The sequence below is a fragment of the Janthinobacterium sp. HH104 genome, from assembly GCF_001758715.1.
GTDB classification, from domain to species: Bacteria; Pseudomonadota; Gammaproteobacteria; order Burkholderiales; family Burkholderiaceae_D; genus Janthinobacterium; species Janthinobacterium aestuarii.
In genome coordinates this window covers 1-57671 of sequence record NZ_LRIB01000049.1, presented here as the reverse complement: position 1 = coordinate 57671, position 57671 = coordinate 1, and the positions used below count along the sequence as shown (strand labels likewise).

The following is a 57671-nucleotide window of genomic DNA, read 5'->3' as shown; positions in this document are numbered from 1 at the left end:
ACAGGTGCATGATGCCGCATCGCAGCATATTCATCCAATTCTATGTTGTGATGATAGAAATTCGATTTGTCAATATCTCATCGGGACTGCCGCTGTGCCTTGCAACGAATCGCCTCGCGCACGGCTGGCCTATCGCCTATGCTGGCCAGTAGCGCCCTCACCTGCGGGAAAGCACCGAGGTCGACTTTGGCGACCTCCGACCAGCTGAGGACGGTATACAAATACGCATCGGCCACCGTAAACGTGTTCCCCAACAAGTACTGCCGACCATCGCCCAGTTGCCGCTCCACATAGTCGAGGCGTGCGGCCAGACGCGAGCGGGCCACGTCCTGCGCCTGCGCGCCGTATTCCGGATGGAACAGCCAGGGGCTGAACACCTTGTGCAACTCGGTGGCAATGAAACCCAGCCACGATTGCAGCTGCACGCGCGCCATGGTGCCTGCCGGCGGCGCCAGGCCGCTGGCAGGCGCCAGGTCGGCCAGGTACTGCACGATAACCGTGCCCTCCAGCAAGATCGTACCGTCGTCCAGCGCCAGCGCCGGCACGTACAGATTCGGATTGATGCGCGCATAATCGGCGCCCGTTTCCGTGACGCGCGGAATCTTCCGGATATCGACACGTTCCAGTTCCAGCGCGATGCCCGCCTCGATGGCCACGATGTGCGGCGACAAGGAACACGTGCCCGTTGCGTAATACAGTTTCATGATTCCCTCCTTGAAAAAAGTTACACGGACGCGGGATCCAGTTTTTCCACGTCGATGCCGTATTTGGCGATGGCTACGCCAATCTTGCTGCGCGGCAGCTCGCCCCCATCGGCCAGCGCCGTCAGCGCGGCCAGCACGATGAAATGGCGGTCCACTTCAAAGAAGGTGCGCAGCGATTCGCGCGTATCGGAGCGGCCGAAGCCATCCGTGCCCAGGGTGACGAAGCGCCGGTCGTGCACGAAGGGGCGCACCTGGTCGCCGACGATCTTCATGTAGTCGGTGGCCACCACCACGGGGCCTTGCCGGCCAGCCAGGCATTGCTCGATATACGGCACGCGCGGTTCGCTGTCCGGGTGCAGCATGTTCCAGCGCTCAACGGCCAGGCCGTCGCGCCGCACTTGCGTCAGGCTGGTGGCGCTCCACACGTCGGCCGCGACGCCGAAATCCTGCTGTAGCAGCACGCTGGCGGCCAGCACCTCGCGCAGGATGGAACCGCTGCCCATCAGCTGCACGCGCGGCGTGGTTGCCGTGAGGGCTTCAGGGCTTTCCTGCAGCAGATACAGGCCCTGCAAGATGCCCGCCTCTGCTCCTGCCGGCATGGCCGGGTGCGGATAGTTTTCGTTGAGCAAGGTGATGTAATAGAAAATATCCTCTTGCTCGGCAAACATGCGGCGCATGCCGTCATGGATGATCACGGCCAGCTCATACGCGAACGTGGGGTCGTACGAGATGCAGTTGGGAATCACGGACGACAGCACGTGGCTGTGGCCATCGTCGTGCTGAAGGCCTTCCCCCATCAGTGTCGTGCGTCCCGACGTGGCGCCCAGCAAAAAGCCGCGCGTGCGGGCATCGGCCGCCGCCCACGCCAGGTCGCCCACACGCTGCAAGCCGAACATCGAATAGAAGATGTAGAACGGAATGGTAGCCAGGCCATGGTTGCTGTACGACGTGCCGGCGGCGAGCCAGGAAGAAATGGCGCCCGATTCGTTGATCCCTTCCTGCAATATCTGCCCATCCTTGGCTTCCTTGTAATAGCTGAGCTGGCCCGCATCCTGCGGCGTGTACAGCTGGCCCAGGTAGGAATGGATGCCGATCTGGCGGAACAGGCCTTCCATGCCAAACGTGCGCGATTCGTCCGGCACGATGGGCACGATGATCTTGCTCAAAGCGGGATCTTTCAGCAGAGTGCCGAGGATGCGCACGAAGGCCATGGTGGTGGACGCGCCCCGCTCGCCGCTATCCTTGAGCTGGGTGGCGAACGTGGACAGTGGCGGGATTGGCAAGGGCGCCACCTTGCTGATGCGGGCGGGAATGTAGCCGCCCAGCTGCGCCCGGCGCGCGGCGAAGTAGCGGCCTTCCTCGCTGTCCGGCGCCGGTTTCAGATACGGCATCTCTTCCAGCTGGGCATCGCTGACGGGCAGCGCGAAGCGGTCGCGAAACGCGCGCACGGCGTCGGCGCTCATCTTTTTCAGCTGATGGTTGATGTTCTGCCCTTCGCCCGCCTCGCCCATGCCGAAGCCCTTGACGGTCTTGGCCAGGATCACGGTGGGACGGCCCGGCGTGCGCATGGCCTCGGCATACGCGGCGTGCACTTTTTCCGGGTCGTGGCCGCCGCGCGTCAGCTTCCAGATGTCATCGTCCGACATGTGCGCCACCAGCGCCAGCAGTTCCGGATACTTGCCAAAGAAATGCTCGCGCACGTAGGCGCCATTCTGCGACTTGAAGGTCTGGTAATCGCCGTCCACGCATTCCATCATGCGCTGGCGCAACAAGCCGCTCGTATCGCGCGCCAGCAAGGCATCCCAGCCGCTGCCCCAGATGACCTTGATCACATGCCAGCCCGCCGCGCGGAACGTGCCCTCCAGCTCCTGGATGACCTTGCTGTTGCCGCGCACCGGGCCGTCGAGGCGCTGCAAGTTGCAGTTGACGACAAAGATCAGGTTATCGAGGCGCTCGCGTCCGCCCAATGAAATGGCGGCCAGGGATTCGGGCTGGTCCATCTCGCCATCGCCGAGGAAGGCCCATACCTTGCGGCCCTGGTGTTCCTTCAAGCCACGGTACTCGAGGTAGCGCATGAAGCGGGCCTGGTAGGCGGCCGTCAGCGGGCCCAGCCCCATGGAGACGGTGGGAAATTGCCAGAAGTCGGGCATCAGCCGGGGATGCGGGTACGAGGACAGGCCTTCGCGCCCCGCTTCGCGGCGGTAATTGTCCAGCTGCGCTTCCGTGATGCGGCCTTCCAGATAGGCGCGGCCATAGATGCCGGGCGCGGAATGGCCCTGGATGTAGACCAGGTCGCCGGCGAACTGGTCCGTGCGGCCACGGAAAAAGTGGTCGAAACCCACGTCGTACAGCACGGCCGCCGACTGGTAGGTGGCGATATGGCCGCCCACGTTCGAGTGTCTGGCCGCGCGCAAGACCATCACCATCGCATTCCAGCGGATATACGCATTCAGGCGGCGCTCGATGGCCAGGTCGCCCGGATATCCACCCTGGCGCTCGGTGGCGATGCTGTTGGTATACGCGGTGGTGACGCGGCCATGCATGCCGCCGTGCTGCGCGGAATCGGAATCGACGAGTTGGTCAAGCAAATAATGGGCGCGCGGGCGTCCTTCCACCGCGACGACGGCTTGCATCGCCTCCAGCCATTCTTTGGTTTCCTGCGGGTCGATATCGGGCACGGCAAGGGATGTGGTCATGGCGGTCTCCTGGGTTGGGAATTCAATACGCGAATAATTGCTTATGCAATCATTGCATTTGCAATCGTTACGGCGGCCATTGTATAGCGCTATAATTGCATTTGCAACTGTGATCGATCTGGAGGAATACCGATGTCTGAAACTGCGCCTGAAATTGGCACGGCCCCTGCGCCCGACCTGTGGTTCGCGTTCGTGCGCACGCACCGTTTGATGATCCGCGAGATAGAGCGCCGCCTCGCCGCCGCCGGCCTGCCCGTGTATGCGTGGTATGACGTGCTGTGGGGACTCGAAAGCGGACAGGACGGTTCGCGCCGCATGCATGAACTGGCCGACGCTCTGGCCATCGAGCGCTACAACCTGACGCGCCTGGTGGACAAGCTGGAAACGGACCGGCTGGTGACGCGCACACGCTCGATGGAAGACGGGCGCGCCGCCTTCGTTTTCATCACGGAAGACGGGAAAATCCTGCGCAAGAAGATGTGGGCCGTCTACCAGGCTACGGTGGCCGACCTGTTCCTGACGCAATTTGACGGCGGCGAGCAGCAGGACTTCAGCGCCGCCCTCGCGCGCGCCGCCGAGGCGGCACGCGGCGCCACTCAGAGCAAGGCGTAACGCCGCAGCGCGTACTCGACGAACTGCACCGGCAGCGCGCCGTCGTCGGCCAGGGCTTTCAAGGCCGTGACGGCCAGCCATGGCGCGCTGACCTCCATCATGGCGTCAGCGCCGACGGCGATGAAACGCCCGCGCACGTAGCCGCCGATCTGGCCCGCGATGTGCTGTCCATAGCCGGTGACGGCGATGACGGGCGCGGCACTGTCATCGAGGCAGCGCCGCACATGGGCCAACCTTGGGACGGCGCGCGGATGACGCAGGTTCCACTGCTCCGCCGCCTGCGCATCGCGCGCCAGGCGCGTGTAGCTGGGGCAACTCCACACTTGCGCGGCGATATCCCAGTCGTCCTTCAGCAAGCGGGCCGCATCGGCAACGACGGCCAGCATCGTTCCCGCGCCGCACAGACGCACCCGGCATGGCGCCGGCCCCGGCGGCGACACGCGGTACATGCCCAGGCTGGCCGCTGCCGCATCGGCGTCCGACAAGGGCGTGGCCACCGCACCTTCGTCCGCATTTTCGTCCGCACCTTCGTCCGCCTCTTCGTCATGTATGGCCAGGTAGTAATAGCCTGTCTGCTGTTCCAGGTACAACGTTTCCAGTGCCGAGCGCAGGATGGCGCGCACTTCCTCGCCCGTCGCCGGGTCGAACGGCGTGCAATTGTGCTGCGTGGCCAGCCAGGCGGGCAGCGCGGGCTGCACGCCTTTCGGCCAGCGAGAAGATTGCGTTTCCGCATCGCTGCAGACGATGCCACGCTCGCGCGCATCGACCAGCACGCCACTCAATGCCTGGAGCGAAGCGGGGCGGCACAGATACAGCAGCGGTTTGTCGGCGCCATAGCGCAGCGGCCAGGCACTCGCGGACGCCGTCACATTCCAGGCATCGTCAGGCCGCTGCGTCACTTCCGCGCGCACGACGCGGATGGCATTCTCCGCGCCCGGGTCCGTCTGCAAGCTGCCCGCCATGGCGCCTAGCGCCCGGCGCGGCGACACCTGCCGCAACGGCAACGCCGGCGGTGCCGCCAGCACGGCCAGGCAGGCTTGGACGGCGTCGCGCGCCACGTCCAATGGCTGTGGAGGGAATAAAGGGGAAGAATGCATGAAAGCTCCTGTCGCAACAATGCTTGCGCAAGGCAGACATTGCCTATACGATTGCAAATGCAACGATTGTAGTTGCAATCCTTTGCGCGTACAAGTGACGCAAGCCAAGCGAAATCTGTCTTCGAGGTGAAAAATGACGCTGAACAATCCTGAAACCGTGCGCATGGCCTACGCCGTGAAACTGACGAATGCGCAAGTCGAGGCGGCCAAGCGCCTGTATGCCGCGCATTTCGGCACCACGGACAACCCGCAGGCGATGGCCGCCATCATCGCGGCGCTGGCGCGCAACTACAGTTCGGCCGTGGCGGCGAATGTGCTGTAGCACATCATGCATGGCGCAGGCAAAAACCGCGACGCAAGCGGGCCTAGCTCATTCCAAAAATGATGAGTTTCCGATGTGATCTTTGTTCACGCGTCACCAGCACGCGGGCGTGCTCTACGGTCACGCAAGCGTGCGGCGCAAACCCCGCTGGCACCGTTTCCGCATCGCGCGCGATGAGTTGCGGATCATTGATCACGTCATAATCGCCGCGCTTGAAAAGCAATTGCTCGATAGCTGCGTCCCCTTCGGACATCGGTGTGACGACGATCAGCGACCAAAGACCTTCATCACCCAGAAATTTCTTTTGCTTCAGGAATGCGTTAACGCGGTCTGCATGCGGCGCCGAGTCGCTCAGTTCGCTCTGATAAATTCCCATCGGGCACAGCATCGTGCCGGGCGGCCAGCCCATATCGGGCAGCGCTGCGACCGTGACCGGACGCAATTGGGCCAAATGGCGGTCAAACGGGTGCTTCTCCGCCGAACAGGCACCGAGCGCCATCAGCGCCAGCATGCCAGCGGCGCGAAACAAAGGCATCATCAACTTGTCTCCTTGCATGTTTATGTTTAAACAAGCTTATCTTAAGCGATAAGGTCATGGAAACAGGCAAAAAAAAGCCCGCTGCGGGAGCGGGCTGAATCTAATTCCTGTGAGGAAGTAGAGGAGACAGGTGCATGATGCCGCATCGCAGCATATCAAGCCAATTGTATGTTGTGATGATAGAAATACGATTCATCAATATCTGCGGCAGGCACGGTATCTCAAGCGCTGGCACGCGCGATCAGCTCGTAAGGCAGCGGCGCCAAGGCCGGTGGCGCGGCACCCTCGTCCACTTCGCCCAGGCGCTGCAGGATCGCTTGCGCGGCCAGGCGGCCGATGTCATAGCGGGGCACGCGTATCGTCGTCAGCGCCGGCATGAGCTTTTCCGAGAACGGGAAGTCGCCGAAGCCCGCCACCGCGCATTGCTCGGGAATGCGGATACCCAGGCGCGCCGCTTCATAGATGGCGCCGGCAGCCATGTTGTCGTTGGCAAAAAACAGGGCGTCGGGACGCTCGGCACGCGCCATTTGCTCGCTGAACACTTGCCCGCCCGCATCGAGCGGCGCCGTCACCGACGCTTGCACAATTTCCGGACGCAAACCCAGCTGCCGCATGGTTTCCTCATACCCCTGGGCCCGCTTGCGCGCGCGGAAATCGCTGCCGATGCCGCTGTCGACGTAGACGATGCGCCGGTAGCCTTGCCCGTGCAAATACAAGGTCATGTCGCGCCCCGTGGCGATATGCGAAAAACCGATCTGCGGATACGGCCGCTCGGGGCGGATATCCCACGTTTCGATGACGGGAATCTGCAAGCCCGCCAGCAAGGTTTCCGTGGCGGCGCTATGGTCGGCGCCCGTCAGCACGAGCGCGCGCGGCGACCAGCCGAGAAACGCGCGCACGACCTTCTCTTCCGTCTCGATCGAGTAATCGTGGGTGGCCAGCAGCAACTGGTAATTGTGCTGCGACAAGGTGGTCGACAAGCCCTGGATGGTTTCCGCAAAGATGGAGTTCGACACGCTGGGCACGATGGCGCCCACGATGCGGCCCTGGGTCGAGGCCAGGCCGCCGGCCGCCTCGTTGCGGATATAGCCGAGCTGGTCGATGGCGCTCTTGATGCGCTCGCGCGTTTCCTGCGACACGCGGTCCGGTTCCTTGAAATAGCGCGACACGGAAATAGCCGAGGTCTGTGCCAATTTGGCCACATCGAACACGGTGCTGCGGCCGAGGCCGCGCCGCTTGCGTACTGGGTCGTTCATGGGTACTGCCTTCTCAAAAATCGGTAATCACCACGCATCATGCCATGGCCGGCCGCACGGGGATGCCGGCGTAATGCCGCTGCGCTACCGCTCACCGGCTGGGCCGCAGAAATTCCACCCTGGAAATTGGCGTCAATGAAATCATGCCGATAGTGTAATGGCTGCGCGCCTGCACCCTGCATTAAATCTGTTGACAGTCCCGTGCGATTCAAATTATATTTCGCTGTACTTGCAATGTTAGCGCTAACAAAGGCTGCAAGCAAGACCCGAGACAGCAGCACTGGAACGCCATACGCAGCGGGCCAGGCAACCGAAAAGGACACACATTGAGCTCCGCTACTTCCCGCCGCACGCTGGAATCCCTGCGCAGCCAGCGCTGGCTGGCCCCAGACGACATGCGCTCGTTCGCCCACCGCCAGCGCCTGCAGCAGATGGGCTTGCGCCGCGAGGAATTCCTCGACCGCCCCGTCATCGCCATCATCAATACCTGGAGCGACCTGTCGCCGTGCCACTCGCACCTGCGCGAACGGGCCGAAGCCGTCAAGCGCGGCATCCTGCTGGCCGGCGGCTTCCCCGTCGAGCTGCCTGCCCTGTCCTTGGGCGAAGTGATGGTCAAGCCCACCACCATGATCTACCGCAACTTCCTCGCCATGGAAACGGAAGAACTGCTGCGCTCGCTGCCGATCGACGGCGCCGTGCTGCTCGGCGGCTGCGACAAGACGACGCCCGGCATGCTGATGGGCGCCATCAGCATGGATATCCCCGCCATCTTCTGCCCTGCCGGCCCCATGCTCAACGACCGCTACCGCGGCCAGAGCGTGGGCGCGGGCACGCACACCAAGAAATTCTGGGATGACTACGTGGCCGGCGACATCGCCAAGCCCGAGTGGATCAAGCTCGAAGCGAAGATGACGCGCTCGCCCGGCACCTGCAACACCATGGGCACCGCGTCCACCATGACGTCCATCGTCGAGGCGATGGGCTTTACCTTGCCCGGCGCCACCAGCATTCCCGCCATGGATGCCAACCACGTACGCATGGCCTCGCAATGCGGCGAGCGCATCGTCGGCATGGTGTGGGAAGACTTGAAGCCGTCGCGCTTCTTCACCCGCGCCGCGTTGTCGAACGGCGTGGCCGCCTACATGGCGCTCGGCGGCTCGACCAATGCGGCCATCCACCTGGTCGCCATCGCCGGGCGCGCCGGCCTGGCCCTGTCGCTCGATGAAATGGATGCGATGGCGCAAAAAGTACCGGTCATCGCCAATCTGTTCCCGTCCGGCGACAAGCTGATGGAAGATTTCTTCTATGCGGGCGGCATGCCGGCCCTGCTCAAGGAAATCGCGCTGCAGCTGGATTTGACGGCCTTGACGGTCACGGGCCGCAGCCTGGGCGAAAACATCGCCGACGCCGTGTGTCTCGACGACAGCGTGATCCGCAAGGTGTCGCAGCCGGTGGCCGACGGCGCGGCGCTGGCCGTACTGCGCGGCAACCTGTGCCCTGGCGGCGCCGTCATCAAGCCGTCGGCCGCCAATCCGAAGTTCGCCAAACATCGGGGACGCGCCCTCGTGTTCGACTCGAACGCGGAGATGCTGGCGCAGATCCACGCGCCCGACCTGGACATCGATGAAAACACGGTGCTGATCCTGCGCAATGGCGGCCCCATCGGCGCGCCCGGCATGCCGGAATGGGGCAATCTTCCCGTGCCGAAAAAGCTGCTGCAACAAGGCATCCGCGACATGGTGCGCATCTCCGACGCGCGCATGAGCGGCACCCACTACGGCACCTGCGTATTGCACGTGACGCCCGAAGCGGCCGTCGGCGGCCCGCTGGCTTTGGTGCGCAACGGCGACATGATCGAACTGGACATCGCCGCGCGCAGCCTGAACATGGACGTGACGGACGAGGAACTGGCGCGCCGCCGCGCCGAGTGGCAGGCGCCGGCGCAAAAATATGCGCGCGGCTACACCAAGCTGTACATGGAACACGTAACCCAGGCCGACCAGGGCTGCGACCTGGACTTTTTGCTGGGCAACGCCGCCACGCCCGAGCCGCCAATCTTCTGACGCCGCCGTCTTCCCTACCTATATAGAGAGCACAACTATGGATATCCTGGACAACCCATTCCGCGCCTTGCTGGCGGACAAAGCAGTACCGCTGGGCAGCTGGCTGATGGCCGGCACGCCCGTGACGGCCGAGGCCATGGGCTGCGCCGGCTTCGACTGGCTGGTGCTGGACATGGAACACGTGCCCATCGACTACCAGGACGCCTACCAGATCCTGCAGGCAGTGGGCGGCACGCCGGCCTGCCCCGTCGTGCGCCTGGCCTGGAACGACCTCGTGCAAATCAAGCGCGCGCTCGACATCGGCGCGCAGACCCTGATGTTCCCGTTCGTGGAAAACGCCGCTGAAGCACGCAGTGCCGTGGCCGCCACCCGTTATCCCCAGCCGGGCCAGGCTATTCCCGGCACGCGCGGCTTTGCCGCCATGCACCGCGCCAGCCGCTATGGCACCGTGCCAGACTACGCCACGCGCGCCAACGGCGCCGTCTTCTCGATCATCCAGCTGGAAACGCCGGCCGCCCTGGCGCAGCTGGAAGAGATCGCCGCCGTCGATGGCGTCGACGCCCTGTTCGTGGGCCCCGGCGACCTGTCGGCAGCGATGGGCAACATCGGCAATATCGGCCACCCGGAAGTACAGGCGGCGATTGCCGACGCGGCCCGCCGCGCCCGCGCCATTGGCAAACCCATCGGCATTGTCGGCCCCTCGCCGGAAATGGTGCACACTTTCATTAGTTACGGCTATGACTATGTGGCCATCGCCTCGGACATGGGCATGATGATGCGCCAGGCCAATGCCTTTATCACGGCCCTGAAACCGTCGCTGGCGAAAGCCCTCGACACGGGCGCCTACTAATCTATTTCTGTTGCAACGCACGTAGCGCGCTCAGACGCGTCATTCGCATCTTTTGGAGACAAGCATGTCAGGTGTAAAACTGGAAAAGGTCGTCAAGAAGTACGACAACGGCGTCGAAGTCATTCATGGCATCGACCTGGAAATCAAGCAAGGCGAATTCGTCGTCTTCGTGGGACCTTCGGGTTGTGGAAAATCCACACTGATGCGCATGGTCGCGGGGCTCGAGTCCATCACGGGCGGCACCATCTCCATCGAGGGACAGGTCGTCAACGACTTGCCGCCGCGCGAGCGCGACATCGCCATGGTCTTCCAGGACTATGCGCTGTATCCGCACAAGTCCGTGTTCGACAACCTGGGCTTCGGCTTGAAGCTGCGCAAGTTCCCCAAGGCGGAAATCGAACAGCGCGTGCGCGCCGCCGCCACCATCCTGAAAATCGACCACTTGCTCGACCGCAAGCCGCGCGCCCTGTCCGGCGGCCAGCGCCAACGCGTGGCCATGGGCCGCGCCATCGTGCGCCAGGCCAAGCTGTTCCTGTTCGACGAACCGCTGTCGAACCTGGACGCCCTGCTGCGCTCGGAAATGCGCACGGAAATCAAGAAGCTGCACCAGCGCATCGGCGCCACCACGATTTACGTCACGCATGACCAGGTCGAAGCGATGACCCTGGCCGAACGCATTGTCGTACTGTCCGGCGGCAACATCATGCAGGTCGGCACGCCGGACCAGATCTACAACGAACCCGTGTCGAAATTTGTCGCCGGCTTCACGGGCTCGCCGCCGATGAACTTCCTCGGCGCCAAGGTGGCACGCAATGGCGCCGGCCAGACCGAGATCGTGCTGGGTTCAGCCCGCCTGGCCCTGCCGGCCGAACGTCAGGCTGCCTGCGGCAAGCTCGATGGCCGCGCCGTGGAATTCGGCATCCGCCCGGAAGACATCACCCTGGAAGCGGCCGGCAGCGCCAGCGCCGCCCTGGCCGCGACAGTCGTGGTGGTCGAACCGCTGGGCGCGGAAACCCTCGTCATCTTCCAGTGCGAAGGCGGCGAATTGACGGCACGCCTGCCGCCCACGTTTGCGCTGGCGCCAGGGCGGCAAGTCACGGTACAGCTGGACATGGAGAAATTCCATCTGTTCGATCCGCAGGGCGGCGCGGTACTGCCATCCCGATAAGCCGCGCACAAGCGGCATACCCATTCCAAAAAACAGGAGACAAGCATCATGCGTATCAAATCCCTCGTCCTGGCGCTCGGCGCCACCTTCGTCCTTGCCACCGGCGCGCACGCGCAGACGGTCAAGGTCTTTGTCGGCGGCCAGGAGCGCCCCGAAGTCATGCGCGAACTGTTCGCCAAGTTCATGGCCGCCAATCCCGGCGTCAAGATCGACCTGGAAACGGGCGGCGCCACCTCGGAATTGCAACAGAAATACCTGAACACCGTGCTGTCGGCCGGCGACACCACCCTGGACGTGTTCCTGATCGACATCATCCGCCCGGCCCAGTACGCGTCGGCCGGCTGGATCGAAAGCCTGGACAAATACCTGGGCGCCGACCGCGACAAGATCATGGGCCAGTACTTGCCGGCCTACAAGCAGGCGAATATGGTCGACAACAAGGTCGTGGCCCTGCCCGCCTTTGCCGACGCCATGTTCCTCTACTACCGCAAGGACTTGCTGGCCAAGTACAAGCTGGCGGCGCCGAAAACCTGGGATGAGCTGGCCACCGTGGCGCGCACCATCCAGGCCGGCGAAAAGAATCCGGAATTGCAAGGCATCAGCTTCCAGGGCAAGGCCATCGAAGGCGCCGTCTGCACCTTTTTGCTGCCGTACTGGAGCCAGGGCGGCGAACTGGTCACCAACGGCAAGCTGACCCTGGACAAGCCCAAGGCGGAAGCGGGCCTGGCCATGTGGCGCAAGCTGATCGACCAGGGCGTGGCGAAAAAGAACATCGCCGAAGTGGCCACTGACGATACGCGCAAGGAATTCCAGGCCGGTAACGTCTTGTTCGCCGTCAACTGGGGTTATGCCTGGAACCACTTCCAGGATGGCGCCGACAGCAGCGTGAAGGATAAAGTCGGCGTCGTCAGCCTGCCGGCCATGGCGGGCGGCAAGCCGGCATCGTGCATCGGCGGCTGGCAGTGGGCCGTGTCCTCGTTCTCGAAGAACAAGGAAGCGTCGGCCAAGCTGGTGCGCTGGCTGTCGAGCCCGGAAGTGTCGAAGCAGCTGGCCATCAAGGCCTCCAACCTGCCCGTCTACCCGTCCGTCTACCAGGACAAGGAAGTACTGGCCGTCAATGGCTGGTTCGCCGATGCGCTGCCGGTCGTGCAAAGCGCCCGTTCGCGCCCCGTCACGCCGCGCTACAGCGAAGTGTCCGAAGCCGTGCGCGTCAACACAAATGCCGTGATGGCGGGCGTGAAGACGCCGGCGGCCGGCGTGGCCGAGATCGAAAACCGGGTCAAGCGCATCCTGCGCTAACCGGCATGCGCCCGTGCCGCCACGACGGCGGCCCGGGCGGCACACGCATACGCACACCGCAACAGACGAGGAAATCATGAGGCAACGCACCCTGAAAAGCCGCATCACGGACCCCAGCGAAACGACGCTGGCCTGGGTCCTGCTGACGCCGGCGATTCTGTTTTTACTGCTGATCGTGGCCTACCCGGTCAGCAAACTGATCTACAACAGCTTTTTCGACATCCGCCTGTCGGGCGGCGGCCTGCCCAGTTTCGTGGGCCTGGATAACTACAAGATGGCGCTGGAAGACAGCCTGTTCTGGAAGTCGCTGAAAAACACCGTCATCATCACCGTCATCACCGTGCCGGGCGCGCTGGTGGCGGGCCTGGGCCTGGCCATGCTGGCCAACATGCCGTTCAAATACCGCTGGCCCGTGCGCCTGGCGCTGCTGCTGCCGTGGGCCTTGCCGCTGGCCTTCGTCGGCCTGATCTTCGCCTGGTTCTTCCACAGCGAATACGGCCTGGTGAACGACATCATCCGCCGCATCGACCTGCTGATCCCCGGCCTGGGCTGGGAACCGCAAATCTGGTTCAACTCGCCCGCGCTGACGATGGCCGCCATCTGCATCACGACCATCTGGAAAACCTCGTCGTTCATGGCCCTGATTTTGCTGGCCGGCCTGCAAACCATTCCCGCCTCGCTGTATGAAGCGGCCGAGGTGGACGGCGCCAGCAAGTGGAAGCAATTTACGGAAGTGACCCTGCCGCTCTTGGTGCCATCGATGCTGGTGGCGCTGATCTTCCGCACCCTGACAGCCATCCAGTCCTTCGATATTCCGTACAACATGCCTGGCCCTGGCGATGAAACCAAGACCCTGGCCATGTATATCCAGTCCAATACGGTCGACTACCTTGATGTGGGTTATGGCTCGACCCTGGCGGTGTTCATGTTCCTGCTGTCGATGGCCACCACGTTTGTGTATCTGAAATATGTAAGAGGAGACAAAGAATGAGCGGCCTGTTTTCATCGAAGCGCCTGCGCTGGTTCGCCGCCGCGATCGTCATCCTCAACGGCGTCTTCCCCGCCCTGTGGATTTTGTTCACCTCATTGAAGACCGAGAGCGAACTGACGCAAAAGCCGATCACCTACTGGCCGCACGAACCGACCATCGGCAATTTCATCTCGGCCTTCCAGGACCAGCCGCTGCTGACGTTCCTGACCAACAGCCTGATCGTGGCCGGCCTGTCGACCCTGCTCAGCCTGTTCATCAGCGCGCTGGCCGCGTATGCGATTGCCCGCTTGCGCCTGCGCTTCCGTGGTCTGATCCTCACGGCCATCATCGGCGTGTCGATGTTCCCGCTGGTGACCCTGATGGTGCCGCTGTTCGAAATCATGCGCAGCCTGGGCTTGCTCAATTCCTACTGGGCGCTGGTGCTGCCGTACACGGTGCTGAACCTGCCGATTTGCACGCTGATGATGGTGAGCTTTTTCCAGGATATCCCGCGCGATATCGAGAACGCGGCCATGCTTGACGGCTGCACCCGCCTGAGCGCCCTGTGGCGCATCGTGCTGCCGCTGGCCGCGCCTGGCGTGGCGACGGCCGCCATCCTCGCGTTCGTCAATTCCTGGGATGAGTTCCTGCTGGCGCTGTCGATGAATTCGGCCGTGGCATACCGCACCCTGCCGGTCGGCATCCAGCTGTACCAGGGCGAGTTCGCCTTCCCGTGGCCGATCATTTCGGCGGCGCTGGTGGTGGCCATCGTGCCCATCGTCGTGCTGATCGTGATCTTCCAGGAAAAGGTCGTCAGCGGCCTGACCTCGGGCGGATTGAAGGGCTAAGGTAAGACATGGACCACCAGTCTCCCTTCACCCTGACGCATGGCGACTGCCGCGCCGACGTCCACCCGGCCACCGGTGGCGCGCTGGCGGCGCTGCGCTGGCGCGGGCGCGACATCCTGCGCGCCGCGCCGGCTAGCGCCGGTGTGCGGCAGATGGCCTGCTATCCCTTGGCGCCGTATTCGAACCGCATCGGCAACGCCGTGCTGCAGGCGCCGGAACAGACGCATGCGCTGCGCGCCAACTTCCCGCCCGAGCCGCACAGCATCCACGGCTTCGGCTGGCAGCGCGCCTGGCACGTGGCGGCGCGAACAAGCGACAGCGCCGAACTGCTGCTCGTGCATGGCGGCGACGCGGACTGGCCGTTCGCCTGTACGGTGCAGCAAACCGTGCTGCTCGACGAAGCCGGCCTGCGCCTGACATTATCGGTGCGTAATGACGACGCGCGCACCATGCCCGCCGGCCTGGGTTTTCACCCCTACTTCCCGCTGGCCCCTGGCCTGCGCCTGCAGACGCAGTGGGATGGCGTATGGAGCATGGGCGACGACCACTTGCCGGCCGGTCTGGCGCCCGTGGCACAAGCATCGCCATTCGCCACGCCGCAGCCGGTGGCCGGCTGGCAGGCGGACAATTGCTACAGCGGCTGGACGGGCCGCGCCAGCCTCGATTACGGAGATTATGCCGTGCACCTGTCGGCCAGCGACAATTGCGGCCACCTCGTCTGCTTCGCGCCGAACGACGAGCGCAGCTTCATCGCCATCGAACCCGTCACGCACGCGAATAACGCGTTTGCGCTGGCCGCGCGCGGCGCGCAAGGCACGGGCATGCGCTTGCTGGCGCCCGGCGAGAGCCTGCACATCGCCATGCGCCTGGCAATCGAGGAGAAACAGCATGCGTGAATGGCAAGCCGAACTCGTGCTCGACGCGCGCGCCCAGCTGGGCGAATGCCCGCTGTGGAGCGTGGCCGAGCAGTGTTTATATTGGATCGACATCGCCGGACGCCGTTTGCACCGCTACGATCCGGCGACAAACCTCGACCGCGTCTGGTGGGTGCCGTGCGAGCCGGGCTGCATCGCCCTGGCTGAAAAAGGCGGCCTGGTGGCGGCCCTGCGCAACGGTTTCTACCGTTTCTATCCGCAGGAAGGCTTGCTCGACAAGCTGGCCGATGCACCGTACGACAGCCGCGACATGCGCTTCAACGACGGCCGCTGCGACAGCGCCGGGCGTTTCTGGGCCGGCGCCATGTACGAACCGCGCACGGCGGAACTAGCCGCCATGTTTTGCCTGGAACGGGGCGCCACGCGCCTGGGCTGGGGGCCGCAGCAGGATCTTGGCGTCAAGGTCAGCAACGGCCTGGCCTTCGCGGAAGATGGAGCATCCCTGTTCCAGTCCGACACGCCGAACCACGTGATCCACCGTTTTCAATTCGATGCGGCCAGCGGCCAGGTGGGCGAACGCCAGGTGTTTGCCCGCCTTCCCGTCAAGGGCGAAGAGGCCGTGTATGGCGGTCGTCCCGATGGCGCGGCTTTGGACGCCGAAGGCTGCTACTGGAGCGCGCAGTACGAAGGCGGCCGGGTGCTGCGCTTTTCGCCGCTGGGCGAGATCATCGGCATCGTGCGCGTGCCCGTCACGCGCCCCACCATGATCGCCTTTGGCGGCGCCGACCTGCGCACCCTGTACATCACCAGCGCGCGCGAAGGCGCAGGCGACGACGAACTGGCGCGCCAGCCACAGGCCGGCGGCCTCTTTGCCGTGCGCCTGGACGTGGCCGGCCGCCCCGAACCCCTTTACCGGGATTGATATCCCAATCTCACCCCGAGGACAGCATGAACGCCAACATCACTCTCTACCCCAGCCTGCAGGACCGCGTGGTCTTCGTCTCCGGCGGCGGCTCCGGCATCGGCGCGGCGCTCGTCGAACACTTCGCCGTGCAAGGCGCGCAAGTGGCTTTTTGCGATATCGACCGCGACGCCAGCGCCGCCCTGGCCGCGCGCCTGGCGCCTTTGTCGCGCCATGCGCCCTATTTTGTGTACAGCGACATCCGCGACATCGCCGCCTACCAGGCCAGCCTGGCCGACGTCGAGGCGCGTTTCGGCGCCATCCGCGTGCTGCTCAATAACGCGGGCCGCGACGACCGCCACAGCCTGGCCGAACTGACGCCCGAGTACTGGGACAACTGCCTGGCCCTGAACCTCAAGCACCATGTGTTCGCCATCCAGCAGGTGGCGCCCGGCATGGCGGCCGCCGGCGGCGGCTCCATCATCAACCTCGGCTCCATTTCATGGATGCGCGGGCGCCCCAACCTGGTCGGCTACACCACGTCCAAGGCCGGCATCGCGGGCCTGTCGCGCACCCTGGCGCGCGAACTGGGTGAACAGAATATCCGCGTCAACGCCATCGCCCCGGGCGCCATCGCCACGGACCGCCAGGCCGCGCTGTGGCGCGATCCGGAAGAAGACCGTAAGTTCATCGAACTGCAATGCCTGAAATACCGGCTCGACGCGGGCCACGTGGCGCGCACGGCCCTGTTCCTGGCGGCCGACGATTCGGACGGCATCACAGGGCAGAACATCATCGTCGACGCCGGCCTCGCGCAAGTATCTGTAGCGGGTTAAGCCGCATCACCCATCCAAGGAGAACCCTCATGTTGAACCTGCAAGACGCAAGCCTGTTGAAACAGCAATGCCTGATCGATGGCGTCTGGTGCGACGCCGATGACGGCGCCACCATCGATGTCACCAACCCGGCCACGGGCGCAGTGATCGCCACCGTGCCGCGCATGGGCGCGGCCGAGACGCGGCGCGCCATCGCCGCCTCGCACGCGGCCTTCCGGCTGTGGCGCAAGCAGACGGTGAAGGCGCGCGCTACGGTGCTGCGCGCCTGGCATGCGCTGATTTTGCAGCACGCCGACGACCTGGCGCTGATCCTCACCAGCGAGCAAGGCAAGTCGCTGGCGGAAGCCAAGGGCGAGATCGTCTCGAACGCGGCCTACCTGGAATGGTTTGCCGAGGAAGGCAAGCGCGCGTATGGCGACGTGATCGCCCCGCCGTCGAACGACAAGCGCATCGTCGTCATCAAGCAACCGATCGGCGTGTGCGCGGCCATCACGCCGTGGAATTTCCCGAATGGCATGATCACGCGCAAGGCCGGGCCCGCCCTGGCGGCCGGCTGCGCCATGGTCTTGAAACCGGCGTCGCAAACGCCGCTGTCGGCCCTGGCCCTGGGCGAACTGGCGCTGCGCGCCGGCGTGCCGCCCGGCGTCTTCAATGTGGTGACGGGCGCGGCGCAAGCGATCGGCACGGAACTGTGCCACAACGACCTGGTACGCAAGATCACGTTTACGGGGTCGACGGAAGTGGGCGCCTGGCTGTCGCGCGAAGCGGCCGGCACGATCAAGAAACTATCGCTGGAACTGGGCGGCAACGCGCCCTTCATCGTCTTCGACGATGCCGACATCGACGCGGCCGTTGAAGGCGTGCTGATGTCGAAATACCGCAACAGCGGCCAGACCTGCGTGTGCGCCAACCGCATCTACGTACAGGACAGCATCTACGACGATTTCGCCGCCCGCCTGGTGGCCAAGGTAGCCGAGCTGAAACTGGGCAATGGCCTGGACGCTGGCGTCACACAAGGTCCGCTGATCGATGAAAACGCCGTGCGCAAGATCGAGCAGCATATCGCCGACGCACTGGCCAAGGGCGGCAAGCTGGCCATCGGTGGCAAGCGCCACGCGCTGGGGGGCAGCTTTTTCGAGCCCAGCGTGGTATTGGAAGCGAACAGCGACATGCTGGTGGCCACCGAGGAAACCTTCGCCCCGCTCGCTCCCCTGTTCCGCTTCGGCAGCGAAGACGAAGTCGTCGCCATGGCCAACGCCACGCAATTCGGCCTGGCCGGCTATTTCTACAGCCGCGACCTGGGCAGAGTCTGGCGCGTGGCCGAAGAACTGGAAGTGGGCATGGTCGGCATCAACACGGGCATGATCGCCAATGAAATGGCGCCATTCGGCGGCGTCAAGCATTCGGGCATGGGCCGCGAAGGCTCGCATTACGGCATGGACGACTTCCTCGATATCAAATATTTGTGCATGGGAGGGATTTGATTATTTAATGTAGGCAAGGCAGGGATCAGCAACAATACACCTATAAAAACACAGGAGACAGGATCATGCAAACGACATTACGCAAGACCACATTGGCCGCGGCCATCACGGGCGCCCTTTTCTCGGCGTCATTTGTTAGCGCTAACGCGCGCGCCGACGAACTGAGCGACATGAAAGCCATGCTGGCCCAATTGCAGGACCGGGTAGCGCAGATGGAAGCGAAGGCGGCCCAGCCAGCAGCGCCAGCAGCAGCGATGGCGGCCGCACCGGCATCATCGGCGGCGGCACCCGTGAAACCCGTCACCGGCTTCAACTGGAAGCTGTACGGCCGTGGCGACATCGGCTACACGGTCTCGCGCGGCAAGGATGCCAGCGGGCGCCAGCTGACGAACCACCGCCTGAACCAGGGCGAGATGGCCAGCCGCCTGGGCCTCACGGGCGCCTGGGTCTTCAGCGATGAATACAAGGCCATCTTCGGCGTCGAGACGGGTCTGAACCTGTTCAACGGCAATGCGGGCGGCGGGACGCAAAACAACACCACCTCGTCCGTGCTGTTCAACCGCGGTTCCACCGTCGGCTTTGCCTCAACCACCTGGGGCTCGATCGAAGGCGGCACCATGTACATGGCGCCGTTCTGGGTCTCGCTGGGCGCCGACCTCGCCTCGGCGCACAACTATGGCGCCAATGACTTCAGCGCCCTGTTCTCGCTCACGCGCCCCGAATCGCTGGGCCGCTACCTGAAAGACCCCGTGACGGGCAACGCCAGCAAGACGACGAGTTTGGCCGGCAACAATTCGGGCACGGCCCTGTTCTACGGCAATGCGCTGCGCTACCGCAGCCCCACCTGGAACAATATCTCGGCCGAGGTGTCGTATTCGGCAGGCCAGCAGGCGTCTTCCGCCACCGACCTGGAAAACGATGGCCGCAGCTGGGCCGCCAACGTGCTGTACAAAAAGGGCGATCTGTTCCTCGGCTATGCGCACATGGATTACCAGCAGAGCAACGACATCAGCACGGCCGGCACGCCGAACTTCATCAAGCGCAACCAGGTCACGGACATCGTCGGCGCGCGCTACAAGTGGCACGACTTTACCTTGGGCGGCTCCTACACCTCCTACCGCGTGTCGAACGCGGGCGGCTACGCGGCCGACGCCTTCGGCGTGTCGGGCGCGTACGACATCGGCAAGCACCGCATCGAAGGCAGCCTGGCGCACATCAGCTATGACGGCGCCAACGCCAGGGGCGCGTTCGGCGCGAACACGGGCGATGGCGTGGGCAAGCCAAAGTCGACCGCCTACTCGCTGGGCTACCTGTACAACTTCCAGCCTACCCTGTCGTTCTATGCCTATGCCACGCGCATCGCCAACAACAGCCACGCCAAGCTGGGCGTATTGCAGTTCCGGGGGGACAATAACTACTTCGGCTACAGTCCCGTCGAGCTGACCGCCGGCATGTTCCTCGTTTTTTAATTAGTACTTAATTGTTGATGCACCGCCGGCCCGCCCGCATGCCCCGCCATGCGGCGGCCGGTTTTCACAGGAGTTGATCGTCATGCAGTACACACTACACCAGGAAAATGACAGCGTCGCCCTGCGCTGCGCCGGCCGCTTGCTGCTGCGCCACAGTGCCGCTGCTCCATGCGTGTTCGTCGGCCAGGGCCGCGAAAGCATGGAAATGTACCGAGGTAATTTCGAGATCGAGGATTACGTCGAGGAGCGCAATGCCCTGCGCGCGCTGGCCGTCACGCAGGATGGCGACGCCGCCACCCTGAGCTTTGCGCGCCATGCGGGCGACGCACCGCAACTGGTGCTGGCCGTGCAAGCGACGCCGCATGGCGTGCACCTGGTGGTGCAGTACGCGGCGCCGGGCTGGAACCGGCTGTGGCTGCGCCTGCCCGCGGAACAGGACGAGCATGTATGGGGCTGCGGCGAGCAGATGTCGTACTTCGACCTGCGCGGACGCCACTTCCCCCTGTGGACGTCGGAGCCGGGCGTGGGCCGCGACAAGTCGACGCATCTGACGTGGCAGGCGGACGTGACGTCCAAGTCGGGCGGCGACTACTACCACACGAATTATCCGCAACCGAGCTTCATCTCTTCGCAGCGCTATTGCCTGCATGCGGAAACGACGGCGTATGCGGACTTCGATTTCCGCCAGCCCGACTTCCATGAACTGCAGTTCTGGGCCATGCCAGAGCGCCTGGAATTCATGCTGGCCGAGACCTTCGCCGACCTGGTCGGCGTCGTCTCGCAGCGCTTCGGCCGCCAGCCGCAGCTGCCAGCCTGGCTGCAGAATGGCGCGATGCTGGGCCTGAAAGGCGGCGAAGAGCACGCGCGCACCATCCTGGCGCAGGCGCAGGAACACGGCTTGCCCGTCAGCGCCCTATGGTGCGAGGACTGGGTGGGCTTGCGCCAGACCTCGTTCGGCAAACGCTTGTTCTGGGACTGGCGCTGGCAGCCGCAGCGCTACCCTGACCTGAAGAACTGGATCGCCGACCTGGCCAGGCAGGAGATCCGCTTCCTCGGCTACGTCAATCCCTACCTGTGCAACGACGGCACCCTGTACCAGGAAGCGCTGCAGCAGGGCTTTTTGGCGACCGCCATCGATGGCGGCGCCTACCTGGTGGACTTCGGCGAATTCGATTGCGGCGTCGTCGACTTCACCAATCCGGCCGCCGCGCTGTGGTTCGAGGAACGCATCCTGCGCCAGGAAATGCTCGATTTCGGCCTGTCCGGCTGGATGGCCGATTTCGGCGAATACCTGCCGATCGACCTGCGCCTGCACAATCGCACCGACGCGCGCCTGATGCACAACGCGTGGCCGACCCTGTGGGCCGAAGTCAATGCGCGCGCCATCGAACGGGCCGGCAAGACGGGCGACGCCACCTTCTTCATGCGCGCCGGCTACACGGGCGTGCAGGCGCACTGCCCGCTGCTGTGGGCGGGCGACCAGTCGGTCGACTTCAGCCGCCACGACGGTTTGCAGACGGTGATCTGCGGCGCCCTGTCCTCGGGCATCCTGGGCAACGCCTACCACCACAGCGATATCGGCGGCTATACGAGCTTGTTCGGCAACCTGCGCACGGCCGAACTGTTCCAGCGCTGGACGGAGATGGCCGTATTCACATCGATGATGCGCACGCACGAAGGCAACCGTCCCGACGAAAACTTCCAGTTCTACCAGGATGAAGACGTGTTCCGCCACTTCGCCCGCATGACGCGACTGCACGTGGCGCTGGCGCCCACCATCCGCGCCCTGGCCGAAGAGGCCGTGGCGCGCGGCCTGCCGCTGCAGCGCCCACTGTTCCTGCACTATGAACACGACCGCGCCACCTACGCCATCCAGGACCAGTACCTGTTCGGCCCCGACCTGCTGGTGGCGCCCGTGCACGCGGCCGGCGCCGCGCGCTGGAGCGCCTACCTGCCGCAGGGCGACGCCTGGATCCACCTGTGGAGCGGCGCCGCGTTCGAAGGCGGCCAGCGCGTGGAAGTCGATGCGCCGCTGGGCCAGCCGCCCGTCTTCGTGCGGCGCGGCTGCGCGCAGCAGGACTTCTTCCTGTCGCTGGCGAAATGAGTCTGGCATGAGCGTGGCGTCGCACTTGCTGTTCCTGGCCTGCGTGGCGCTGGCCAGCGTCGCGCAGAACCTGACGGGTTTTGCGTTTGGCCTGATCCTGCTGGGCCTGACGGCCGTGCTGCACCTGGCCAGCCTGGGCGACGTCGCCAACGTGGTCAGCGTGCTGGTGCTGGTCAACGCGGCCATCACGTTTGGCCGCACGCGCCCGCAACTGGCCTGGCCCGTGTTCGGCCCCTCGCTGGCCGTCAGCCAGCTGGGCGTGGGCGCGGGCGTGGCCCTGCTGGGCTGGTTCAGCGCGCAGCAAGTAAGCCTGCTGCGCTTCCTGCTCGGCTGCGCCATCGTCATCTGCGCCTTCATGCTGGTGCTGCGCGCCAGCGCGCGGGCGCGGCAGTCAAGCCTGCCCGCGTTTCTGCTCTTCAGCGGCGTGTCTGGCGTGATGGGCGGCCTGTTCGCCAGCGCCGGCCCGCCCATGGTGTACCACCTGTACCGCCAGCCATGGCCGGCCGACATGATCCGCCATTCGCTGATCGTGCTGTTCGCCGCGAATGCCGTGCTGCGCCTGGTCCTCGTGCTGGCGCATGGCCAGTTCAGCATGACGGCCTTCTGGCTGACCCTCGAGGCCTTGCCGCTGGTGATGGGCCTGACGTGGCTGGCGCGCCGCCACCCTTCGCGCCTGCCCATCGAACACGTGCGCCGCGCCGTCTTCGTGTTGCTGCTGATCGCCGGCCTGGCCCTCGTGCTGCCGCCCGTGCTGTCGCTGCTCGCCTGAGACGGCACTTAATTTTCTTTTACCTTTACCAGACGAGTCTTCCATGTCCGCTTCCCGCTTTTCCTCCCTGCCCGCCGACTGCGACCTGCTGGTCGTCGGCGGCGGCATCAATGGCGCCGGCATCGCGCGCGACGCGGCCGGCCGCGGCTTGCGCGTGGTGCTGTGCGAACAGCACGACCTGGCGCAGCACACCTCGTCCGCCTCCACCAAGCTGATACACGGCGGCCTGCGCTACCTCGAATACTATGAATTCAAGCTGGTGCGCAAGGCGCTGCAGGAACGCGAAGTGCTGCTGCGCGCCGCGCCCCACATCATGTGGCCGATGCGCTTCGTCATGCCGCACGACGCCGCCCAGCGCCCCGCCTGGATGATACGCGCGGGCCTGTTCCTGTACGACCACCTGGCCAAGCGGGCCTTTTTGCCCGCCTCGCAAGGCATCGCGTTGGACAGGCACGCGGCAGGCGCGCCGCTGAAGGCCGGCTACCGCAAGGGCTTCGTGTACTCCGACGGCTGGGTCGACGATGCGCGCCTGGTGGTGCTCAATGCGCTCGATGCGCAGGAACACGGCGCGCACATCCTCACGCGCACGGCTTGCGTCGACGCGCGCCGCGATGGCGGCGACTGGCAAGCCACCTTGCAAGCCGAGGATGGCCAGCGCAAGACCCTGCGCGCGCGTGCCATCGTCAACGCGGCGGGTCCGTGGACGGCGCAATTCGCCGGTGCGGCCGGCGGCGGCAAGACGCAGGGGCTGCGGCTGATCAAAGGCAGCCACATCATCGTGCCGCGCCTGTTCGAGCATCCGCATGCCTACATCTTCCAGAACCCGGACCAGCGCATCATCTTCGCCATTCCCTACCAGGATGACTTCACCCTGATCGGCACCACGGACGAGGAATACAAAGGAGAAGTCAGCCAGGTCAAAATCAGCCAGATGGAAATCGATTACCTGTGCCAGGCGGCGAACCGCTATTTCAAGCGCGAGATCGGCCCCGCCGACGTCGTGTGGACGTATTCCGGCGTGCGCCCGCTGCTCGACGACAGCGCGCAGAACGCGTCGGCCATCACGCGCGACTACCTGCTGGAAGTGGCGCGCGGCAAGGCGGCGACGGGCGCGCCGCTGCTCAATATCTGGGGCGGCAAGATCACCACCTACCGCAAGCTGGCCGAGGAAGCATTGGGCTTGCTGGCGCCCCTGCTGGACAATACCGCCGCGGCGTGGACGGCCGAGGCGCCCCTGCCCGGCGGCGACCTGCAGCAGCCAAACCGGCTCGTGGACAGCCATGATTTCGACGGTTTCCTCGCCCACTTCCAGCGCGACCACGCCTGGCTACCGCCTGCGCTGGCGCGCCGCTATGCGCGCGCCTACGGCAGCCGCGCCACACGCCTGCTGACAGGCGCCACCTCGATGGCCGACCTGGGCGCGCAGCTGGCACCCGGCCTGTACGAAGCCGAAGCGTGCTATCTGATCGAGGTGGAATGGGCCAGGAGCAGCGATGACATCCTGTGGCGGCGCAGCAAGCTGGGGCTGCGCTGCGCGCCGGCCGACGTGGCGCGCGTGCAGCAGTGGCTGGCGGTCCATCTGGCGCAGGAGGTGGCGGCATGACGTATTTGCTGGCCCTCGACCAGGGCACCTCGAGTTCGCGCAGCATGGTGTTCGATGAAGCAGGCGCCATCGTCGCCGTGGCGCAGCGCGAGTTTCGCCAGCTGTTCCCGCAGCCGGGCTGGATCGAACACGACCCGATGGAAATCTGGCACAGCCAGATCGAGACTTGCCGCGAAGTGCTGGCCAAGACGGGCTTGCGGGCCGATGAGCTCGGTGCGCTGGGCATCACCAACCAGCGCGAAACGACGGTGGTATGGGACCGCGCCACGGGCGAACCCGTCTACAACGCCATCGTCTGGCAAGACCGCCGCACGGAAGCGTTGTGCGAAGACTTGCGCGCGCGCGGCCTGGCCGGCGCCATCCATGCCAAGACGGGCCTGGTGCTCGACCCGTATTTTTCCGGCACCAAGCTGCGCTGGATACTCGACGCCGTGCCCGGCGCCCGCGCGCGGGCCATGCGCGGCGAACTGGCCTTCGGCACCATCGATACGTGGCTGGCGTGGAAAATGACGGGCGGACGTCTGCACGTGAGCGACGTCACCAACGCCTCGCGCACCATGCTGTGGAACCTGCATGAAGGCTGCTGGGATGCGCAACTGCTCGACTGGCTGGGCATTCCCGCCAGCCTGCTGCCATCCGTCCACCCATCAAGCCACGTATATGGCGAAACGGATGCGGACGTACTGGGCAGCCCCGTCATCATCGGCGGCATCGCCGGCGACCAGCAGGCGGCGCTGTTCGGCCAGACCTGTTTCAAGCCGGGCATGGCCAAGAATACCTATGGCACGGGCTGCTTCCTGTTGCTGAATACCGGCGAACAGTGCGCGCAATCGCAGCATGGCCTGATCAGCACAGCCGCCTGCCAGGTGGGCGCGCAGCCGACATATGCGCTCGAAGGCAGCGTTTTCATCGGCGGCGCCGTGGTGCAATGGCTGCGCGACGGCCTCGGTGCCATCGGCCACGCGGGCGAAGCGGAAGGCCTGGCCGCCTCCGTGCCCGATTCGGGCGGCGTGGTCTTCGTACCGTCGTTTACGGGACTCGGCGCGCCATACTGGGTGCCGTCCGCCAAGGGCGCCATCCTGGGCCTGAGCCGCGGCAGCACGGTGGGCCACATCGCCCGCGCGGCATTGGAAGCCATCGCCTTCCAGAGCGCCGCCCTGCTGGGCGCCATGACGCGCGACGCGCAAGCGCCGATCACGGAACTGCGCGTGGACGGCGGCGCCTGCGCCAACAACCTGCTGCTGCAATTCCAGGCCGACTTGCTGGGCATCCCCGTCGTGCGCCCGCAAGTGATCGAAACGACGGCATTGGGCGCGGCCTACCTGGCGGGCCTGGCCATCGGCCTGTATCAAGGCACCGACGAACTGGCGTCGCACTGGCGCGCCGACAGGACGTTCTTGCCCACCATCGGCCGAGACCAGGCTGCCAGTCTGATGCAGCAGTGGGAAGTGGCCGTGCGGCGGTTTACCGGTACCGGGGAACATTGACAAACGTCGGGGCAAAAAAGGCTCTGTCATCGGCAAGTAGGGGAAATGCCGGAATCTTCCCTTGCTTGTGTTGCCTGACTCTGCATACTCACCACGCAGGGAGCAGATCATGCAGCCAGCCGAATGGATCAGCTTTATCGCGCAGTTTGCGCAGTTGAACCGGCGCCAGCGGCAGGCAGGCATTGCCCTGCTGCGTGGCAACTCTCCACACGACGCGACCGTCGCGCTGCTGGAAAGTGTGGCGCAGCCGCGATTGGCCTGTCCCGCCTGCCAATCGGCGCACTTGCACCGGCATGGCCATGCACACGGCCTGCAGCGCTACCGTTGCGTCCCTTGCGGACGTACCTTCAATGCCTTGACGGGCACGCCGCTGGCCCGCCTGCGCCATAAATCGTTGTGGCTCGACTACGCCGATTGCCTGCTGGCATCGGATTCCGTGCGCAAGGCGGCGTTACAACTGGGCGTGCACCGCAATACCACGTTTCGCTGGCGTCACCGGTTTTTATCGCTGGCAAAGACGGATCGGCCGCATGGCCTGCACGGCATTGCCGAGGCCAACGAGTTATATCTGCTGGAATCGGAAAAGGGATCCAGAAACATGACGCGTCCGGCGCGCCGCCGGGGCGGCCATGCCCACAAACGCGGCATTTCCAATGAACAGGTCTGCATTCTGGTGGCGCGTGACCGCACGGGCCAGACCTTGGACTTCATCACGGGCAAAGGGGCGCTGACCAAGGCGCAGTTGCATCATTGCCTGTTACCTGTCATCGACAAGGACGTGCTGCTGGTCACCGATGGCCATGCCGCCTACCGGGATTTTGCCAGGGAGGCTGGCATCAGCCACCAGGCCGTCAACTTGCGCGCCGGCATCCGCGTACAGGGCGCTGCCCACGTGCAGAACGTCAATGCGTATCACAGCCGTTTGCGGCAATGGCTGGGGCCGTTTCACGGTGTGGCGACGCGCTACCTGCCGAATTACCTGGGATGGCGCTGGATACTCGACGCCAGGCGTATCCGTTCACCGGAAACGTTATTGAGAGCAACGCTGGGAGGATTCCCACATCTGACGGTGACATAGCCAAAAAAAAGCCCGCTGCGGGAGCGGGCTGAATCTAATTCCTGTGAGGAAGTAGAGGAGACAGATGCATCTTGACGCATTGCGGCATATCACGCCAATCATGTGTTGTGATGAGCAAGATAAGCCCCATCAATATCTTGGCGTGATGCCCTGGTTGCTTACTTGACGCTGCCAGCCGCTTCTTCGATCAGCTTGGCCACTTCCGCCGGATGCGAGCTCATCACCACGTGGGAAGCGCCGTCGATCACGACGGTTTTCTTCGCGTTGGCACGCTTGGCCATGAAGGCCAGCGCTTCTGCGGGAATATTCTTGTCTGCCTTGCCGTAGACAAACCAGGACGGGATACTCTTCCAGCCTGGCGCAGGCGAAGCTTCGTTCAGCGCCGCATCCGTGATCGGACGCTGGCCGACCGCCATCAGGCGCGCCTTGGCCGCCGGCAAATCGGCGGCGAACTGGTCGTGGAACTTGGCCTGGTCGATAAACAGATCGTTGCTGCCATCGGCCAGCGGTACGGGCTTGGCCAAGGCCGTACCCAAGGTGCCGCCCGGATATTTGCCCGACAGGCCAGCGGCCGTCTCGCCGGCATCGGGAGCAAAAGCCGCCACGTACACCAGCGCCTTGACGTTGCCGCCTGCCTGGGCAGCCGCGCTGATCACCGAACCGCCGTAGGAGTGCCCCACCAGCACCACGGAGCCAGGCACGCTGTTGACGACGCGGGCCACGGAATCGGCGTCACTCTTGACGCTGCGCAGATGATTGGCCGCGCCGATGACGGTGTAGCCGTCTTTTTGCAGGATGGCGGCGACGCCGTCCCAGCTCGATGCATCGGCAAACGCGCCATGGACCAGGACGATGGTGGGCTTGACGGCGCCCGCCGCCGAAGCCGGGCTGGCAGGAACGACGCTGGCGAACAAGGTACCCACGACGGCGGCAATGGACAATGGCTTGATGAATGAGGTCATGATGATTCCCGATATTATTGGAGAGTGGTGACGAGCTGCCTGCATCGGCAGGCGAGTCGAAATACTAGCACTCAACAATGTCATTTTTGCAGCTTTTGCGGCGACCTGATCTTCTTGCAGGGGCAAGGTCTGGCCCTATGATCTGGCGGCGGGCCGCTGGTGTTGCCGGCGGTGGACAGCGGCGATGGGGACGCGCAAAAAAAAGCCCGCTGCGGGAGCGGGCTGAATCGATTTCCTTGGAGGAGATAGAGGAGACAGATGAATGATGCCGCGTCGCAGCATATAAAACCACTTTATATTCGTGATGTCAGAAATACGCGATAGTGATATTAGGGGCAACGAAGCATTCCACACGGCAACTTTTATGCTGCCGCTTCCGTTTTCCCGTCGCCAGAACGCAACATATTCTTGATGCCCCGCAGCGCCTGCCGCACGCGCGCCTCGTTTTCGATCAGGGCGAAGCGCACGTATTCATCGCCATATTCGCCGAAACCGATGCCGGGCGACACACTGACCTTGGCCTTTTGCAGCAGCAGCTTGGCAAATTCCAGCGAACCCAGGTGGCGATACGCTTCCGGGATATGCGCCCAGATATACATCGACGCCTTCGGTTTCTCCACCATCCAGCCCGCTTCATGCAAGCCTTTCACCAGCACGTCGCGGCGGCGCTGGTACTGGGCGCAGATGTCCGTCACACAGCTCTGGTCGCCTTCCAGCGCGGCAATGGCCGCCACTTGCACGGGCGTGAAACTGCCGTAGTCGTGGTAGCTCTTGATGCGCGCCAGGGCCGCCACCAGTTCCGCGTTGCCCACCATGAAGCCGATGCGCCAGCCCGCCATGTTGTAGCTTTTCGACATGGTGAAAAACTCGACGGCCACGTCGCGCGCGCCGGGCACTTGCATGATGGACGGCGCCTTCCAGCCATCAAAAGTGATGTCGGCATACGCCAGGTCATGCACCACCAGAATATTGTGCTGCTTCGCCAGCGCGACGACTCTTTCAAAAAATTCCAGCTCCACGCATTGCGCCGTGGGGTTGGACGGGAAACCCAGCACCATCATCTTCGGTTTCGGGTAGCTTTCGCGGATCGCCCGTTCGAGTTCAGCAAAGAAGTCCACGCCCGGCCCCATGCGCACTGAGCGGATATCGGCGCCCGCGATCACGGCGCCCCAGATGTGGATCGGGTAGCTGGGATTGGGCACCAGCACCGTGTCGCCACGGTCGAGCGTCGCCAGCATTAAGTGGGCCAGGCCCTCTTTCGAGCCGATAGTGACGATGGCTTCGCTGTCCGGGTCGATGTCGACCTCATAGCGCTTCTTGTACCAGTGCGCAATGGCGCGGCGCAAGCGGGGGATGCCTTTTGACGCGGAATAACCGTGCGTGTCTGGGCGTTTCACCGTCTCGACCAGCTTGTCCACGATGTGGGCCGGCGTGGCGCCATCGGGATTGCCCATCGACATGTCGATGATGTCCTCGCCACGGCGGCGCGCGGCCATCTTGAGTTCGGCGGTGATATTGAAAACGTAGGGGGGAAGGCGATTGATGCGCGAAAAGCTGCGCGGAGCTTGGCTGTCGGTCATGGTATCTCTATACGTAAGCGCCCGGATCCGTCCGAGCGACGTTGGCACAATGCGTGTGCCTGCAACGATACTAACCCGGCTTCGCAAGAACTGGCAAGTGTGTAGTCAAGCCGTTACAATGCAGGCAGATCGAAAATGAGCGCACCGGTTGGTAACCCGGTAAGTGCCCGGCACAGTCCGGCATGCTCCCGCCCACGCGGACCCACGGCGCTGACCTCTGACTGTTACACCAGCCGGGGAGGTGTTCTGGTTCGTGCATTTTCCCGCCGCGCCATCCCTCCCCTGTTTTTTACTTTAGGAATTAGACGGATGGCAACACACGACACCGCAGTAACTGGCATGACCCTGGACCGCACCGGCATGGAACAGCAACTGGCCTTGCCGGTACGCCACTTCATCGATTGCGCGTTCGACGGCGAAGACCTGTCGCGCCTCGATTTGCAAGGCTGCACCTTCGAGCGCTGCACCTTTGCCGACACCAGCTTGTTCGCCAGCAAACTGGCACGCAGCACCTGGCGCCGCTGCCGCGCCGGCAGCGCCGATTTCGAATCCGTCGACGCCGTCGACGCCAGTTTCGAAGGCTGCGACCTGAACAACACGAAATGGCGGCGCGCCAAGCTGGCCTCGGCCACCTACCGCGGCTGCAAGCTGACGGGCGCGTCTTTCGAGGAAGTGGCCCACCTGGGTCTCACCTTCGAAGACAGCCTGCTGGTGGGCGCCGACTTGCGCGGCTTCTCGTTCCGCAAGGCGACATTAAAACAGCTGGATTTTTCCGATGCCTACTTGGCCGGCTGCGACTTTCGCGACGCCGTCTTCGAAGGCGGCAGCCTGCGCAATGCCACCATCAAACTGGCGAAGTTCCAGGGCGCGGACTTGCGCGGCGCCGATATCGACGGTTTCAAATTGAGCGAAGCGGCGCTGCTGAAAGGCGCCGTCATCACGCATGCGCAGGCGGCGAACTTCATGCGCGCGCTCGATCTGGTGGTGATTTGATCTGAACAGGCAAAAAAAAAGCCCGCTACGGAAGCGGGCTGAATCTATTTCCTTGGAGGAGATAGAGGAGACAAGTGCATCTTGCGGCATCGCGGCATATCACGCTACTTTATCTTCATGATGATAGAAATACTCATCAGTGATAATGAGGCGCCATCAGGGTTTCAAGCCGTGCGGCGCGCGGCCTGCGGTAAAAATTCTCCCAGCCACACCAGCAAGGCCAGGCCCGGAAACGCCATGCCGGTCAGCAAGGTTGCCTGCCAGCCGTAACTGGCATACACCCAGGCGCCGATGGCCGAGCCGGCCGCGCCGCCGGCGAAGAACAGCGCGAAATACAGGCCATTCAGACGGCCCCGCACTTCCGCGCCCAGGCTGAAGATGGCGCGCTGACCCAGCACCAGATTGGCCGCCACGCCCATGTCGAGCACGATGGAAGCGACCACCAGCAGCCCCAGCGCCACATGTTTCGATTCAGGCGCAAACATCGGCAAGGCAAACGCGACGATGCCCAGCGCCAGCGCAACGGCCGTGGCCAGCAAGGTGTGGCCCGCATCGGCCAGGCGGCCGGCGATGGGCGAAGCGACGGCGCCAGCCATGCCCACCAGGGCAAAGATGGCGATGCCCGTTTGCGACAGGCCGAACGCGGGGCTGGACAGCACCAGCGGCGTGACGGTCCAGAACAGGCTGAAAGCGCCAAACAAGCCCGCGTGATAGGCGGCGCGGCGGCGCAGCACGGGCGTGCCCAGCAGCAGATGCCACAGCGAAGCCATCAGGGCTGGATATTTCATGCTCGACACGGGCTGGCGCACGGGCAAGGCGCGGCGCAGGACCAGCGCCAGCAGTACCATCAGCACGGCGGCACCGCCAAACACCACGTGCCAGCTCGCGTGCGCAGCCACCAGCGAGGCCACGGGGCGGGCCAGCATGATGCCCAGCAATAAGCCGCTGACCACCTTGCCCACCGTCTGGCCGCGCGTCGCTTCCTGCGACAGGTGGGCGGCAAACGGCACGATCACTTGCGCCGCCACGGAACCGAGCCCGATGGCCAGCGCGGCGGCCAGGAACACGATGGCGCCCGTCGAGAGAGCCGCCGCCACGAGGGCCGTGGCCGTCACCAGCAAGGCGGTGACGATCAGGCGGCGGTTTTCCAGCAAGTCGCCCAGGGGCACGACAAACAGCAGGCCCAGGGTATAGCCCACTTGCGTCAGAGTGACGATGAGACCGGCGGCCTTGGCCGACAAGCCCGTCGAGGCGCTGATGGGCCCGACGAGGGTTTGCGCGTAGTACAGATTGGCCACGATCAGGCCGGAAGCGATGGCCAGCAGCAGCACCATGGCGGGTGAAATGTCGTGGGGAGCAGACGGTGAGGCCTTGTTCATGTTGTTTCCTCGGTTCGATAGGGATGTTGCCATTCTAGGCAAAACTGCGGCAAAGATAATTAGGGCATAATCCCCCTACACTTTTCACATAAGATGAACAATTAGACGAAAGCTATCCCATGGACAAGATCAAGGCCATGCAAACCTTCGTGCGCATCGTCGAGGCCAACAGTTTTTCCAAGGCGGCCGAAACATTGAATTTACCGCGCGCCGCGCTGACGGCTACCCTGCAAAAGCTGGAAGCCTACCTGGGCACGCAATTGCTGCAGCGCACGACGCGCCGCCTGTCGCTGACACCGGAAGGGGCCGAGTACTTTCGCCACTGCATCGACATCCTGAAAGCCGTCGATACGGCGGAACTGGCGTTTCGTGGTCCCGACGCGAAAAAACCGCGCGGCTTGCTGCGTATCAACCTGCCCAATACCGTGGGCCGGCGCCTGATCATTCCCCATATCGCGCAATTTCATGCCGCGTATCCGGACGTGCATTTGCAGCTGAGCCTGACTGACCGCCTGGTCGACCTGACGCAGGAAGGCATCGATTGCGCCTTGCGCGTGGGCACCTTGCAGGATTCCGCCTTCATCGGCAAGCAGGTCGGCCTGATGCGCTTCGCCACGTGCGCCGCGCCCGCCTACCTGGCGCGGCACGGCACGCCGCACACCCTGGCCGACCTGGCCGAGCACAGCGGCATCATGCATTATTCGGGCCGCACGGGACGCGCCTTCGATTGGGATTTCCAACAAGGCAAGGAAGTGGTGCGCGTGCAGATGGCCGGCCCCATCGCCGTCAACGACGCGGATGCCAGCGTCGATTGCGCACTGCAAGGGCTGGGTGTGGCGCAGGCGGCCATGTACCAGGTGCGCCAGCACCTCGACAGCGGCGCGCTGGTGGCCGTGCTGCCCGACTGCCCGCCGACGCCGATGCCGATGTCACTGCTGACGCCGCAAGGCCGCCTGGCCACGCCCAAGCTGCAGGCGTTCGCCGGCTGGATCACGGCCCTGCTGGCCGCCCACCCCGACGTACAACTGCCCGTGCACAATATCTGAAGAAAAAAAAAGCCCGCTACAAGGAGCGGGCTGAATCTATTTTCTTGGAGGAGAATAGAGGAGACGAATGAATTATGCTGCATCGCGGCATATCAATCCAATTGATTGTTGGAATGATAGAAATACGCGAAACGAATAACTACTGTTTACCCCAAAGCAAAAGCTGGGGTCAGACCCGACGGGTCTGACCCCGCATTCATTACTTCGCTGTCGCCGCCACCGGCGTCGCCTTCACATCCGCGGCATACGGCAAGACCTTGGACGCCAGACGGGTGTCGGCCTTGATCAGCGCCACTTCGTCGGCCAGGATGCGCGCCGCTTCATTCAGCAGCACGTCCTTGGCACTCTTGGCGGCCGTTTCGGCGTCCAGCTCGGCACTCAGCGCACGCTCGTCGCCCTGCAGGCCATCGTCGGTGCGCAAGGCACCCTTCACGGCCGCGATCTGCTTGGCCGTCTTGTTGGCCGCTTTCGCGCCCTTCAGCACGTCTTTCGGATCGGGAATTACCACCAGGTCGTCGGCAGGATTCGAAATCTGCGCGATCAGGCGTTTTTCACGGGCCTTGGCGCGCGCTTCCTGGGCATCGCGCTCCTTGCGGCGCACGGTCTCATTGAGCGAAATCTGGTTTTCCTTGCGCTGCTTGACGACGAGAGCGATGTCATCGAGCAGGTACTGGAAATCCTTGTCCTTGGCCACGCGCGCTTCATGTTTCTTGTCCAGCAGCGGCACGATATCCTTCAGGTCGCCCGTCGGCATGTACGGCGCCGGCTTGATGGCCACCCATGGCAGGGCATTGTCATAGCTCGATTCGCCGAAGTTTTCCGTGTCCGACATGGCGGGCAGCTTGATGTCGGGAGTCACGCCGCGCAACTGCGTGGTACCGCCATTGATGCGGAAGAACTGGGCGATGGTCATCTTCAGCTCGCCGAAGCGGGCTTTCTCGCTGCCGCCGAAGCGGTCGAGGTTGAACAAGGTCTGTACCGTACCCTTGCCGAAGCTGCCTTCGCCGATGATGACGCCACGGCCGTAATCCTGCACGGCGGCGGCGAAAATTTCGGACGCCGAGGCGGAGCCGCGGTTGATCAGCACGCCCATCGGGCCATCCCAGGCCAGACCGGTATTGGTGTCGCTTTCCACGTCGACCTTGCCTTCGGCATTGCGCTGCATCACGACAGGGCCCTTGTCGATGAACAGGCCCGTCAGTTCGACGGCTTCGTTCAGCGAACCGCCGCCGTTGTTGCGCAAGTCGATCAGGACGTTGTCGACCTTATCCTTCTTCAACTCGGCCAGCAAACGGCTGACGTCGCGCGTGGCGCTCTTGAAATCCTTGTCGCCACGGCGGCGCGCTTCGAAGTCCTGGTAGAACGTCGGCAGGGCAATGACGCCGATACGGCGCTTGACGCCGTTGTCGCGCACTTCGATGATCGATTTCTTCGCCGCCTGCTCTTCCATGCTGATTTTCTTGCGCACCAGCGGCACGATCACGTGCTTGGCGTCGGGGCCGGCGTCGGCCGGCAGGATGTCGAGGCGCACGACGGAATCCTTGGCGCCGCGGATCAGCTGCACCACGTCGTCGATGCGCATGCCCAGCACTTCGGTGATGGGGCCGCTTTCGCCCTGCCCCACGCCAACGATGCGGTCGCCCACTTTCAGCTTGCCCGACAAGCCGGCCGGGCTGCCCGGCACGACTTCGCGCACGACCGTGTATTCGTCGCGCGTCTGCAGCACGGCGCCGATGCCTTCGAGCGAAAGCCGCATGGCGATGTCGAAGTTGTCCGACGCGCGCGGACCCAGGTAATTGGTATGCGGCTCGATCGACATGGCGTAAGCGTTCATGAAAATCTGGAACACGTCTTCGCTGTTGAGCTTGCGCGCACGGGTCGTGTAGCTTTCATAGCGCTTGTCCAGCGTTTCGCGGATGGCCTTGTCTTCCTTGCCCGCCAGTTTCAAACGCAGCCAGTCGTTCTTGACGCGCTTGCGCCACAGGTCGCGCACTTCCTCGTCATTCTTCGGCCAGGCGGCTTTTTCGCGGTCGATCTGGTAGCTCTCGTCGGCGGCAAAGTCGAACTTGGTTTTCAACAATTCACGCGCATACGCCATGCGCTCGTCGAAACGCTGCTGGTACAAGTTGTAGATGGCAAATGGCGACGTCAGGTCTTCATTGATGATGGCGTCGTCGAGCTTGGTGCGCAGCGGGGCGAAACGGTCGATGTCGGCCTGCACGAAAAACAGTTTTTCCGCGTCCAGGGACTTGAAATAGCGGTCGAAGATTTTCTCGGACATGGCGTCGTCGAGCGGCATGGCCTTGTAATGGACGCGCGTCAATACGCGCGATGCCCACAAGGCGGCCTGCGTTTGCTGGGCCAGCGGCTTCATGGGTAGCGGAGGAGCGGCGCTCTTGTCCGTCTGGGCTGCGCCAGCGTTGGCTGACAGGGCAAGCACCAGGGTGACCAGCATCATTTGCTTCTTCATCGGCTTCTCCGAAAATTAGTTGAATCAATTCCAGGCGGCGCAGCTATTCATGCGCCAGCCAGCAAGACAGTAAGGGGAATACACGACTGGTCTGCATATTATTCTACAGGATACGGCCTGGCAGTCTCCCAAGGAATATCAGTTTCTTCCCGGAAGCTTAAACGCGGATTAAGGATGGCGTCTCATTCATTACAAAGTGAAACATTCGTGACAAAAATCACATCGGCCCCAACGAAGATGACCCAGATGTGCCATTGGAATCCAAAAAGTCAATGGGCCGTTTTTGCAATCCTTGATGTCGGTGATGTTTTTACGCAAAAAAGTAATTCCTGCGGGAAACACTTAGTAACAAAAGGCAAGCAACATGCTATCATCGCGCCCTGAAATCCAGCTTACCCGTGCGCGGCTCCCACAGCCGGCGCGCCTCCGTTTCAGCAGTATCCCCACCAGATCCCCTCCCCGCGTGTCATGTCATGACCAGGAATGGCCGAGCTGATTACCCTTTGCCAGACTCAAACTATGCCTACAATTTCGTTCTCCCCCCGCCACTGGAGTGTCGGCGGCAAGATTACCGTGTTCACGTTTGCCCTCGTCAGCCTGATCCTCGCCAGCCTGACGACCTTGATCAGCATCCGCACCTCGACTGCGCTGGAACAGCGCGCCGAAGCGGCCGTCACCAGCGAACTCAATAGCGTCATGACGACCACGCAAGTGTTCCACACGGCCATGGTCAACGAGGCGGCCAGCTTTGCGCGCCTGTTCGCGGCCGAATTTCCCGGCCCATTCACGGTCGACGCGGGCGCCATGGTGGCCGTCGCTGGCAAGGCCACGCCCGCGCTGGCCAACGGCGGCAAGGTGCTCAACCTCGACACGGCCCTGGTCGACCGCTACACGGCCCAGACAGGCGTGATCGCCACCATTTTTGCCGCCAATGGCGATGAATTCGTGCGCATCAGCACCTCGCTGAAAAAGCAGGATGGCGAACGGGCCATCGGCACCCAGCTCGACCACAACCACCCCAGCTATGCGCCGCTGCGCGCGGGCCAGCGCTTTGTCGGCATGGCCACCTTGTTCGGCAAGCAATACATCACGCAATACGATCCCGTGCGCGATGCGGGCGGCAAGGTGGTGGGCGTGCTGTTCATCGGCCTCGATATCAGCAAGAATTTGGCCATGCTGAAAGAGAAGATTCGCCAGGTCAAGATCGGCCAGACGGGCTACATCTATATCGTCGACACGGCCCCTGGCGCCAATTACGGCCACCTGGTGCTGCACCCGAACAGCGAAGGCAAGAGCGCGCTCGACTTCAAGGCCAGCGACGGCCGGTTGTTCATCCAGGACATGCTGGCGCAAAAAGACGGCGCCATGCGCTACACGTGGACGGCGCCCGGCGAAACGGCCGCCAGCGCGCGCGAAAAGCAGCTGTATTACCGTCAATTCAAGGATTGGCAATGGATCATCGCGGGCGGCACGTTCACGGACGAGATCACGGCCGAAGCGCGCCAGATGCGCAACCAACTGGCCGTTTCCGGCTTCATCGCCCTGCTCGTCTTCGCCCTGCTGCTGTACTGGCTCGTGCGCACTCTCGTGTCGCGCCCGCTGGCCGCCGCCGAAACGGCCGCCGCGCAAATCGCCGCCGGCGACCTGACGGTGCACCTCGACACCAGCAGCCTGGATGAAATCGGCCGCCTGCTGCTGGCCATGAACCGCATCAGCGACAACCTGTCGCAAGTGGTCGGCAACGTGCGCGGCAGCGCCGGGCAAATCGCCACGGCGTCCGGTGAAATTGCCAGCGGCAACCTGGATCTGTCGAGCCGCACGGAACAGCAAGCCAGTTCGCTGGAAGAAACGGCCGCCTCGATGGAGGAACTGAGTTCCACCGTGCGCCAGAACGTCGATCACGCCCAGCAGGCAAGCCGGCTGGCGCACGACTCGTCCAGCCTGGCGGCGACGGGCGGCGCGGCCGTGGCGCAGGTGGCCAGCACCATGGACGCCATCCGCAGCTCGTCAAGCAAGATCGCCGACATCATCGGCGTCATCGACGGCATTGCCTTCCAGACGAATATCCTCGCCTTGAACGCGGCCGTGGAAGCGGCCAGGGCCGGCGAGCAGGGACGCGGCTTTGCCGTCGTCGCCACCGAGGTGCGCACCCTGGCGCAGCGCTCGACGGCAGCGGCAAAAGACATCAAGGACCTGATCCAGGCGTCGGCCAGCACGGTGGACCTGGGCCACGCCCAAGTGAGCCAGGCCAGCGCCACCATGGACACCGTCGTGGCCAGCGTGCAGCAAGTGAGCACCATCATGGCCGAAATCGCCCAGGCCAGCGAAGAGCAGCGCAGCGGCATCGAGCAAGTCAACCAGGCCATCGCCCAGATGGACCAGGTGACCCAGCAGAACGCGGCCCTCGTGGAAGAAGCGGCCGCGGCCGCCGACGCCTTGCAGGAGCAGGCGCAGGAGCTGAACCAGGTGGTGAGCGTGTTCAAGCTGTAAGTGCAATCCGGGTGCTAAGATGGGGAAGAATCCACCTCCCTAGGAGAGACCATGCACGACGACTATGTTTTGATTGCCCGGCTGATGATCCCCACGGATGCGCACGTCATCCGCGGCTGCCTGGCAGCGGCCGGCATCGACGTGCTGCTGACGGACGACCAGCACATGCAGGCCGACATGCTGCTGGCGGCCGCCATCGGCGGCGCCCGCGTGATGGTGCGCGAACACGACGTGGCGCGCGCCAATGACATCTTGGCAGCCTTCGAGCGGGGCGACCTGGCGCTGTCGGATGATGCCGACGTGGGTGCGCCCGTCGCTGATTAATTTACGAGTAGAAACAGCGCCCGCACGCCTGGCGGTAACTTTCGTTGCCGCCAATACTGATCTGCTCGCCTTCCTTGATGCGGCGGCCCTGCTCGTCCACGCGGATGTTCATCGTGGCCTTCTTGCCGCAAGTACAAATATTCTTCAATTCCTCGATATCGTCGGCCAGCGCCAGCAGATAGGCCGAGCCGGGGAACGGTTCGCCCTTGAAATCCGTGCGCAAGCCGTAGCAGATGACGGGCACGCCCTTCACTTGCGCCAACTGGTGCAGCTGCTGCACCTGGGCCGTGCTGAGAAATTGCGCCTCGTCCACCAGCAAACAGGCGACCTGGGGAATATCGTCGAGGAAATTCGTGTCGGCATGGAAGATATCGACCTGGCGCTGCGGGCCCAGGCGCGAGGTGACCCGGCCCACGCCGTAGCGGCTGTCGATGGCGGCCGTGTACAGGCGCACCTGCTGGCCCTGCTCTTCATAGTTGTGCGCGACCTGCAACAAGGCCGTCGACTTGCCCGCGTTCATCGCGGAATACCGGAAATAAAGTTTTGCCACTGCCGCCTGCCCTGTCTGAGTAATTTCAATACTATTTAGTATCTTTTCGAGGCGTGATTATAAATCGCAATGGCGCGCTTGCGGCAGCTTAATAGTCGCGCCATTGGCGCGGCAAGCGGGCAAAAAACGGCGCATACTCGCATCGCGAACCTTGCCGCCGATATGCGAAGCGCGCATATGCAAGCATATAAACATTCGTTCGCCGCACTCGTCCGCCCGCCTACACTGCGCGGCACGGAAGGCGGCTCGGGACACAATCCGGAGCCGTTGTTTCTCTGACAGGAGCCACCATGAATGATCGAATGCCATCCCCATCCCAGCCGCCAGCGCTATACAAGCTGATCGGCAATACCCCACTGGTCGAAGTGACCAGGCTCGACACGGGCCTGTGCCAGCTGTTCCTGAAACTGGAATCGCAAAATCCCGGCGGTTCCATCAAGGACCGCATCGGCCTGTCCATCATCGAGGCGGCCGAAGCGGACGGCCGTTTGCAGCCGGGCGGCACCATCGTCGAGGCGACGGCCGGCAACACGGGCATCGGCCTGGCGCTGGTCGGCCGCATCAAGGGCTACCGCGTGATTCTCGTCGTACCCGACAAGATGTCGACGGAAAAAGTGCTGCACCTGAAAGCCCTGGGCGCGGAAGTGCACACCACGCGCTCGGACGTGGGCAAGGGCCATCCCGAGTACTACCAGGATTACGCGGCGCGCCTGGCGCGCGAACTGCCGGGCGCCTTCTTCGCCGACCAGTTCAACAATCCCGCCAATCCATTGGCCCACGAAACGACGACGGCGCCCGAAATCTGGGAGCAAAGCGGCCATGACGTGGACGCCATCGTCGTCGGCGTCGGCTCGTCCGGCACCCTGACGGGACTGACCCGCTACTTCCGCAAGGCGCAGCCGAAGCTCGAATTCGTGCTGGCCGACCCGCAAGGCTCCATCCTCACGGAATACATCGACACAGGCAAAGTAGCCGACACGAGCGGCTCGTGGGCCGTCGAAGGCATCGGCGAAGATTTCATCCCGGCTATCGCCGACATGGACAGCGTGACGAAGGCCTACACCATCACGGACCAGGAAAGCTTTGATTCCGCGCGCGCCCTGCTGCGCGCCGAAGGCATTTTAGGTGGCTCGTCCACCGGCACGCTGCTGGCCGCCGCTCTCAAATACTGCCGAGAACAGACGACGCCGAAGCGGGTCGTCACGTTTGTGTGCGATACGGGCACGCGCTATCTATCCAAAGTTTACAACGACGGCTGGATGCGCGACCAGGGTCTGTTGCAGCGCGCCGTGTCCGGCGACTTGCGCGACCTGATCGGACGCCGCTACGACGAGGGCGACGTCGTCAGCGTGGCCCCGGGCGATACCTTGCTCACGGCCTTCAACCGCATGCGCGCCAGCGACCTGGCGCAGCTGCCCGTCATCGACGACGGCAAGCTGGTTGGCATCATCGATGAATCGGACTTGCTGCTGCACGTGTCCAGCGACGCCGCCCATTTCGCGTCACTGGTGGGCGCCACCATGACAACGCAGATCGAAACCCTGGCGCCGTCAAGCGGCTTGCCCGCTCTGCGCGCCACCCTGGACCGGGGCTTGACGGCCGTCGTTGCCGACGATGCCGCCTTCTATGGCCTGATCACCCGCTTCGACCTTCTCAACCACTTACGCAGGACACTATCTTGAGCCAGGAAACCACCCGCAAGAGCCGCCTCGCCACGCGCGTCATCCACGCCGGCCAGTCGCCCGACCCGTCGACGGGCGCCATCATGCCGCCCATTTACGCCACCTCCACCTTCGTGCAGGACAGCCCCGGCGTGCACAAGGGCCTCGACTATGGCCGCTCGCACAATCCCACGCGCTGGGCGCTCGAGCGCTGCGTGGCCGACCTGGAAGGCGGCAGCGCGGCGTTCGCGTTCGCCTCGGGCCTGGCCGCCATTTCGTCCGTGCTGGAATTGCTCGATGCGGGCAGCCATATCGTCGCCGGCGACGACATGTACGGCGGCACCTACCGTTTATTCGAGCGCGTGCGCCGCCGCTCGGCCGGTCACGAATTTAGCTATGCCGACCTGACCAATCCCGAGAACCTGCTGGCCGCGCTGCGCCCGGAAACGAAGATGGTGTGGGTGGAAACGCCCACCAACCCCATGCTGAAACTGGCGGACTTGCGCGCGATCGCCGACATCTGCCGCGCACGGGGCATCATCGCCGTGGCCGACAACACGTTTGCCAGCCCGCTCGTGCAGCGCCCGCTGGAACATGGCTTCGACATCGTCGTCCATTCGACCACCAAGTATTTGAACGGCCACTCGGACATCATCGGCGGCATCGCCATCGTCGGCGCGGAAGCACGCCAGGCGGAATGGCGCGAACAGCTGGGCTTTTTGCAAAACTCGGTGGGCGCGATTGCCGGCCCGTTCGACAGTTTTTTAGCGTTGCGCGGCGTGAAAACCCTGGCTATCCGCATGCAGCGCCATTGCGAAAGCGCCCTGGCCCTGGCGCAGTGGCTGGAGCAGCAGAAGGAAGTACGCAAAGTGTTTTATCCGGGGCTGTCCTCGCACCCGCAGCATGCGCTGGCGCAGCGCCAGATGGACGGTTTCGGCGGCATCATCTCGATCGACCTGGACACGGATTTGGCCGGTGCGCGGCGCTTCCTCGAGCGCTGCGAGGTATTCGCCCTGGCCGAAAGCCTGGGCGGCGTGGAAAGCCTGATCGAGCACCCCGCCCTGATGACGCATGCCAGCATCCCGGCCGAACAACGGGCAAGGCTGGGCATCGGCGATGGCTTGATCCGGCTGTCGGTGGGGATCGAGGATATCGAGGATTTGCGGCATGATCTGCGCACGGCGCTCGATGCGATTTGAGTGGATGATTGTCGGATTACGCTGCGCTAATCCGACCTACGGTATACCGTGGCAGGTAGGTCGGATTAGCCCGCGAGGGCGTAATCCGACACCTCACCAACTTCACTCCCCCGGCCGGTACCTGCGCTCCAGGTGCTTCGCCACGTCTTCGGGATAAAACAGCACCTCCTTGAACTCGCCGCGCGCATACATGGCCGCCTGGTCCTTGAAATGCGGCGATGTCGGGTCCCCGCTCTGGCCACCGGCAAGGATGCTTTTCGCCTTGATGCGCGGGCCGAATTCCACGGCCGCGACGAAGCTGTTGCCACGTTCGCCGTAAATACGCCGCTGTTTGCTATCGGTGCTCTTGCTGCTCTGTCCATACGCGGCCAGCGCGCCCCAGTTGCCCGACGCATAAGGCACGGGCAAGCTGGCTTGCGCATCGTCGAACGGCTGCACCACGTCGCCCGTCAGGCGCTGGAAGCGGTTGATCTCGCCCCAGGGCGTTTGCCAGTTGCCGAAATCGCGCTGCAGTTTATCGGCCGCCGTCGCCAGGGCAGCCAGCCGTTGCGCCGCCGTGACCTTCTCCGTCGCCAGAAAATCGACCACGGGTACGCCCTGCTCGCGCGCCTGTTTCCCTGCCAGCTCGGCCAGCTCCTGGCCCCAGAACACGGCCAGCGAGGTGGCCGTGGACGTCAGTGAATAGCGCCAGTCCCAGGCGCGAAGCAAGGCCACCTTGTCGGCCAGCGCCAGCTGTTGCGCGTCACCGGCCGGCAACGCATCGTACGCCGCGAACAGCGGCGGCAGCAGCGCTTCGAACGCCGTCAGTTCGCTGTCGTACGAGGCGGCGATCAGGCTGTCGAGGGTAAAACCTGTTTTATTCTGGAAAACCTTGACGGCATGCAGGCCGCGCGCGTTTTCGCCATACACGGACATGTAGGCGGGATAATCGTGCTGGCGCGGGCTGTTGGCGCCGGCCGCCGAATACGGCCAGTTGTTCGTGTTCTGGATCCAGCCATTCTTCGGATTGAACAGGGTGATCGTTTGCGCCACCGTGTGCAACCCTTTCCATTCCGTGGCCGGGTCACTGCCGTCGACGGGCTGTTTCCAGTTGAAGCGCGGGTCGCGCACGGGGATGAAATTGCCATGAAAGTAGGCGATATTGCCGTCCGCATCCGCGTACACGGTATTGTTCGACGAATTCGTGCGCAGTTCCATCGTCTGGTAAAACGCCGCGTAATCGCGCGCCTTGGTGCGCGTGTACGACTGCGTCAACGCCTTCAAGGGTTCGTTCATCAGGCGCACGGCTACCCAGCGTCCATCCTGGGCACGCACGATGGGGCCATGATGGCTGTAGTAGACGGTGATGGTTTTCGAGCCCATGCCGCCGTTCGCCAGTTTATATGGCAAGGTAATCGGCACGGCTTTCAAGGGGCGCAGGCCGCCGTCATAGCGGTAGAACCAGGCGCCATCCTTGTCGACGATGCTTTCCAGGTATTCATCGATGACGTCGCCGCCACCCGAGGTATGCATCCAGCCGAGACGGTCATTAAAACCCTGGTAGACGAAGAACTGACCCCAGGTAACGGCGCCATATGCATTCAGGCCTTCGCCGCTGGTGACTTGCACTTCGGGACGGAAGTAGAACGAGGTGTGCGGGTTGATCATCAAGAGCGCATGGCCATTTTTCGTGATCGCGGGCGCGATGGCAAAGCCGTTCGAGCCGCTCGGTTCAGGCTCCAATCCAGTTTCCACGCTGGCCAGCGCCACGGTGGCGGGCCTGGCCTGCTGACCATAAAATGCTTCGAGCTGCGCCAGGTTGACCGATTCGATATCGCCGCCGATGCTGCCCTCGCTGAAACTCAAGGCCATCCACGGCTCGAAATGCGCGATCAGCCTGGGTTTGACGTGCGGATGCGTGGCCAGGTAAAAATTCAATCCATCGGCAAACGCATCCATCAACTTGCGCAGCCACGGCGGGCTGGCGCGGTACTGCGCCTGCAGCTCAAGCGGGTCGATGAAAAGCTTCATGCGCAGGTCGCGGTACAGCTCCCGTTCGCCCTCCACTTCCGCCAGCCGCCCCATGGCGTTGATGTAATTGAGTTCCACGCGCGGGAAATCGTCCTCGGCCTGCGCATACATCAGGCCAAAGACGGCATCCGCATCCGTCTTGCCCGTCACATGGGGCACGCCCCAGGTGTCGCGCGCGATACTGACATGGGCGGCCTGCGCCTGCCACCGGGCCATGTCAGTGACAGAAACGGCGGGCGCGGCCAGCACGGGAGGAGCGGCGACGGCGCCGCAGGCGATGGCGACAAACAAGGCACGGCGAGCTGGCATTCACTACTCCAATAATCAGGATGCGTCGATGAGAGTTGCAATCCGCTGGTTGAGTTCCACATTTTCCGCCTGCAGTTGCGCCACCTTCTGTTTCAGGCTGGCGATCTCGCCTCGCAGGCGCTCCGCCTCACTAGGCGCCTGGGCAGCATTGTCCGCCCATGGCTCGTTGCCCGTCTCGGGCGTATCCTGAGATACATGCACCTTCGGCTCGCGCGGCGTGCGCGTGGCGGCGCGCTGTTCGCGAATTTCCTTGGCCGCCTGGCGCAGCAGTTTTTTACCACCGGCGACGGCTGCCACCTGTTCTTCCGGCGGCAGGGATGCCACGGTGGCCGCCGCATTGATAGAGATCGTTCCGGAACGGACGGCTTCCACCAGTTCCGGCGACGCCGCTTTCTGGATTTTCTCGATCTGGCTGATCTGGTTGCTGCTCAGGCGGGCCACCTTGGCGACTTCTTCGCGCGTGCTCATAGGGGGCTTGGGCGCGTTTTCGCCTTCGGGCGCATCGGCCGCGCTGACGGGTGCCGGGCTGCGCGCGGCGACGATTTCCTTCTTGCGCAGGGCCAGCACGCCGCGCTGGAAGTCCGACACGCTGCGGCGCGCCAGGTGATTGTCGATCATCCACAGCATGACGTCGTCGAGCGAGCTAAAGCTGGTGTTCTGGATAGTCTTGAATTCGATGCCGTGCTGGCGGCAGATGGCGTAGCGGTTATGCCCGTCGATCAGCACGTCGTTCCACAGCACCAGCGCATCGCGGCAGCCTTCGGCCAGCAGGCTGCGCTCGAGCGCCGCGTACTCGCTGGCGGTGAGCGGGTCGATATATGACTGCAGCACCTGATTGATAGTGATATTCATGGTTGTCCTCAATATTGCGGCGCGATGGTCCGCGCCGGCACGAATGCTACACCATCCGCCATGCCTGGCCGGGTAAAATCACGGCGGCACAGCTCATACAAAAATACGGACCATGAAAAGAAAGTACGCCACCGCGATCATTTTTACCGTCGCCGCCATCGGCTTCACCTGGGTCAGTCCCTACATCGCCATGTACCGCATCAGCATCGCGGCAAAATCCGTGCGCCTGGAAACCCTGGCGCAGCAGGCTGACCTGCCCGCCGTGCGCGCCAGCGTGGCGCGCCAGTTGCGGACGGCCGGCGAAACGGCCAATGAAGACGATTTCAAGGAAATGCTCGACACCATCGTCTCGCCGCCCGGCATCACGGTATTGATCCTGCACGGCAAGCAAGGGGCGGACGGCAAGCGCCACGACTTCGGCATGGCATACCGCTCGTGGAATGAAGTGGTGCTGCGGCGCAACGGCGCCGGCCCCGCCGCCAGCCAGTTCCTGCTGCGCCGCCATGGCATTTGGGACTGGAAACTGGCGGACATTACCTTGCCGCCGGAATTACTCTGACGAAACTTGATCTAAAACAACACTTACCTAAACCACCATATTGATTTTGGGAAATATTATGTAGAATGCCAACACTTCAGGCGCACCGGGTCGCCAGGGATCCGAGAGATCGCAGATGAAAAGATTGATGTTTCTCGCTGTAGCGGTACTGGTCTCGCTGGCCGGCGTCTTCTATGGCAGCCCGTATTTCACCATGGACAAGATCCGCGCGGCCACCATGGACGAGGATAGCCAGGCCCTGGCTGCACAGATCGACCTGCCACAGCTGCGCGGCAGTCTCGGGCAGCAACTGCATGCCCTGTTCTCGGCGCCGGAAGTGGCCGACGACATCAGTCCCGACGTCATCGATCCCTTGCTCGACACCATGCTGATGCCCGAAGGCATCGTCGCCTTGATGAAGCTCAATGACCGCTACGAAAAGCCACTCGCCAAGGTCAGCGACATCAGCGGCCGCAAGCGCAGCACCAAGCCCGACTACAAACTGCGCTACACCTCCTGGAACAGCGTCGTGGTGCAGCGCGCCCACAGCAAAAGCCATATCGGCGAATTGACCCTGAAGCGCGATGGCCTGTGGAGCTGGAAACTCACGTCGGTGGCGCTGCCCAAGAATCTGCTGGCCGACGCTTAAAACGGCCGCGCACTGCTATCATCTGCCCAACCACATTTCTTTGGAGGCAGCATGTCAGACCTGGTACAACACGCCCTGACCCACGCAGGCAAACCGGCCACCACGCCCTGGGTGGTGACCTTGATCAACGGTGAAAAACTCACCGGCCCCATTTCCCCGCTCAGCGACGGCTGCTACGCCATCGGCTTGGGACAGATCAAATACTTTTCCAGCGACAAGGTCGCCTGCCTGAATGTATCGGGCGCCGGCGCGTTTCCCATCTGATGACGGGGCCGGAGGGGCCGGACGCCACGGATCTGGCGGCACATCTGCAGGCGCTGGAAGCGGCGCTGCAAAGCCAGGCCGTGCGCGCCGACAGCGCCAAGCTGGCGGCATTGCTGGCCGACGAGTTCATCGAATTCGGCAGCTCGGGCACGCTATGGACGCGCGCGGCGACCCTGGCGGACTTGCCGGCGGAGGACTTTTGCCTGCGCAGCATCAGCGATTTTCAGGCCCGCTTGCTGGCCAACGATGTAGCCTTCGTGACCTACCGCTCGCAGCGCCACGCCAGCGGCGCCCTGCCCGCCGGCGCCAGCTTGCGCAGTTCGCTGTGGAAGTGGCGCGATGGCCGCTGGCAAATGACCTTTCACCAAGGTACGCCGATACCTGTCTGAACAAGTATCCCATGTCGAAAAGTTGTTTTTTGACACGCAAAATCTGATTGATTTAATGAATTTTTTGTGTAACAATGAATTTAATAAATAAAACAAATAAATTATCTAAATCGGTTTTTTGAATTAATTCGATCCTCGCACCACGAATCCGTGTTCTGGATAGAAAAGCACTGCGTAAGGCATGACCCGCTGCCAGGCAAGCGCCTGCCACCCGTCCCACGCAAGCCCCCTTTCTAATCGTCACCACGTATTTTGGGAGAGACATCATGGATAAATTCACCGTACGCACCCAGCTCACTCTGGCTTTCGGCCTGCTGGTCTTTTTCCTCATCGGCATCTCGATCCTGTCCGTGCGGAGTTTCTCCACCTTCAACGCCGGCTTTGACCAGTATGTCAACGGCATCACGGCCCGCGCCAATACGGCGCACCGCGTGCGTGACGCGATCGACATGCGCGCCGTGGCGGCCAGGAACCTGGTGCTCGTCACCAAGCCGGAAGACCTGGAAATCGAACGCAAGCAGGTCTTGCAGGCGCATGCCGATGTTGTCAAGAACATGCAGCAGCTGCTGCAACTGGCACAGCTGCCGGAAGTATCGGACGAGGTGCGCGCCATCATCAGCAAGATCGACAGCATCGAAAAACGCTATGCTCCCGTGGCGCTAGGCATCGTCGACCTGGCGCTGCAAAAGAAAACCGAACAAGCCATCGTCAAGATGAACGAGGAATGCCGTCCCCTGCTGGCCGCCCTCGTCGCCGCCAGCGATGAATATTTCGCCCTGACGGACAGGCACTCCGCCGTCATCCTGCAGGAAGACAAGGAGCACTACATTCTCAACAGGAATATCCTCATCGGCGCCAGCTTGCTGTCCATCGTGCTGGCGGGCCTGGCTGGCTGGCTCATCACGCGTAGCTTGCTCAAGGCGCTGGGCGCAGAACCGAAACAGCTGTGCGACGCCGTCAGCCTGCTTGCCGCTGGCGATCTGACTGGCAAACTCAGTGTTGCACCGACCGATAGCGTCAGCGTGCTGTCGGCACTGCAGCGCATGCAGGAGTCGCTGACCACGGTCGTATCCTCCGTGCGCCAGGATTCCGACACGGTCTCATTGGCCGCCGAGGAAATCTCCACCGGGAATAGCGACCTGTCGCTGCGCACGGAACAGCAAGCCAGTTCACTGGAAGAAACCGCTTCCTCGATGGAAGAACTCACGAGCACCGTACGCAAGAATGCGGAAAATGCCCGCGAAGCCAATGTGCTGGCCACGACGGCATCGGACGTCGCCAGCAAGGGTGGCGCCGTGGTGGGCCAAGTGATGGGCACCATGGACCTGATCAGCGAGTCGTCGCGCAAGATTGTCGACATCATCAGCGTCATCGACGGCATCGCCTTCCAGACCAATATCCTGGCCCTGAATGCGGCAGTGGAAGCGGCGCGTGCCGGCGAACAGGGCCGCGGCTTCGCCGTCGTGGCCACTGAGGTGCGCGGCCTGGCGCAGCGCAGCGCCAGCGCGGCCAAGGAAATCAAGGAACTGATCGATGATTCCGTGAGCCGCGTCGATGCGGGCTCCAGGCTGGCAGCGCAAGCGGGCACGACGATGTCCGAGGTGGTTGCCAGCGTCGCCCGCGTGAGCAACATCATCGCGGAAATCACGGTGGCCAGCCAGGAACAGTCCACCGGCATCGAGCAGATCAACCAGGCTGTGGCCCAGATGGATAGCGTCACGCAACAAAACGCGGCCCTGGTGGAAGAAGCGGCGGCGGCGGCCGAATCGCTGCGCGACCAGGCCAGCCATCTGGTACAAACCGTGAGCATCTTCAAGACGCACGACAGCCATGTGGCGGCACCCGCGCCAGCACCTGCGCGCGCCAGCCGCAAGCCGCTGCGCCTGGTACCGGCGCCGGCCAGCAGCCCCGTCAAGCGCCAGGCCGCACCGGCAAAACACCGTTCGGTACAAGCGGAAGCCGTGACGGCTGGCGACTGGGAAGAGTTTTAATTGACCAGACCGGGCATGCGGCCACGCATGCCCCACGTCACACGCACAGGGAGATAGCCGCAGGCGTCGCCTCCCTGTCGCGCAGCAACAACAAGCCCCGTTCCAAAAAAATCCGCGGCAACTGTTGTATTTCCCGTGCCCGGGCACGGTCAGCGCCGCAAAAACCATCGCTCTGTTTGCGCTCCCGCAGGAAACCCCAGCACCATGCCAGGCCGCTGTTGCGCTCGCACAAGCCTGCCGGCACTCCACTATGCACCCACCAGATATTGACGACAAATACGATTTTATTCGCGTATTCAGTCGAAACGGATATGAATAGCCGCCGCTGGAAAATGGCATGAATACCAAAACTTTCCGTGCTAGCATGATTTTTCGTTCAGCTGGCCAGCGCCAGCTTGCATGCCCCCAACAACCTCGACCGACAGGAGCCGTTTCATGATGACACCGCATGCCAGCACAGTACGCCACACCCTGATTGCCCTGGCAATCGCTGCCGCCTTCCCCTTGCAGGCGATGGCGCAGGCACAGGACAACGTCCCGGCGCCGGCCGCCGACGCCCCTGCCGCTCCGGCGGCACAGGCCGGTCCTGGCCAGCTGGAAACGGTGATCGTGACGGCGCAGCGGCGCGCGGAAAACATCAAGGACGTACCCATGTCAATCGCCACCCTGAAGGGCGACAAGCTCGACACCCTGACGGCCGGCGGCGCCGACATCCGCTTCCTCAACAGCCGCTCGCCCAGCGTCTCGGTCGAATCAGATTACGGCCGCACCTTCCCCCGCTTCTACATTCGCGGCCTGGGCAATACCGACTTCGACCTGAACGCCTCGCAACCGGTGGGCCTGGTGATGGATGACGTGGTACAGGAAAACGCCATGCTCAAGGGTTTTCCCGTGTTTGACGTCGACCAGGTCGAGGTGCTGCGCGGCCCGCAAGGCACCCTGTTCGGCCGCAACTCACCGGCCGGCGTGATCAAGTTCGATTCCGCCAAGCCCGTCTTCAAGACGGAAGGCTACCTGAGCGGCGGCTTCGGCAAGGATGGCATGAAGAACCTGGAAGGCGCCTTCAACGTGCCCGTCAGCGACACCGTCGCCCTGCGCTTTTCCGGCCAGACCCAGCGCCGCGACGACCGCGTGCACAACCCGCGCCCCACCGGCACGCGCGACTTCGAAGGCTATGAAGACAGCGCCGCCCGCCTGCAGGTGCTGGTCAAGCCCACGCGCGACTTCAGCGCCCTGTTCAACGTGCATGCGCGCAACCTCGATGGCACGGCCACCTTGTTCCGCGCGAATATCCTGAAACAGGGCACGAATGACCTGGTCGACGGCTTTGATTACGATAACTACCCGACCGACGGCATCAACCGCCAGCACCTGAAAACCAAGGGCGGCAGCATGCGCCTGAAATGGGACTTGCCGGGCGTCACCCTGCATTCGATCACCGGCTACGAAAAACTCGATTTCTTCAGCCGCGCCGACGTCGACGGCGGCTATGGCGCCGTATACGCGCCGCCGATGGGCCCCGGCTTCATCCCCTTCGTCGTGGAAACGGCCGACGTCATCCCCAACCACAAGCAGATTTCGCAGGAATTCCGCGCCGAGTCGTCTGCCCGCGGCCCGCTGCAATGGATAGGCGGCCTGTTCTATTTCAAGGAAGATATCCAGATCGACAGCATCGGCTTCAACAGTCTGGCGCCCGGCAATCCGCAAAGCCCGAACTACGCGACGCAAAACCAGAGCTCGAAGTCGTACGCGGCCTTCGGCTCGCTCAACTACACGGTCTCGGACGCCCTGAAACTGCGCGCCGGCCTGCGCTACACGACCGACAAGAAGGATTTCTCGGCCAAGCGCGTGGAAGCGACCACGGCCGGCCCCTTCAACCTGAACGACACGTCGCACAACGTCAGCTGGGACTTGAGCGGCACCTATGTGCTCACGCCGGAAACGAATGCCTACGCGCGCATCGCCACCGGCTACCGCGCGCCGTCGATGCAGGGACGCCTGAACGGCCTGGCCGACCGCCCTTCGTTTGCGGGCGCCGAGAAAGCCTTGTCCGTCGAGGCGGGCATCAAGCAGGATCTGTTCGACAAACGCGCACGCCTGAGCCTGGCCGTGTTCCAGTACCGGGTCAAGGACAAGCAATTGACGGCCGGCAGCGGCGCTGTCAACATGAACCAGCTGATCAACGCCGACAAGGCCACGGGCCGTGGCGTGGAACTCGATTTCCAGGCCAACCTCAGCGATTCGCTCAGCATGACCCTGGGCGGCAGCTACAACCACACGGAAATCCAGGACAAGAAGCTGTTCGTGCAAAGCTGCGGCAACGCGCAAAACAACCCGGCCAGCGGCTGCACCGTGACCGACCCGCTGGGCCCGTTCAAGGGTACGGCCTACATCGACGGCAACCCACTGCCCCGCGCGCCGGAATGGCAAACCAACTTCACCCTGAAGTACAGCATTCCCCTCGCCAATGGCGAGTTCTACGCCTACACGGACTGGGCCTACCGCACCAGCTACAACTTCTTCCTGTATGAAGCGAAGGAATACAAGGCCAAGGAATTGCTCGAAGGCGGCTTGCGCGTCGGCTACAAATGGGACAAATACGAAGTCTCCGCATATGGCCGCAACATCACCAACCAGGTCCAGTCGCTGGGCGCGATCGATTTCGACAACCTGACGGGCATCGTCAACGAACCGCGCACGTATGGGGTGCAGTTCAAGGCGACGTTCTGACGGCCGGTAGATAAACCGGACAGCGTGGCTCAGGCACAAGATGGCGTGATGCACATCACCTGTGCTAGAATCTCGCCGCGCTGCCCGGATGGTGAAACTGGTAGACACTGGAGACTTAAAATCTCCCGCCTGTAAGGGCGTGCCGGTTCGATTCCGGCTCCGGGCACCAGCGCACAGAATTCAGAAGCATCGAAAAAGCCACTAAATCCAATAAAATCAACGGGTTAGTGGCTTTTTTTACGTCCCGGCATTTCCCTTAATCCAGATTAAACCCGAAAAAAACCAGTAGCGATTACGCCAAATTTACGCCATGATTACGCCTCAACGAGAGGGATGCATGGCTTCATTCAGGAAACGGGTTGGCGGCTGGCGGGCAGAAATCGCCATCCTCGGCACACGGGAATCTAAAACATTCAGCACCAAGGCCGAGGCTGCGGCCTGGGCGTCGGAACGCGAGACCGAAATCCGGCGCGGCGCCGACAGTGGCATCGTCATCGGGAAAAGCTGTGGCGACGCATTCGACAGGTATCTGGAAGAAGTCTCCATCCACAAGCGCGGCGAGCGCTGGGAAAGGCTGCGCCTCAACGCCATCGGCGAAGTGGTCATTGGCGGCGTGAAAATCAAAGATATCAAGCTGGCCAACGTGACACCTGAACTGCTCGGCGCCTGGCGCGATCAGCGCATGACTGGGGAAAGCAAGGTCACTGGCGCCACCGTGAATCGCGAGCTGAACTTGCTGTCGCACGTCTTCACCACTGCGCGCAGGGAATGGAAATGGCTTGCCGCCAGTCCGACCAGCGACGTGCGCCGCCCCAAGCCCGCCGCCTCACGCGAACGCATTCCTACCGAGGATGAAATCGAGCGCCTGTGCAACGCACTTGGCTTCGCCGACGAGCCTGTGACGACGAAGAGCCAGGCCGTGGCGGTCGCGTACCTCTTCGCCATCGAGACGGCCATGCGGGCCGGGGAAATTTGCGGACTGATGCCCGCCTGGGTTGACGGCGCCGTCGCCCGCCTCCCCGCCTCGATCAATAAGAACGGCGTACGGCGAGACGTACCGCTATCGACGCGCGCGCTGGAACTACTGGCGCTGCTGCCGGACTCAGTCGATGCGCCATTATTCGGAATTTCCACGGCCTCGCTCGATGCCCTATTTCGCAGAGCGCGCGAACGATCTTGTATCGAGGGGCTGACATTCCACGACAGTCGGCATGCAGCCATCACGCGACTGGCAAAAAAACTGAACGTGCTGGACCTGGCGCGGATGGTCGGCCACAGGGATTTGCGTATGCTCCAGGTCTATTACAACGAGAGTGCGGAGGATATGGCGACCAAGCTCGGATAGGCAGGGAAAATGCGACGACACCAAGTAAGAGCCCCCATGGATGCTGCGTTTTTTTTGGGAGGGGCGCACATAGCAGTATCCGTGTGCGGTGCGGACGCGGGGCGCAGGGAGGAGTTAGCCCCGCATGCGGACTCCCACACAACGACGTTGCGCTGCAGCGCGACGGCTTTCCGCTTCATCTGAATAGCTATTGCCCTAACGGCAGCATCCGCCGTTCAGGCCGTGTACGAATGAAGGACCCGCCCTCACGTCCGTTCGATAGTTCTTACATGAAGGTTCGAGTCATCGACACTCCGGAAAAATTATGCTCTTCTATTAAAACGCCAAATTTCGACTGCGCGTCTTGAGACTTTACATTTTCAGGTTCAAGCTCAAGTATTCGACACACCCCATTTATTCCAGCACAGAAATCCGGATCAATCGAAATATCTGCACCCTTAACAGTAATAACCCCCTTTGCGTCCAAGTAAGTTATTTCATCTTTAAGAATAGGGAACCTTTTGGACAATTTCTTAGAGATTTCATCTTCGGAAATATCACTTCGTTGCGCTGATAGCAATTTAGATCTAGAATCAAACAAATCAATCAACTTATACAAGTGTGCGAGTCCCGCTGGTCCTTCAGCAATATAGTACTCCACGCCAACTTGCTCAGGATTAGAGAGAGGACGGCCGAAAAACTTCTTTCGCACCGAACGATCACGAAACCAACGCTTTACTCCATTCACAGCTCCCTGCCAGGCGATAAGAGGCAACACAATAACAAATACAAAAATGATAAATTCTAAAATAAAAATAACAAAATAAACTGGACCGCGCAGAATATGAACTATCAATGAGTCAGCGTGGAATATCCCTGACACAAGAGAAGATTTCGATGCAATCGCACTATCGATGACCTCAAAATTCTTGATACCTGCAATTTTCCCTACAGCTTTGAGCGTTGGAGTATTGCCCAGATCAGATAGAACAAGGAAGTCAAGAATCATAAACTCTCCCCGTTCAAGAAGCACCGGATCGATTCGAATAGAGGTTTCGGCAAGTAAATGAACTCCACCTTTCTTTTGAAGGAATTCGTTGCTAGCGGTAAAACGAGATATCTCGACCACCTTTCCCTTTGAAACTGAAAGCGAAATAGGTTCTCCCTCCTCAAAGTCTCCTTTCAGAATATCCTTGTTACCGGCGTTGGTAATTTTTACACTAAGTAATCGAAGAGTTTGAGACGCCTTCCTTAAATCAACACCAGCATAGGTAACCCCTAATTTACTAACATCCGTTCTAATATCAAAAACTGGATTATTAGTTAGTAACTCTATCGCAACAGCAGCTTGCCGTTCGTAGAATAATGTTCCATAGATGCCAAATGAGATGCCAGATATTGCGACAACAGCCATCGGCCCTGGGGATTTTATAAAATTCCAAATTTTTGCCAGCACAGATCCCCCACCTACCAGAAAATAATATATTAACACTCACCTAAATTTATCTTAAAATAAATTCGAAAAAATCTCTAATTTTGAGCTTTGCCCTTCATCGTGGTCACTACGGACCTCCAGGCGTCCAGGCTCGTGTTCATTTTTTCACACGCGGTGGAAGCGGATCAGCTACAGCAACGAGGCGTTCTGCTGGATACTGCTGAAACAAATCCTCTTCGGTCACAAGGGAACCATCAAGCCAGCCGTGATACTGGTGTGGGTCGAGGATCATCACCATCCGTTTTTCATCATCCGGCTTGTGGAAGCGCTGCATGAGCGGGTGGCCATCGGCGTTTATCGTCAGCATCGAGAATGACAGCAGCAAGTCTTGCGGCCGAAATTCCCATATCCCGGCGATGGCGGCCGGCATGCCATCGGCGCGCTCGATGCGCCAGCGAATCGGTTTTCCAGTCTCATAGCAAGGTTCAAAGAAATTATCGGCAGGGATAATGCAGAACTGTTTGCGCTTCCAGGCATTGCGAAAGGATGGCTTCTGCGCCACGGTTTCGGTGCGGGCGTTGTAGGTCTGGCGCGCCAGCTTCATATCGGCCCAATGGGGGACCATCCCGAAACATGCCGGCGCGACTTCCAACTCACCGGGCACCTCGTGCGACGCGCGAATGATCGGCGCCATGTATCCTGGCCAGGCTTCCGGCGGCAGGTCAAATTGAGGGGAACGGACAGCAAAATGCTGTTCGATTTGATCGCTACGGCTGGGGGTATAGTCGGCGCACATGCAATTTATTCTACCTGCCTTCTGGCATTGGCGGCGGCTCCGTCCCGACAAAACACAGCCAGGACTGCGCGTAGTCGCAAAATAGCATATCTTTCTTGCTGCGCTCAAACCCTGACAACACCATGCGCCCGTCCCGATACCAGAGCAAATTCACATCGAAAAGTGTGTCAACGTATTTGCCGCTATCTCCGTAAGTGAAGCGGGCCAGCTTTACCAAACGGTGCAAGCCCTGGTCTGTCGTTTCAACGACTTCCAATGTGCCAGACCGGGCCGAGTGGTAGCGATCATTCAGCCTTCGCTTGGGCACCTCCACCCCATCAAGGCGCATCTTTAACATTTTAACAATCATCGTGACACCCGAATAAAATACTGTATGTACATACAGTATATCAAGAGTTTTTGAGGTCGCAATACTCGGCAATGACGCGAGACATGAAGATCAATGAAGCTCCGAACAAGGACGCCAGTACATGGGCCAGAATCGCCCCAGGACGCGGCGCAGCGCAAAAACAACGCCGTTCCCATGCCGCAATACCACCAGCACGAAAAAGCGCTCAAAGTGCGTCAAAATGCGTCAAATCGCATGCCCCCTTTTCGCCCGGCCGCGCCAGTCCTCATGCGCCTTCGGCCATGGCGCAAATTTGAGTCAAAAGACCCCTATATAGCGGGCAGGTGTGGAGGGGGGACAACTGCGCGCGCCGGGCCGAAATGGGCTTTTTTCTTACATCAGATGCAACATCATTCGCTGGGGCGTGAAAAAGCCGCCTCGTGGGCGGCTTGCACGGTGGGAGGAGAACTCCGGCGTGGAGGAAGTGTGCGGTGCCACGCCCTGCCGACAATAGCAGCGTGGCGGTCATCCTGGTGCGGAAGGAACGGGTAGCGTAGTGGCGGGACAGCGTACAATCGAAGGCCAACAATGATAACCTCTCGACAACTCCTCCTTGCAGACAGCGATATACCCTGAGACACCTTATGAAAAAGATGACGGCGACAGAAAAGAAGGCTATTACTCAAGACTGGAAAGAAGCGATTGGTGCGTATGAAATATATAAGCCACTTCACTTATTGAAGCGTAACGGTCCTCTACTGACTGGCATTTATCTACACCCCGTGTATGGCGAGGAACACTATGTTCCCGTGTTCCACACGCACTCACTGATGACGCCGTTTCCTGTGGTTTCGCTGGCCACACCGAGTCCTTTACTGAATGGTAAAGGCGTAGATGAGTCAATAAGTCCCTTGCGCCACTCAACCAAGTTCGATGAACTAGTTGAACGGTTTGGATTGCAATGCCCTACTGCATTTCTCAACACACTTACCTGCTCCACGCTGGACACCCTGTATAAAGATGCTGTAGCAAGTGAGCATAACTTCCCGATACAAGCCATGACCGACAATGTCTTGTTGCTGGCTTGGTGCAAAAAGGAGGCAAGGGTCGCCGAACGTATTGCGTATTACAAACTCATCTTGCAGGGATGGCCGGAAGGTGTAACCCAACACGTAGGGGGAGCTACAGGCTGGGAGCGTGAAATCAAGACGTTATTAGAACCTCAACGTCTTGTAGAGTCCGTTACACAAGAATTGAAAAAATTCAAGTTGAGTCACATGCCAGATCACTCACTGGCATGTGACTAATCCTGTGCGGCCGGCGCGCGCCTTGGCCGCCTGCTCCTTGTCGTAGTCGTCGCGACAGTCCGCATTGCAGAACAGCAGCGCGGGCGCCAGCGGCTCGTCGCAGTAGTGGCAGCAGCCATGCGACGCCAGGGCGGGCCGGCGCCGCACAGCGGCCAAGCCGCGCGCCACCTCGGCAAAGATGATCTTGTCTGTGTTGTCGACGTGGTCACTCATTGCGCGCCCTCCTTGCCCAGGCCCAGGTCATACGGGGCAAACTTCACCACTTCCACGCCTGCCCATTCGTTGATCGCCATGAACTGCGCCTGCAGCGGCACCAGCTCATTGCGCGCGAAGACGCGCGCGGCCGGTTCCACGGCGCCGAAGCCGCCGGCATTGTTCGGCAGGATGCCCATCAGCTGGGGCGGCACGCGGTGCGCGGCCAGTTGGTCGTCGCGGGTCACGCTCTTGATGTTGAAAAACTCGTCCTTGGCGGCCACGTCGGACACCGGCAGAATCTGGATGCCGTCCTTCTTGCCGTTCGGCGCGTACATGAACAGGTTGCGAAAGTTGCCCGGTCCCTTGCTGTCGCGCATGGCCTGGCGCAGGTTGTCCACGTCCTGGGTGTTGGCGGCGGCGTCCGTCATGTAAAAAACGAAGCCGGCGTGCGAGCCGTTCTTGTAGTACTTGCGGCGGAACAAGGTGGCCGCCTCGTTGAGCCAGGCCGATTGCAGGGCGCTCAAGTACTGCGGAACGCCGTACAGCTCCTGATTCACGTCCGGTTCCATCAGGTGGAAGACGCGGCCCTTGTCGAACTGGTGCACGGCCTGGTAGCCGTTCACAAAATAATAGGTATCCAGATCGACGCCGCGCCGCATGTACTTGGCCAGCGCGTGCTGGAAGGCCAGCGCCTTGCCGCTGCGGCTGGGGCGGTCTTCCAGGTAGGCATTGCCGAATGTGAGGAAGTCCAGGGCCATGCGTTTAAAAGCGTCGCGCGACAGGTACTTGCTGGGGATCAGCGTCGACGCCAGCACATTGGCCTTGAAGTGGATGGCGCTGCTGTGGTGCACGCCCGCGTTGAACGACTTGG

50 protein-coding genes and 1 tRNA gene are annotated in these 57671 nt (G+C 62.4%); 33 read left to right on the top strand and 18 right to left on the bottom strand.

Annotation, left to right across the window (positions count from 1 at the left end; genetic code table 11):
• Positions 1-77 precede the first annotated feature (77 nt).
• Together gstA and aceE are read right to left on the bottom strand one after the other, a co-directional pair.
• Positions 78-704, bottom strand: coding sequence for a glutathione transferase GstA (gstA, locus tag JAB6_RS23295; RefSeq protein ID WP_070304918.1), 627 nt, complete (start codon positions 702-704; stop codon positions 78-80).
• A gap of 20 nt (positions 705-724) precedes the next feature.
• Positions 725-3400: a pyruvate dehydrogenase (acetyl-transferring), homodimeric type gene (aceE, locus tag JAB6_RS23290; RefSeq protein WP_070304916.1), complete on the bottom strand. Its 2676-nt coding sequence runs from the start codon at positions 3398-3400 to the stop codon at positions 725-727.
• Positions 3401-3532: 132 nt separating this feature from the next.
• Between aceE and JAB6_RS23285 the strand changes: the two genes are divergently transcribed.
• On the top strand, positions 3533-4012 hold the full coding sequence (locus JAB6_RS23285; RefSeq protein ID WP_070304914.1) for a MarR family winged helix-turn-helix transcriptional regulator: 480 nt from the start codon (positions 3533-3535) through the stop codon (positions 4010-4012).
• Here the strand turns inward: JAB6_RS23285 and JAB6_RS23280 are convergent.
• Complete coding sequence (locus tag JAB6_RS23280) at positions 3997-5109, bottom strand: hypothetical protein (RefSeq protein ID WP_070304912.1); 1113 nt, start codon at positions 5107-5109, stop codon at positions 3997-3999. The two genes, JAB6_RS23285 and JAB6_RS23280, sit on opposite strands and share 16 nt — an antisense overlap.
• 133 nt (positions 5110-5242) lie before the next feature.
• On the opposite strand from JAB6_RS23280, the gene JAB6_RS23275 reads away from it, so the two are divergent.
• The gene (locus JAB6_RS23275) at positions 5243-5431 is read left to right on the top strand and encodes a hypothetical protein (protein ID WP_034755254.1); all 189 of its coding nucleotides are present in this window, start codon (positions 5243-5245) and stop codon (positions 5429-5431) included.
• A 43-nt stretch (positions 5432-5474) separates the two neighbouring features.
• Here the strand turns inward: JAB6_RS23275 and JAB6_RS23270 are convergent, their stop codons facing one another.
• Together JAB6_RS23270 and JAB6_RS23265 are read right to left on the bottom strand one after the other, a co-directional pair.
• On the bottom strand, positions 5475-5969 hold the full coding sequence (locus JAB6_RS23270) for a hypothetical protein (RefSeq protein ID WP_070304911.1): 495 nt from the start codon (positions 5967-5969) through the stop codon (positions 5475-5477).
• A 221-nt stretch (positions 5970-6190) separates the two neighbouring features.
• A complete protein-coding gene (locus tag JAB6_RS23265; protein ID WP_070304909.1) occupies positions 6191-7225 on the bottom strand; it encodes a LacI family DNA-binding transcriptional regulator in 1035 nt (344 codons plus the stop codon).
• A 326-nt stretch (positions 7226-7551) separates the two neighbouring features.
• Between JAB6_RS23265 and araD the strand changes: the two genes are divergently transcribed.
• The 16 genes from araD to JAB6_RS23185 all read left to right on the top strand — a co-directional run bounded on the left by araD (position 7552) and on the right by JAB6_RS23185 (position 27029).
• On the top strand, positions 7552-9288 hold the full coding sequence (gene araD / locus JAB6_RS23260) for an L-arabinonate dehydratase (RefSeq protein WP_070304908.1): 1737 nt from the start codon (positions 7552-7554) through the stop codon (positions 9286-9288).
• A gap of 37 nt (positions 9289-9325) precedes the next feature.
• Positions 9326-10138 carry an HpcH/HpaI aldolase/citrate lyase family protein gene (locus JAB6_RS23255; protein ID WP_070304906.1) on the top strand — a complete coding sequence of 271 codons (813 nt, stop codon included), beginning with the start codon at positions 9326-9328 and terminating at the stop codon, positions 10136-10138.
• A gap of 64 nt (positions 10139-10202) precedes the next feature.
• Entirely contained in the window at positions 10203-11306 is a 1104-nt protein-coding gene (locus tag JAB6_RS23250; RefSeq protein WP_070304904.1) for an ABC transporter ATP-binding protein, read from the top strand.
• A 48-nt stretch (positions 11307-11354) separates the two neighbouring features.
• A complete protein-coding gene (locus tag JAB6_RS23245) occupies positions 11355-12605 on the top strand; it encodes an ABC transporter substrate-binding protein (protein WP_070304902.1) in 1251 nt (416 codons plus the stop codon).
• Positions 12606-12681: 76 nt separating this feature from the next.
• Entirely contained in the window at positions 12682-13596 is a 915-nt protein-coding gene (locus JAB6_RS23240) for a carbohydrate ABC transporter permease (RefSeq protein ID WP_070304901.1), read from the top strand.
• Positions 13593-14423: a carbohydrate ABC transporter permease gene (locus tag JAB6_RS23235; RefSeq protein ID WP_034755232.1), complete on the top strand. Its 831-nt coding sequence runs from the start codon at positions 13593-13595 to the stop codon at positions 14421-14423. Before JAB6_RS23240 ends, JAB6_RS23235 begins: the two co-directional genes overlap by 4 nt.
• 8 nt (positions 14424-14431) lie before the next feature.
• Positions 14432-15319: an aldose 1-epimerase gene (locus tag JAB6_RS23230; RefSeq protein WP_070304899.1), complete on the top strand. Its 888-nt coding sequence runs from the start codon at positions 14432-14434 to the stop codon at positions 15317-15319.
• Entirely contained in the window at positions 15312-16220 is a 909-nt protein-coding gene (locus JAB6_RS23225; RefSeq protein WP_070304897.1) for an SMP-30/gluconolactonase/LRE family protein, read from the top strand. The genes JAB6_RS23230 and JAB6_RS23225 overlap by 8 nt, the downstream gene beginning before the upstream one ends.
• A 26-nt stretch (positions 16221-16246) precedes the next feature.
• The gene (locus JAB6_RS23220) at positions 16247-17035 is read left to right on the top strand and encodes an SDR family NAD(P)-dependent oxidoreductase (RefSeq protein ID WP_070304895.1); all 789 of its coding nucleotides are present in this window, start codon (positions 16247-16249) and stop codon (positions 17033-17035) included.
• Positions 17036-17064: 29 nt separating this feature from the next.
• Entirely contained in the window at positions 17065-18519 is a 1455-nt protein-coding gene (locus tag JAB6_RS23215; protein ID WP_070304893.1) for an NAD-dependent succinate-semialdehyde dehydrogenase, read from the top strand.
• A 65-nt stretch (positions 18520-18584) separates the two neighbouring features.
• Positions 18585-19988 carry a porin gene (locus tag JAB6_RS23210; RefSeq protein ID WP_070304892.1) on the top strand — a complete coding sequence of 468 codons (1404 nt, stop codon included), beginning with the start codon at positions 18585-18587 and terminating at the stop codon, positions 19986-19988.
• Positions 19989-20070: 82 nt separating this feature from the next.
• Entirely contained in the window at positions 20071-22092 is a 2022-nt protein-coding gene (locus tag JAB6_RS23205; RefSeq protein ID WP_070304890.1) for an alpha-glucosidase, read from the top strand.
• Positions 22093-22099: 7 nt separating this feature from the next.
• Positions 22100-22861, top strand: coding sequence for a TSUP family transporter (locus JAB6_RS23200; RefSeq protein ID WP_070304888.1), 762 nt, complete (start codon positions 22100-22102; stop codon positions 22859-22861).
• A 43-nt stretch (positions 22862-22904) separates the two neighbouring features.
• Positions 22905-24464, top strand: coding sequence for a glycerol-3-phosphate dehydrogenase (gene glpD / locus JAB6_RS23195; protein WP_070304887.1), 1560 nt, complete (start codon positions 22905-22907; stop codon positions 24462-24464).
• Entirely contained in the window at positions 24461-25951 is a 1491-nt protein-coding gene (gene glpK / locus JAB6_RS23190) for a glycerol kinase GlpK (protein ID WP_070304885.1), read from the top strand. The genes glpD and glpK overlap by 4 nt, the downstream gene beginning before the upstream one ends.
• Before the next feature lie 109 nt (positions 25952-26060).
• Complete coding sequence (locus JAB6_RS23185) at positions 26061-27029, top strand: IS1595 family transposase (RefSeq protein WP_070304884.1); 969 nt, start codon at positions 26061-26063, stop codon at positions 27027-27029.
• Positions 27030-27187: 158 nt separating this feature from the next.
• Here JAB6_RS23185 and JAB6_RS23180 read toward each other — a convergent pair whose 3' ends face one another.
• Positions 27188-27991 carry an alpha/beta fold hydrolase gene (locus JAB6_RS23180; RefSeq protein WP_070304882.1) on the bottom strand — a complete coding sequence of 268 codons (804 nt, stop codon included), beginning with the start codon at positions 27989-27991 and terminating at the stop codon, positions 27188-27190.
• Between the two features lie 362 nt (positions 27992-28353).
• Complete coding sequence (alaC, locus tag JAB6_RS23175; RefSeq protein WP_034755193.1) at positions 28354-29571, bottom strand: alanine transaminase; 1218 nt, start codon at positions 29569-29571, stop codon at positions 28354-28356.
• Positions 29572-29910: 339 nt separating this feature from the next.
• Between alaC and JAB6_RS23170 the strand changes: the two genes are divergently transcribed.
• Positions 29911-30564: a pentapeptide repeat-containing protein gene (locus JAB6_RS23170; RefSeq protein ID WP_070304881.1), complete on the top strand. Its 654-nt coding sequence runs from the start codon at positions 29911-29913 to the stop codon at positions 30562-30564.
• A gap of 164 nt (positions 30565-30728) precedes the next feature.
• Here JAB6_RS23170 and JAB6_RS23165 read toward each other — a convergent pair whose 3' ends face one another.
• Complete coding sequence (locus tag JAB6_RS23165) at positions 30729-31943, bottom strand: MFS transporter (RefSeq protein ID WP_070304880.1); 1215 nt, start codon at positions 31941-31943, stop codon at positions 30729-30731.
• A 119-nt stretch (positions 31944-32062) separates the two neighbouring features.
• On the opposite strand from JAB6_RS23165, the gene JAB6_RS23160 reads away from it, so the two are divergent.
• The gene (locus JAB6_RS23160; RefSeq protein ID WP_070304879.1) at positions 32063-32989 is read left to right on the top strand and encodes a LysR family transcriptional regulator; all 927 of its coding nucleotides are present in this window, start codon (positions 32063-32065) and stop codon (positions 32987-32989) included.
• Between the two features lie 199 nt (positions 32990-33188).
• On the opposite strand, the gene JAB6_RS23155 is transcribed toward JAB6_RS23160, so the two are convergent.
• Entirely contained in the window at positions 33189-35459 is a 2271-nt protein-coding gene (locus tag JAB6_RS23155; protein ID WP_034755182.1) for a carboxy terminal-processing peptidase, read from the bottom strand.
• Positions 35460-35978: 519 nt separating this feature from the next.
• On the opposite strand from JAB6_RS23155, the gene JAB6_RS23150 reads away from it, so the two are divergent.
• Both JAB6_RS23150 and JAB6_RS23145 read left to right on the top strand, forming a co-directional pair.
• Positions 35979-37949: a methyl-accepting chemotaxis protein gene (locus JAB6_RS23150; protein WP_070304878.1), complete on the top strand. Its 1971-nt coding sequence runs from the start codon at positions 35979-35981 to the stop codon at positions 37947-37949.
• A 51-nt stretch (positions 37950-38000) separates the two neighbouring features.
• Positions 38001-38273, top strand: a complete 273-nt coding sequence (locus JAB6_RS23145) for a DUF2007 domain-containing protein (protein WP_034755175.1) — start codon at positions 38001-38003, stop codon at positions 38271-38273.
• A 1-nt stretch (position 38274) separates the two neighbouring features.
• Here the strand turns inward: JAB6_RS23145 and JAB6_RS23140 are convergent, their stop codons facing one another.
• Positions 38275-38823, bottom strand: coding sequence for a thymidine kinase (locus JAB6_RS23140; protein ID WP_034755172.1), 549 nt, complete (start codon positions 38821-38823; stop codon positions 38275-38277).
• Positions 38824-39125: 302 nt separating this feature from the next.
• On the opposite strand from JAB6_RS23140, the gene JAB6_RS23135 reads away from it, so the two are divergent.
• Positions 39126-40505 (top strand): cystathionine beta-synthase, encoded by a 1380-nt coding sequence (locus JAB6_RS23135; RefSeq protein ID WP_070304876.1) that lies wholly within the window; start codon positions 39126-39128, stop codon positions 40503-40505.
• Positions 40502-41683, top strand: coding sequence for a PLP-dependent aspartate aminotransferase family protein (locus JAB6_RS23130; RefSeq protein ID WP_034755167.1), 1182 nt, complete (start codon positions 40502-40504; stop codon positions 41681-41683). The genes JAB6_RS23135 and JAB6_RS23130 overlap by 4 nt, the downstream gene beginning before the upstream one ends.
• A gap of 102 nt (positions 41684-41785) precedes the next feature.
• On the opposite strand, the gene JAB6_RS23125 is transcribed toward JAB6_RS23130, so the two are convergent.
• Positions 41786-44002, bottom strand: coding sequence for an acylase (locus JAB6_RS23125; protein WP_070304875.1), 2217 nt, complete (start codon positions 44000-44002; stop codon positions 41786-41788).
• Between the two features lie 15 nt (positions 44003-44017).
• Positions 44018-44854 (bottom strand): hypothetical protein, encoded by an 837-nt coding sequence (locus JAB6_RS23120; protein ID WP_070304873.1) that lies wholly within the window; start codon positions 44852-44854, stop codon positions 44018-44020.
• Between the two features lie 112 nt (positions 44855-44966).
• Here JAB6_RS23120 and JAB6_RS23115 point away from each other — a divergent pair, with 112 nt between their 5' ends.
• The 4 genes from JAB6_RS23115 to JAB6_RS23100 all read left to right on the top strand — a co-directional run bounded on the left by JAB6_RS23115 (position 44967) and on the right by JAB6_RS23100 (position 46694).
• Positions 44967-45413 carry a DUF2939 domain-containing protein gene (locus JAB6_RS23115; RefSeq protein ID WP_070304871.1) on the top strand — a complete coding sequence of 149 codons (447 nt, stop codon included), beginning with the start codon at positions 44967-44969 and terminating at the stop codon, positions 45411-45413.
• Positions 45414-45540: 127 nt separating this feature from the next.
• Positions 45541-46041 carry a DUF2939 domain-containing protein gene (locus JAB6_RS23110; protein ID WP_070304869.1) on the top strand — a complete coding sequence of 167 codons (501 nt, stop codon included), beginning with the start codon at positions 45541-45543 and terminating at the stop codon, positions 46039-46041.
• Between the two features lie 51 nt (positions 46042-46092).
• Positions 46093-46305: a hypothetical protein gene (locus JAB6_RS23105; RefSeq protein ID WP_034755154.1), complete on the top strand. Its 213-nt coding sequence runs from the start codon at positions 46093-46095 to the stop codon at positions 46303-46305.
• Entirely contained in the window at positions 46305-46694 is a 390-nt protein-coding gene (locus JAB6_RS23100; protein WP_070304867.1) for a DUF4440 domain-containing protein, read from the top strand. The genes JAB6_RS23105 and JAB6_RS23100 overlap by 1 nt, the downstream gene beginning before the upstream one ends.
• A gap of 52 nt (positions 46695-46746) precedes the next feature.
• Here JAB6_RS23100 and JAB6_RS29140 read toward each other — a convergent pair whose 3' ends face one another.
• The gene (locus JAB6_RS29140) at positions 46747-46962 is read right to left on the bottom strand and encodes a hypothetical protein (protein WP_139143487.1); all 216 of its coding nucleotides are present in this window, start codon (positions 46960-46962) and stop codon (positions 46747-46749) included.
• On the opposite strand from JAB6_RS29140, the gene JAB6_RS23095 reads away from it, so the two are divergent.
• From JAB6_RS23095 to JAB6_RS23080, 4 genes are all read left to right on the top strand, one after another.
• A complete protein-coding gene (locus JAB6_RS23095) occupies positions 46961-48685 on the top strand; it encodes a methyl-accepting chemotaxis protein (RefSeq protein ID WP_070304865.1) in 1725 nt (574 codons plus the stop codon). The genes JAB6_RS29140 and JAB6_RS23095 overlap by 2 nt on opposite strands.
• Positions 48686-49123: 438 nt before the next feature.
• Positions 49124-51415: a TonB-dependent receptor gene (locus JAB6_RS23090; RefSeq protein WP_083292933.1), complete on the top strand. Its 2292-nt coding sequence runs from the start codon at positions 49124-49126 to the stop codon at positions 51413-51415.
• Between the two features lie 82 nt (positions 51416-51497).
• A tRNA-Leu gene (locus JAB6_RS23085) sits at positions 51498-51584 on the top strand.
• A 168-nt stretch (positions 51585-51752) separates the two neighbouring features.
• Positions 51753-52760: a site-specific integrase gene (locus tag JAB6_RS23080; RefSeq protein WP_070304861.1), complete on the top strand. Its 1008-nt coding sequence runs from the start codon at positions 51753-51755 to the stop codon at positions 52758-52760.
• A 265-nt stretch (positions 52761-53025) separates the two neighbouring features.
• Here JAB6_RS23080 and JAB6_RS29135 read toward each other — a convergent pair whose 3' ends face one another.
• The 3 genes from JAB6_RS29135 to JAB6_RS23070 all read right to left on the bottom strand — a co-directional run bounded on the left by JAB6_RS29135 (position 53026) and on the right by JAB6_RS23070 (position 55307).
• Positions 53026-54195, bottom strand: coding sequence for a hypothetical protein (locus JAB6_RS29135; protein WP_139143486.1), 1170 nt, complete (start codon positions 54193-54195; stop codon positions 53026-53028).
• Positions 54196-54331: 136 nt separating this feature from the next.
• Entirely contained in the window at positions 54332-54970 is a 639-nt protein-coding gene (locus JAB6_RS23075) for an SOS response-associated peptidase (RefSeq protein ID WP_070304859.1), read from the bottom strand.
• A 10-nt stretch (positions 54971-54980) separates the two neighbouring features.
• Positions 54981-55307 (bottom strand): hypothetical protein, encoded by a 327-nt coding sequence (locus JAB6_RS23070; RefSeq protein WP_070304856.1) that lies wholly within the window; start codon positions 55305-55307, stop codon positions 54981-54983.
• Between the two features lie 635 nt (positions 55308-55942).
• Between JAB6_RS23070 and JAB6_RS29130 the strand changes: the two genes are divergently transcribed.
• Entirely contained in the window at positions 55943-56605 is a 663-nt protein-coding gene (locus tag JAB6_RS29130; protein WP_139143485.1) for a hypothetical protein, read from the top strand.
• Here JAB6_RS29130 and JAB6_RS23065 read toward each other — a convergent pair.
• Together JAB6_RS23065 and JAB6_RS23060 are read right to left on the bottom strand one after the other, a co-directional pair.
• Positions 56588-56818 carry a hypothetical protein gene (locus JAB6_RS23065; RefSeq protein ID WP_070304853.1) on the bottom strand — a complete coding sequence of 77 codons (231 nt, stop codon included), beginning with the start codon at positions 56816-56818 and terminating at the stop codon, positions 56588-56590. The genes JAB6_RS29130 and JAB6_RS23065 overlap by 18 nt on opposite strands.
• A partial coding sequence (locus tag JAB6_RS23060) for a phage portal protein (RefSeq protein WP_070304850.1) occupies positions 56815-57671 on the bottom strand: 857 nt, incomplete at its 5' end. The genes JAB6_RS23060 and JAB6_RS23065, both read right to left, overlap by 4 nt.

Bases quoted from the DNA above. Each gene is read 5' to 3' on its own strand.
- JAB6_RS23150 (WP_070304878.1), top strand. From the start codon at position 35,979: ATGCCTACAATTTCGTTCTCCCCCCGCCACTGGAGTGTCGGCGGCAAG.
- JAB6_RS23075 (WP_070304859.1), bottom strand. From the start codon at position 54,970: ATGTGCGCCGACTATACCCCCAGCCGTAGCGATCAAATCGAACAGCAT.
- JAB6_RS23245 (WP_070304902.1), top strand. From the start codon at position 11,355: ATGCGTATCAAATCCCTCGTCCTGGCGCTCGGCGCCACCTTCGTCCTT.
- JAB6_RS23065 (WP_070304853.1), bottom strand. From the start codon at position 56,818: ATGAGTGACCACGTCGACAACACAGACAAGATCATCTTTGCCGAGGTG.
- JAB6_RS23160 (WP_070304879.1), top strand. From the start codon at position 32,063: ATGGACAAGATCAAGGCCATGCAAACCTTCGTGCGCATCGTCGAGGCC.
- JAB6_RS23265 (WP_070304909.1), bottom strand. From the start codon at position 7,225: ATGAACGACCCAGTACGCAAGCGGCGCGGCCTCGGCCGCAGCACCGTG.
- JAB6_RS29130 (WP_139143485.1), top strand. From the start codon at position 55,943: ATGAAAAAGATGACGGCGACAGAAAAGAAGGCTATTACTCAAGACTGG.
- JAB6_RS23235 (WP_034755232.1), top strand. From the start codon at position 13,593: ATGAGCGGCCTGTTTTCATCGAAGCGCCTGCGCTGGTTCGCCGCCGCG.
- JAB6_RS23100 (WP_070304867.1), top strand. From the start codon at position 46,305: ATGACGGGGCCGGAGGGGCCGGACGCCACGGATCTGGCGGCACATCTG.
- JAB6_RS23225 (WP_070304897.1), top strand. From the start codon at position 15,312: ATGCGTGAATGGCAAGCCGAACTCGTGCTCGACGCGCGCGCCCAGCTG.
- JAB6_RS23210 (WP_070304892.1), top strand. From the start codon at position 18,585: ATGCAAACGACATTACGCAAGACCACATTGGCCGCGGCCATCACGGGC.
- JAB6_RS29140 (WP_139143487.1), bottom strand. From the start codon at position 46,962: ATGATGTCTCTCCCAAAATACGTGGTGACGATTAGAAAGGGGGCTTGC.
- JAB6_RS23240 (WP_070304901.1), top strand. From the start codon at position 12,682: ATGAGGCAACGCACCCTGAAAAGCCGCATCACGGACCCCAGCGAAACG.
- JAB6_RS23145 (WP_034755175.1), top strand. From the start codon at position 38,001: ATGCACGACGACTATGTTTTGATTGCCCGGCTGATGATCCCCACGGAT.
- JAB6_RS23230 (WP_070304899.1), top strand. From the start codon at position 14,432: ATGGACCACCAGTCTCCCTTCACCCTGACGCATGGCGACTGCCGCGCC.
- JAB6_RS23200 (WP_070304888.1), top strand. From the start codon at position 22,100: ATGAGCGTGGCGTCGCACTTGCTGTTCCTGGCCTGCGTGGCGCTGGCC.
- JAB6_RS23185 (WP_070304884.1), top strand. From the start codon at position 26,061: ATGCAGCCAGCCGAATGGATCAGCTTTATCGCGCAGTTTGCGCAGTTG.
- JAB6_RS23125 (WP_070304875.1), bottom strand. From the start codon at position 44,002: ATGCCAGCTCGCCGTGCCTTGTTTGTCGCCATCGCCTGCGGCGCCGTC.
- JAB6_RS23105 (WP_034755154.1), top strand. From the start codon at position 46,093: ATGTCAGACCTGGTACAACACGCCCTGACCCACGCAGGCAAACCGGCC.
- JAB6_RS23270 (WP_070304911.1), bottom strand. From the start codon at position 5,969: ATGATGCCTTTGTTTCGCGCCGCTGGCATGCTGGCGCTGATGGCGCTC.
- JAB6_RS23205 (WP_070304890.1), top strand. From the start codon at position 20,071: ATGCAGTACACACTACACCAGGAAAATGACAGCGTCGCCCTGCGCTGC.
- JAB6_RS23120 (WP_070304873.1), bottom strand. From the start codon at position 44,854: ATGAATATCACTATCAATCAGGTGCTGCAGTCATATATCGACCCGCTC.
- JAB6_RS23110 (WP_070304869.1), top strand. From the start codon at position 45,541: ATGTTTCTCGCTGTAGCGGTACTGGTCTCGCTGGCCGGCGTCTTCTAT.
- glpK (WP_070304885.1), top strand. From the start codon at position 24,461: ATGACGTATTTGCTGGCCCTCGACCAGGGCACCTCGAGTTCGCGCAGC.
- JAB6_RS23285 (WP_070304914.1), top strand. From the start codon at position 3,533: ATGTCTGAAACTGCGCCTGAAATTGGCACGGCCCCTGCGCCCGACCTG.
- JAB6_RS23255 (WP_070304906.1), top strand. From the start codon at position 9,326: ATGGATATCCTGGACAACCCATTCCGCGCCTTGCTGGCGGACAAAGCA.
- glpD (WP_070304887.1), top strand. From the start codon at position 22,905: ATGTCCGCTTCCCGCTTTTCCTCCCTGCCCGCCGACTGCGACCTGCTG.
- JAB6_RS23095 (WP_070304865.1), top strand. From the start codon at position 46,961: ATGGATAAATTCACCGTACGCACCCAGCTCACTCTGGCTTTCGGCCTG.
- JAB6_RS23115 (WP_070304871.1), top strand. From the start codon at position 44,967: ATGAAAAGAAAGTACGCCACCGCGATCATTTTTACCGTCGCCGCCATC.
- JAB6_RS23165 (WP_070304880.1), bottom strand. From the start codon at position 31,943: ATGAACAAGGCCTCACCGTCTGCTCCCCACGACATTTCACCCGCCATG.
- JAB6_RS23215 (WP_070304893.1), top strand. From the start codon at position 17,065: ATGTTGAACCTGCAAGACGCAAGCCTGTTGAAACAGCAATGCCTGATC.
- JAB6_RS23250 (WP_070304904.1), top strand. From the start codon at position 10,203: ATGTCAGGTGTAAAACTGGAAAAGGTCGTCAAGAAGTACGACAACGGC.
- JAB6_RS23155 (WP_034755182.1), bottom strand. From the start codon at position 35,459: ATGAAGAAGCAAATGATGCTGGTCACCCTGGTGCTTGCCCTGTCAGCC.
- alaC (WP_034755193.1), bottom strand. From the start codon at position 29,571: ATGACCGACAGCCAAGCTCCGCGCAGCTTTTCGCGCATCAATCGCCTT.
- JAB6_RS23170 (WP_070304881.1), top strand. From the start codon at position 29,911: ATGACCCTGGACCGCACCGGCATGGAACAGCAACTGGCCTTGCCGGTA.
- gstA (WP_070304918.1), bottom strand. From the start codon at position 704: ATGAAACTGTATTACGCAACGGGCACGTGTTCCTTGTCGCCGCACATC.
- JAB6_RS23220 (WP_070304895.1), top strand. From the start codon at position 16,247: ATGAACGCCAACATCACTCTCTACCCCAGCCTGCAGGACCGCGTGGTC.
- aceE (WP_070304916.1), bottom strand. From the start codon at position 3,400: ATGACCACATCCCTTGCCGTGCCCGATATCGACCCGCAGGAAACCAAA.
- JAB6_RS23090 (WP_083292933.1), top strand. From the start codon at position 49,124: ATGACACCGCATGCCAGCACAGTACGCCACACCCTGATTGCCCTGGCA.
- JAB6_RS23070 (WP_070304856.1), bottom strand. From the start codon at position 55,307: ATGTTAAAGATGCGCCTTGATGGGGTGGAGGTGCCCAAGCGAAGGCTG.
- JAB6_RS23180 (WP_070304882.1), bottom strand. From the start codon at position 27,991: ATGACCTCATTCATCAAGCCATTGTCCATTGCCGCCGTCGTGGGTACC.
- JAB6_RS23080 (WP_070304861.1), top strand. From the start codon at position 51,753: ATGGCTTCATTCAGGAAACGGGTTGGCGGCTGGCGGGCAGAAATCGCC.
- JAB6_RS23280 (WP_070304912.1), bottom strand. From the start codon at position 5,109: ATGCATTCTTCCCCTTTATTCCCTCCACAGCCATTGGACGTGGCGCGC.
- JAB6_RS23275 (WP_034755254.1), top strand. From the start codon at position 5,243: ATGACGCTGAACAATCCTGAAACCGTGCGCATGGCCTACGCCGTGAAA.
- JAB6_RS23135 (WP_070304876.1), top strand. From the start codon at position 39,126: ATGCCATCCCCATCCCAGCCGCCAGCGCTATACAAGCTGATCGGCAAT.